Source organism: Yimella sp. RIT 621 (genome assembly GCF_004146205.1).
GTDB classification, from domain to species: Bacteria; Actinomycetota; Actinomycetes; order Actinomycetales; family Dermatophilaceae; genus Yimella; species Yimella lutea.
This window is the reverse complement of the sequence record NZ_SEIP01000017.1, coordinates 1-51,649: the sequence shown is the minus strand read 5'-3', so window position 1 is coordinate 51,649 and position 51,649 is coordinate 1. Positions and strand designations below refer to the sequence as shown.

The window sequence follows — 51,649 nt, the reverse complement described above, 5'->3', positions numbered from 1 at the left end:
GTTAGCGGAGTGCCGCGATCGAGACCGGATGAGGAACGTCCGAGACGAACAGCCCCGCCGGTGACCGGCGGGGCTGTTCGGTGAAGCGGATGGGTCAGTCGTGCTGCCCCGGGTGCTTGGGCAACTGGACGCCTTGACCGAAGCCGTCGGGAGTCTGCTGCGGCGGCAGCGTCGGGTGAGCCTGGGTCGAGCCACCGTCACCGCCGGTGATCGCCCGTGGATTCTGCGCGGCGGGCTGCTGGTTCTCCGCGGCCGCCTGGTCCTTGGCTGCCTGACGGTCGGCACGGCGCTCTGAGCGACGCTTGGCGTCCTCCTCCATGATGTCGCCGGCGACGGACTGACGGGCGACGGCTTCGGCCTCGGCGACGGCCTTGGCGACAGCCGGGTCGCGGCTGAGGTCAAACCATTCCTCGACCTCGTCCTCGTCCACCTTGGGGACGTCCTCGTAGGACGGCATCTCGTAGCGGAAGGTGCCGTCGTCGCTCTGCTGTCCGAAGGACTTCGCGAAGCCCTGCAACGCCGAACCGAAGTCGCTCGGCACGACCCACACCTTGCTCGCCTCGCCCTTGGCCATCTCCGGGATCTGTCGCAGGTACTCGTACGCCAGCAGTTCGGGCGTCGGCTTGGCCGCACGGATCGCGGCGAACGTCTTCTCGATGGACTTGGCCTCACCCTGGGCCCGCAGGTACAGCGCGGCACGGTCACCCTGGGCGCGCAGGATGCGCGACTGACGGTCACCCTCGGCGGCGAGGATGGAGGCCTGCTTGGCACCTTCTGCGGCGAGGATCTGGCTCTGCTTGTCACCCTCGGCCGACTTGATCGCCGACTCGCGGTGACCCTCGGCGGCCAGGATGGTTGCACGCTTCTCGCGATCCGCCTTCATCTGCTTCTCCATCGATTCCTGGATGGAGGGCGGCGGGAAGATGGACTTCAACTCGACACGGGCGACGCGCAGACCCCAGCGGGACGTGGCCTCGTCCAGGACGCCACGCAGCTGGGTGTTGATGACCTCACGGGAGGTGAGCGTCTCCTCCAGCGTCATGCCACCGACGACATTACGCAAAGTGGTGGTGGCCAACTGCTCCACGCCGACGATGTAGTTGTTGATCTCGTAGACCGCAGAGCGGGGGTCGGTCACCTGGAAGTAGACGACCGTGTCGATGTTGACCGTCAGGTTGTCCTCGGTGATCACCGGCTGCGGGGGGAAGCTCACCACCCGTTCGCGCAGGTCGACCTTAGCGCGGATCCGGTCGACGAACGGCATGAGGAACAGCAGCTGCCCCGACACCGTCTTGGTGTATCGGCCGAGTCGCTCAACGACGGCTGCTTCCGCCTGCGGCACCACGGCCACCGACTTGACCACGATGATGACCGCCAGGATGGCGATGATCGCCGCGATGATGAGTAATGGTTCCATTCAGTTCTCCCCGAAATTGTCGCTGTCAACGACGGCAACAGCACCGTCGATCCGATCCACGACGAGCTTCTCGCCGGGTTCGAAGGTCATGTCCGGTCGAGCCGGACGAGCTGTCCAGATGTCGCCGCCGATCCGCACCAGGCCGCCGTCCTCGGTGACCTGTTCGACCACTTCTGCGCGTGCGCCGAGCAGGGCGTCGGTGTTCATCGCGTGCATCGGTCCGGACAGGAAGTGTCGCTTGAGGGGCGGACGGACCAGCAGCAGCAGGGAGATCGAGACGACTGCGAACACCACGGCACTGACCCAGGTGTCGGCGCCGGCCGCGGAGGTGCCGGCTGCTGCGAGAGCGCCACCGCCGAGCATGAGCAGGACGAACTCGCCGCCGAGGACCTCGAGCCCGATCAGGGCGAGTCCGGCGACGATCCAGAAGAGTGTCGTCCAGTCCATGTGCCCTACTTCCTCGACTTCGTGCTCAGCGTCCCTCGAACACCGGTGGCTTCTTCGCGATGAACGCGTCCACGGCCGATCGGTGATCGGCCGTGCCCCCGGTGAGTTTCATCAACTCGGCTTCCTTGGCCAACGATTCGGACAGCTCATGAGTTGCCGCGAATCCGACCGCGCGCCGGACGGATCCGTACGCGATCGTTGGTCCGGATGCTAACCGCTGAGCCAATTCGGCGACGGCGGAATCGAATTCATCGTCGGGGACGACCGTGGTCGCCAACCCGAGTTCGAGAGCCTCGTCGGCCTTGACGGTGCGCGGGAAGAACAGCAGCTCCTTCGCTTTGGCGATACCGACCAGACGCTGCAGCGTCCACGAGGACCCGGAGTCGCAGGATAGAGCGATACCGGTGAACGCCAGATTGAAACCAGCGCTCGCGCGCAGCACGCGTAGGTCGGCGGCGAAGGCGAAGGCAGCGCCTGCGCCGGCAGCAACACCGTTGACCGCGGCGATCACCGGTTTGTTCATGGTTGACAGCAACTCGACGATCGGGTTGTAGTGCTCCTCCACGGTGGTGTCGAGTGCGTCCGAACCGAGCTTGAGCAGCCCCAGGTGTTCTTTGAGGTCCTGGCCGACACAGAAGGCGCGGCCGGTGCCGGTGAGCACGACGACTCGCACGCTCTGGTCCTCAGCAGCCGCCTGCAACGACGACAGCAGCAAATCCTTGGTCGGGATGTCCAGCGCGCACATCTCGTTCGGGCGGTTGATCCGAACGGTCGCGACACCGCCGTCCCGCTCCACGACGACAGGGGCCTCGGTCATGGACGTTCTCCTTGGTTGGTCAGGCCACGGACGGGCTTTCAGGCCCGGCCGAGTGCGGTGCGGATACAGGACTCAACGTACGCCGACGCTCCCGGCCGCAGCCGGGCGGCCACGTCGCGGAAGCGCTCGGACGCAACGGTGCCCGGCCATGCGTCGGGTAGAACCTCGGGTGGCAGACCGGGGTCACGGAACAGGAACTTGCGCCACTCGTGAACTGCGAGCGTCCTTGTCAGATAACGCTCTTCGTCGCTCGCATCGTCGGGGAAACCCTGCACCAGTTCGGTCAGCCAGCGGTCGTACTGTCGGTGCGCGTCGGCGATCTGCTCCAGGTCCCACATCGACGACGCGAACTGCCGCGGGTCACCGGACAACTCTGAGTGGAACTCGCGATAGCCGGGCCCGAGGGTGCCTGCGAGGTCGTCGCTCGCACGGGGAGCGATCCAGGTGTCGACGGCCAGCCTGGCGTAGCCCAGGTACTCCATCGAGGCCCGGACGCGGGCTCGAGCCGACCTGTCGCCGCTGTGTTCGACGACGACGATGTGCCACCGACCGTCCCACTCGGGCGTGTGGTCGGCGTAGATCCGTTGTCCGGCGGTGGCCAGGCGCTGCGCGGCCCGTGGGGTCATCGCGTAGCCGCGCGCGCCGTCCCGGGTCTGGGCGGTGAGCCAGCCTTCGCGGGCCATGCGCGAGATCGCGGTGCGGGTCGCCGCCGGGGCGATGTCGATGACGCCGGTGAGCTGCACGAGTGCCGCGACGGGGGCCCACTTCGTGCTCGACAGCAGGTGGTCGCCGTAGATGTCGAAGACGGCGGACCTGGCGAGCATGGCCACATGCTGCCACGGTCTGTCGAGGCGTGGGATGGGCGCCGTTGCGACAGACCGGGGCCGGTCGGGGGATCGTTGCAATTCGTTGACCACCGAATTTCCTCCCTGCGCCCGCACTGGGGGATAATGGTCGGCGTAAAGGGTGCGTCACCGAGTCATCGGCAAGACAAAAACGAACTGTGTGGATGCCGACGCGCCCGTCACGAAAGCCACACGGCGGAAGGGGAAGCACCCATGGCGGCGATGAAGCCGAGGACTGGCGACGGCCCGCTCGAAGTCACCAAGGAAGGCCGGAGCATCCTGCTGCGCATGCCGCTGGAAGGCGGTGGCCGACTCGTGGTCGAGATGAACGCCGAAGAGGCGCAGGCGCTGGGCGACGCCATCAAGGGTTGCATCGGCTGATCACCCGGTACAGATGACGGAAAGTCCCGTGGATCAACTGATCCACGGGACTTTCGTGCTGTTCCGGACGGTCAGCGCTTGATCGCGACCAGCAGTCCGTCGCCGACGGGCAGCATCGTGGTCGCGAGATCTGAGTCGTCGCGCAACTGCTTGCCGAGGTCGCGCAGCGTACGGGTGACCTCGTCGCGAGCGGTCGGGTCGGCGACCTGGTCGTGCCAGAGCATGTTGTCGATCGCGAGCACCCCGCCTGGATGCAACAGGCGCAGCGCTTGCTCGACGTACTGGGGGTACTCGGTCTTCTCGCCGTCGACGAGCACCAGGTCGTAGCCACCGTCGGTGAGCCGGGGCAGGACCGACAGCGCACTGCCGACGATCGTGCGGGTGCGTTGTGGTGGGTAGCCCGCCTCGGCGAACGCCTGCTTGGCGGCGTGCTGATGCTCGCTGGAGATGTCGATGGTGGTCAGGATGCCGTCGGACGGCATGCCGGTCAGCAGCCACAGGCCGCTCACGCCGGCACCGGTGCCGATCTCGACGACAGACCGGGCCTGGCAGGACGCGGCAAGCATGCGCAGGGCCGCTCCCGTGCCGGTGCCGACGGGGACGCATCCGAGCTCGTCGCCACGGGATCGCGCGCGCTCGATGTGCTCCGGTTCGACCGTGAACTCCTCGGCGTAGGTCCAGGTACCGGGTCGCATGGATGTCATGGCTGACAAATCTACTTGGCGCGCCCGACAGTGCGAAAATGGATGCGGAATCGACCAGGGGAAACAAACAGGCGAGACCGATCGTTGAACCGAATGACGCTCACGGGCGTCCAGTCGGTGGGATCGACAGCAGCTGTACCGCGGTCACACAGCTGACACACAGCCGGGTGGGTGAGGCTGGAGCCGCGCAACGACTGGATGAACTGGGGGACAACGACATGACCGCGACGCCCGATAGGACGACGTTGAAGCGAACCAAGACAGTGGTGCCCGACCAGGCCCCGGCAGGCTGGCAGCCGCCGACCTGGGAGGAGATCGTCGCCGAGCACTCCACGCGGGTCTACCGGTTGGCCTACCGCCTGACGGGCAATGTCCACGACGCCGAAGACCTCACGCACGATGTCTTCGTCCGGGTGTTCCGCTCCCTGGGCTCATACCGTCCCGGCACCTTCGAGGGCTGGCTGCACCGCATCACCACCAACGTCTTCCTGGACAAGATGCGCCGCAAGCAGCGCATCCGGTTCGACGCCTTGTCCGACGACGCCGCCGCCCGGCTGGTCAGCCGCACCGGCAGCCCGGAGCAGTTGTACGCCGACGCACACTTCGACGACGACATCCAGCGTGCGCTCGATGCACTGTCGCCCGACTTCCGCGCCGCGGTCGTGCTCTGCGACATCGAGGGTCTGTCCTACGAAGAAGTCGCCGCGACGCTGGACGTCAAGCTGGGCACCGTCCGATCCCGCATTCACCGCGGCCGCGCCCAACTGCGTGCCGCCCTGGCGCACCGCGACCCCGCGGTTCGCCCGGTCGAACCGGTCGTTCCGGCTCGTACCTGTCTCGGTCTGGGGCGGCCCGTGGAGGTCGGCGGATGATCTGTCCCGAGCACGACGTGCTCGTCGATTACGTCGACGCAGTCCTCGACGCCAAGACGGCAACCGTCCTTGAGCGGCACCTGGTCGCGTGCCAGTGCTGTCGGTCGAAGGTGGCTGCCGAGCGGGATCTCATCGGTCGGATGCGCGGGGTTCCGGCCAACGCGCCTCGCGGCGACTCCGACTTCATGGCCGGACTGCTCAGTCTGGGTGATCTGCCGACCCAGCCGATGCCGGCCCGACGATCCTCGTCGAAGTCGCCGGCGACGATTCCCTGCCACGCGCCCGCTCAGTACGTCTCCGCGCGCAAGCCGATCGGTATCGCGGCGCTGGCCGTCGTCGGTTGCATCAGCGCGGCCGTCGTCGCCATTCATGCTCCGGTGCAGAGCGGCACGCCCGCTCGCATGCCGGTGATGCGCAGTCAGCCAGCCACGGGGCAGGCGCCGATGGCGCGGGTGATCGGTTTCGAGCAGAACGCTCCCGGCTCGCCGCGTCCGTAGTCCCCGCGGCGAGCGGGTCCCGACCGGCCTCTCCCCCCGCGTCGGTGCACGACCGGGTCACGATCGAGAATGGACACCATGTCGCAGGACCCGCGATCCAGACCCCTTCCCGTCCCGCGCCCGGGCGATGCCCCGCACCCGCACGGGCCGGCCACGCCCACCTCCGGCGCAGGGAACCCGACAGGCAGCGCCCCCGGCCCTTTTCCGGCGCCGCCGGTGCTCGGTCCTGCTATTGGTCCAGGTGATGGTCCGCAGGCACCCGCGCCACGTCGTCCCAGGCGGGCCGGTCTGTTGATCGCGAGCGCCGCGCTGCTTGCTCTGTTGTGCGGCGGCGTCGGCGGGTATGTCGGCAGTGAACTTGCCGGTCGACAGGATTCATCATCCGCAGACGTAGCCGCCGGCAATGTCGAAGCCATCGCGAACAAGGCTCTGCCGAGCGTCGTCACAATCAGGATCAGCAGTTCGTCGGGGGTGCCGCGGGGCAGCGGATCCGGCTTCGTGCTGCGCTCGGACGGTTACATCGTCACCAACAACCACGTCGCGTCCGCGGGTGGTGACGGTGCCGGCCTCAAGGTCCTGTTCTCCGACCAGTCGGAAGCGGACGCGCGGATCGTCGGGGTCTCCCCGACGTACGACCTCGCGGTCCTGAAAGTGGAGCGCAAGGATCTTCCGGCGCTGGAACTCGGCGAGTCCGACGACCTGAAGGTCGGTCAGTCGGTGATCGCGGTGGGTGCTCCGCTCGGCCTCACCGGGTCGGTCACCACCGGCATCGTGAGTGCGCTGAATCGGCCCGTGGTCACCGGCGACGACGATTCGTCCGGAGGTGCCAGCAGTGAGTCCAACTCCCGTTCCTACATGAACGCGATCCAGACCGACGCGGCGATCAATCAGGGAAACTCCGGTGGCCCGCTGTTGGATCTGCGGGGAAAGGTCATCGGCGTGAACTCCGCGATCTACTCCTCGCGCAGCGGAGGAAGCATCGGTCTGGGTTTCGCGATCCCGGCGGACCAGGTGCGGCGCACGTCCGACCAACTCATTCGTACGGGCAAGGCCGAGTACCCGGTCATCGGTCTCGACTTCGACCCCGGCTATTCCGGCGACGGTGTGAAGGTCTCGAAGATCAACCCCGACGGGCCGGCTGCGAAGGCCGGTGTCAAGGAGGGCGATGTGATCACCTCGATCGACGGTGTGGCCACCAAGGACCCAAAGACCTTCCTGGTGACGTTGCGTTCCAAGGAGATCGGCGACACCATCACGGTGGGATTCAAGACCGGCGAGGAGCAGAAGTCGGTGACGATGCGCACGGGAGCCGGCAGCTGAATCGCCACCCGGCGCCTGCGGTGCGCCGGACGTCGTAGGCTGTGCTTCGGCCTGTGCACGAGGGAAGGAGAGAACACCAGTGTTCGGTATCGACACCTGGGAGTTCGTCCTTCTCGTCTGCCTGGCCGCTTTTCTGATCGGCCCCGAGCGACTACCCGAATACGTGGCGAAGTTGCGCGGCTGGGTTAAGCAGGCACGCGAGTATGCCGAAGGCGCGAAGTCGCAGCTCAAGGACGAGATCGGCCCCGAGTACGCCGACATCAACTGGCGGCAGTACGACCCGCGTCAGTACGACCCTCGCAAGATCGTCCGGCAGGCGCTGTTCGACGAGGACGACGATGCTGGCGAGGTTCCCGGTGAGCACGACCCGGTGATGGACGACATGGGGTCCACCTGGGAACCCACGCGCTATGACCCCGACCGACCCACGCCGTACGACGTCGACGCGACCTGAGTGCCGAGCGTCAGCGGACGCTCGGGGTGAGGCCCAACGAACGTCCGGCCAGCCCGCGCGCACGCGTCCCGAGGCCCTTGGCGATCGCGCGCAGCGCGACTGCGGCGGGGGAGCCAGGACGGGAGAGGACGACCGGGGCGCCGGTGTCGGCACCCTCACGCAACGCGGTGTCGAGCGGGATCTGACCGAGCAGTTCGACGGACGCGCCGACCGAGCGCGACAGTGAGTCTGCGACGGCCCGGCCACCGCCGGATCCGAAGATCTCCTGGCGGGTGCCGTCGGGCAGTTCGAGCCAGGACATGTTCTCGATGACACCGGCGATGCGCTGCTTGGTCTGCAGCGCGATGGAACCGGCGCGCTCGGCGACCTCGGCGGCTGCCTGCTGCGGGGTGGTCACAACCAGGATCTCCGCGGTCGGGATCAGCTGCGCGACGGAGATGGCGATGTCACCGGTGCCGGGCGGAAGGTCCAGCAGCAGCACGTCCAGGTCGCCCCAGAACACGTCGCCGAGGAACTGCTGCAACGCCCGGTGCAACATGGGGCCGCGCCAGACGACCGGCTGGTTGCCGGGGACGAACATCCCGATCGAGATGACCTTCACGTCGTTGGCGATCGGCGGCAGGATCATGTCGTCGACCTGCGTCGGCTTCTGGTCGACGCCCAGCATGCGCGGCACCGAGAAGCCGTAGATGTCGGCGTCGACCACGCCGACCCGAAGGCCGTTCTGGGCCATCGCAGCAGCGAGGTTGGTGGTGACCGACGACTTGCCGACACCACCCTTTCCGGACGCGACCGCATACACCCGGGTGAGTGAACCGGGCTTGGCGAACAGGATCTCCTTCTCCGCAACTCCGCCGCGCAGCGACGCCTTGAGGTTTGCGCGCTGCTCGTCGTTCATCACGCCGAGACGCACCTCGACGCCGGTGACGCCCTCGACCCGCTGCACGGCAGCGGTGGTGTCGGAGGTGAGCTTGCTCTTCAGCGGGCAGCCGGAGATCGTCAGCAGGATCGTGACGCTGACGTGGCCGGAGTCGGAGATGTCGACGCTCTCCACCATGCCGAGGTCGGTGATGGGCTTTCGGATCTCGGGGTCCTCGACGGTCGCGAGTGCAGCGCGGACGGCATCGAGTGTGGGGGCGACAGACATGCTCTCCATGGTAGGCGCCTGAGCGCGATCACCCCAATGCGGCCGTGCCTGACTCACTCCGCTGCGGTTTGTCCTTCTTCTTGCGCGGCTTCTGCTCGGACTCCGTGGGCTGGCCGAGAATCCCGCGCTCCTCCATCTCCTCCAGCAGGTTGCGCAGCTCGCTTCGGACGAAGTCGCGAGTTGCGGTGTCGCGCAACGCAAGTCGCAGCGATGCGACTTCGCGGGTGAGGAACTCCGTGTCGGCTAGGTTGCGCTCATCGCGTCCACGGTCCTGTTCCAGAGCGACGCGGTCACGGTCGTCCTGTCGGTTCTGCGCGAGCAGGATCAGCGGAGCGGCGTACGACGCCTGCAACGACAGGATCAGCGTCAGCAGGGTGTAGTTCAATGCACGCGGGTCGAACTGCGCCGCCTCCGGCATGAAGGTGTTCCAGGCCAGCCAGAGGGCGACGAACACCGTCATGTAGAGCAGGAACGCCGGCGTTCCCATGAACCGCGCAAACCGCTCGGACAGCACCCCGAACCGTTCGGCATCGACGCCGGGCCGTGGCAAGAACCGTCGCCGCAGTTCGCGCGGCTGGTCCAGGCGTGAACTCGACGTCTCGCGCCGCACGGTCTGCTTGCGGTCGATCTTCTTGTCCGGGCGCTCGGCACGTTCGCTCATCGCAGACCACCTCCCGAACGGTTGACGGAGGAAGCGCTGCGGACGTCGTGCCGACCTTCGCGCCAGTCGTCCGGGAGGATGTGGTCGAGCACGTCGTCGACGCTGACCGCGCCCAACAGGTACCCGTTCTCATCGACCACGGGCAACACGACAAGGTCGTAGGTGGCCAGCGTGCGCGTCACTTCCTCGAGGTTGGCATCCACCGGGATCGCCTCGACCGTCTGGTCGACCGCCATCCCGACGGACGTGTTCGGCGGTTCCCGCAACAGTCGCTGGGCGTGCACCAGGCCGATAAAGCGTCCGGTCGGTGTCTCAAGCGGTGGGCGGCAGACGAAGACTGCTGAGGCGAGCGTCGGCGCCAGTTCCTCGCGGCGGATCATCGCCAACGCCTCGGCGATCGTGGCGTCCGGGCCCAGGATCACCGGCTCGGACGTCATCATGCCGCCGGCGGTGTTCTCCTCGTAGGTCATCAACCGGCGCAGCGGGGCGGCGTCGTCCGGGGCCATCAACTGCAGCAGGTGTTCGGCCTGCTCCGGCGGTAGGTCGGCGAGCAGGTCGGCCGCGTCGTCCGGTTCCATGGCCTCCAGGACGTCGGCGGCCCGTCCTCGTTCGAGGCCGCCGATGATCTCGATCTGATCCTCCTCGGGCAGCTCTTCAAGGATGTCGGCCAGTCGGCTGTCGTCGAGCGCAGCAGCGACCTCGGCCCGGCGCTTGGGGTTGAGGTCGTGGATGACCTCGGCGAGATCGGCCACGCGCAGGTCCTCGTAGGTCTCCAGCAGGCGCTCGGCACTCTGCGCCCCGGACTGACGGCGCAGGCCCTGCACCTGATCGAGGTCGACCAGCGAGGTCGTGCCGGGACGCCGGCGGATCAACCGGGACACGGCCCGGCTGGTGGACGACTGCGCCTGGCCGCTCTGCCGGACGAACACCTTGGTCAGGATCCAGTCGCGGCGCGCATTGCGCGCGATCGCGATGTCCTCGACGACCGCCTCGAAGCTGCCGTCCGGGTCATTCACGGTGACCCGGCGCTCGAACATCTCCGCGAGCACGAGCGTCTCGGTGGCGCGCTGCTCGAACCGGCGCATGTTGACCAGACCCGTGCTGATCAGGGCTGCGGGGTCGATGCTGGTCACGCGGGTCATCGGCAGGAACACGCGCTTCTTGCCCGGCACCTCGATGACCAGGCCGATGGCGCGGGGATTGCGACCGGTGAAACTCACCACGACGTCGCGAACCAGGCCGACGCGGTCGCCCAGGGGGTCGAGCACGGTCAGCCCGGCGATTCTCGACACGAAGATCCGGGTGCTCACAACAGGTCAGCCTATGTCCCCGAAGGAGATTCAGTGTCTGCGGCGTAGCCGTCCGAAGTGTCGTGGCCGCCAACGGTCGGTCGTGGCGGGCGTCTGCTCCGGCGGACGGGCACCGGAAGGCTCGGTCGCGCCGGGTTGCGGGACCGGGGCGTCGACATCGACGTCGATCGCCCAGACCGCACAGGAGGCCTTCCACCGGTCCAGCACCTGTTGACCCGGAGCGCCTTGGCGCGCGCCCATCAGAGCGGTGATCGCGGGCTCCCAGGCCGGCACGCCCGGACGCAGCCGGAACGCGCTCGCAGGCACCGGGCCGACCCGGGCGCGGGTGTCCTTGGTACGCAGGATGACCTCGATCTGCGCAGGCAGCACGGGCAGTTGCTGCTCGTCGGGGCCGCTCACGACGTACAACCGACTGCCGTCGACGGCGTGCCACACCGGCCACGGTCGACCCTCTACGACCAGCCAGCTGATTGCCGACCGGGGGAGCACCGCACCAACCTCGCTCATGGGCGCAGACTACTGACTCGCAGCCGAACCCGTCTTCGCGTCGTCGCGTAATTGCCGGCGCAGGATCTTGCCCGTGGTGGTCTTGGGCAGTTCGTCCATCAGATCGACGTGTCGCGGGTACTTGTAGGCGGCCATGCGTTCCTTGCAGAACTGCACCAGTTCCTCGGGGGTGGTCGACGAGCCGTCATTGAGCGACACGTACGCCTTCACCGACTCACCGCGGTACTCGTCGGGCACGCCGACGACCGCGACCTCCCGGACGTCCGGGTGGGTGTAGAGGACGTCCTCGACCTCGCGCGGCCAGACCTTGTAGCCGGACGCGTTGATCATGTCCTTCTTGCGATCGACGATGTAGAACCAGCCGTCCGTGTCCATGAATCCGACGTCACCGGTGCGCAGTTCGCCGCCCGGCAGGGACTCCGCGGTCGCCTCCGGCTTGTTCCAGTAGCCCGGGATGACCTGTGGACCACTGCTGCAGATCTCGCCGACCTCACCCGGCGCAAGCTCCTCGCCGTTCTCGCCGACAATGCGAACAACGGTGTCGTACACCGGGACTCCCACTGACAGTGCACCTGAATCCTCATCGACCGGAGCCCTTGATCCAGCCGGCACGCAGTGCGTCGGCGAGTTCGTCTCGGTCAGACCGTAGGCGTTGTGGATGTAGTGACCGGACAGCTTCTCGAACCGGTCGGTCACCGCCGGCGCGATCGGTGCGCCACCGGAGTAGATCAGCCGGAATGAGGAGAAGTCGTCCTTGCTGACGCCGGGTGTCGAGGACAGCGCGATGAAGACCGTGATGGATCCGATGGTGAACGTCGGGCGGTGTTCACGCAAGGCGTCGAGCACGACGTTCGGCTCGAAGCGGTAGGCCAGCACCAGTGGACAACGAGCCGCGATCGCCGCCCCCACGTGCCCGACGAGCCCGGTGATGTGGAACAGCGGTGCGATGCCGAGCACGCGATCCTCGCTGGTGAGCTTCATCCACCGCAGATAGGTGGAGGAGTTGAACGCCATGTTGGCGTGGGTGTTCATCGCACCCTTCGGTACACCGGTGGTGCCGGAGGTGTACGTCAGCACCGCGATGTCGTCCGGGGAAGGAGTGCGCGTCCTCGGCTCGCGCCCGGCGTACTCCTCGATGATTCGCGACAGCGCGGTCGTGCCCTCGGGGGCGTCGCCCCGGCGGACGTCGGCGAACAGGCGCTCGTCGTCGCGGCTCTGTTCATCGAGCGGGTTGACGCTGACCACGGTGCGGACGGACGTCTGCCCACTTTCGACCACGCCCGCGACGACCTGGTCGTACAGCTCGTCGTGGCACAGCACCGCCACGGCACCGGAGTCACCCAGCAGGTAGGTGAGTTCGCGAGCCTTGCTCATCGGGTTGATCGCGACGCCGCAGCCACCGGCCTTCCACGCGGCGACCAACCCGATGAGGAAAGCGGGATGATTCTGCAGGTAGAGAGCAAGCCGGTCACCCTCGGCAAAACCGCTCTCCTGCAGGAAGACTGCGAGCGTGTCGGATCGCTCGTCGATCTCCTTCCAGGACAATGCGCGGTCGAACCACAGGACGGCGGTGTCGTCCGGTGCGGCTTCCACGGCTTCACGCCACAGCGACAACATGTCAGGTCGGTCGGCGGTGATGCTGTGCGGCTGACCGTCCTCGTACCGCGCCAGCCAGGGGTGCTCGGCGTTGCTCATTCTGCGTCAGGTCCTCTCGTGCTCGCTGTTACTTGATCGCGAGCGGGTTGACCGGCGAACCGGTGGCGCGGTGCACCTTCAGGGGAGCGGCGGCGTACAGGAAGGTGTACTGCTTGTCCTGCGCGCTGGACTCCGCGAGCGTCTCCAGGTCGCAGATCTCGGTGAGCGTGACGCCGAGGTTGCGCATGAGCGCGTTGTGCAGCACGAGGGCGACGCCGTTGTTCGGGTCGTAGGTGACCTCGTTGGCGATCGTGTCGGTGACCAGGTTGGGGATCTCCATGTCCTGGAACCACTCGACGAGTTCGGGGCTGTAGACCAGGCCGGGCTCGTTGAAGCCCTCGTAGAACTTCTCACCCTCGTCGAAGAAGCGCTGGATGAAGTTGGTGCGGATCACGATGATGTCGTGCTTCTCGATCGTCGTGCCCTGGGCCTCGGCGCACTTGACGAGGTCTTCGTGGGTGAAGGTCTCACCCTTGTCCATCGCGTCCTTGCCGACGAACCGCGCCATGTCGAGCAGGATGCCGCGTCCGACGACACCGCGCTGCGCGATCGGCTCGACGCTGGCCTTGTCCATGCCGCCGACAGTGGTGCGGGCGTCGTAGCCGTTCCACAGCTTGCCGCCGTACCAGACGTGGCCGAGGGCGTCGTACTGCGTGGAGCCCTGCAGGAAGGCGTTGATCTTGTCGTCGGCGTAGTGCAGGCCGCCGGGGAACTGGGGTGCGTCGTCGCTGTCCCAGGTGGCCTCGTCCAGCAGCATCGTGCGCTCCGCAGGGGCGCGGCCTGGCCACACCGGGTCGCCCTTCGGGTCGTTGATCAAGCGCTGGAGGGTGTGCACCTCGCCCTTGGTGACCGACTTGATGCCACGCAACACCTCTTGATCGGTGAGGTAGTTCAGCGAACCGACCTCGTCGTCCGGGCCCCATTTGCCCCAGTTCGAGGGGGAGTCCTTGAGCAGTTCGTCGAGGCTGATGGCGTCTGACATGTGGCACCTCCGCAGTGAGAAGCGGGCCGAACGCCCGCTCGGTCGTATTTGACGTGTGTGGTCAGCGTCACAAGCCGACGACCGGATGTCAACAGGGATCCAGCCAGATTCTCACCAGGTAGACGGTCGTCCAATAACTCTTTCGCGGATCATCATGTTCATCTAGCCTGAACACATGTCGACGATCACCACGGGCGTGCGCGTGGGGCGATCGGTGCGCGCGCACCGGCAGCGACAGGGAATCTCGTTGCGCGACCTCGCCGCTCGGCTCGAGGTCAGCCCGGCGACACTCAGCGGTATCGAGAACGGCAACACCGCGCTCTCGGTGGACCGACTGTTCCACATCGCCGACGAACTCGACGTGTCCGCGCCGCGGCTGCTCGAGCCCGGCGATGTGGGCGACCTCCCGCGTCCGCCGGCGACAGCCCAGGGTCTTGCTTCGTGGCCCGACCTGCCGGACAGCGGCGCCGGTGACTGGCGCGCATTCCACGATCTCCCGCTCGACCCGGCACTGACCGGTGCGCTGATCGCGTTCTGCGAGAAGGGTTTTCACGGAGCGTCGATCCGCGACATCGCCGACTGTGCGGGGCTCAGCGTGGCCGGCCTCTATCACTATCACCGGTCCAAGCAGTCCATGTTGCCTGCGTTGCTCGACCTCACGATGGCCGACCTCTTCTGGCGCCTGGAGGCCGCCCGCGACGGGGACCCGGATGCCGACGAGCGACTGCATCGTACGGTCGAATGCCTCGCGCTCTACCATGCACGGCGTCCCCGCTTGGCTTTCCTCGGTGCGAGCGAGATGCGCAGTCTCGCGCCGTCCGACCGCAGCCGGATCACCCGGTACCGCAAGGACGTGCAGAGGATGCTGGATGACGACATCCGCGCCGCTCTGCGCGAGGACCCTGATGCCGACCGCCTCGTGGTGACACTCGGCAACTCGATCTCCACCATGTGCACCTCGATCGCACAGTGGATCCACCACGACGGTTCGATCAGCCCCGAACTGATCGCCGTCGACTATGCCGACGCCGCAGTCGCCATGGTCACCCAGAGACGTCAACCCGCAACCCGATCCCGAAAGGCCACACGATGAGCACCCTTCCCACGCCACAGTCCCCGGAGAGCGTCTTCACCTACGGTGCGCCGCAGCTGAAGTTCGGTCCCGGCGCGGCCGACGAGATCGGCTACGACCTCAGCCTGACCGGAGCCAAGCGCGTCCTGGTCGTGACCGACCCGGGCGTCGCCGAAGCCGGGGTCGCGCAGCGCGTCGCCGACCAGATGGGTCAGTTCGGCATCGAGGCCATCGTCTGGGACGGCACACATGTCGAGCCCACCGACGACTCGCTGCGTGAGGCCGTCGACTACGGCCGGTCGAACGGCCCATGGGACGCGTTCGTCGCCGTCGGGGGCGGCAGCAGCATCGACACCGCCAAGGCGATCAACCTGATGACGTCCAACGAGGGCGAACTGATGGACTACATCAACGCGCCCGTCGGTGGTGGCAAGGCGCCCCAGAACCCGCTCAAGCCGCTGGTCGCCGTCCCCACCACGACCGGTACGGGTTCGGAGAGCACGACCATCTGTGTGCTCGACGTGCTCTCGCTCAAGGTGAAGACCGGGATCAGTCACGCCCGGCTGCGTCCGACGATGGCCGTCATCGATCCGATGGTCACGCTCACCCAGCCGGCCGGGGTGACCGCCGCCGCCGGGATGGACATCCTGTGCCACGCCCTCGAGTCGTACACCGCGCGTCCGTACACCTCCTACGAGCACAAGCAACCGCACGAGCGGGTGCCCTACTGCGGGTCGAACCCAATCGCCGACATGTGGTCGGAGAAGGCACTGGCGCTGCTGGCCGGGTCCTTCCGCACGGCGGTCCACGACGGAGACAACCTGGAGGCACGTGCGGACATGGCGCTCGCCGCCACCTTCGCCGGCATGGGCTTCGGGAATGCCGGAGTGCACATCCCGCACGCGAACGCCTATCCGATCGCCGGCCGGGTCAAGGACTTCCACCCGAAGGACTACCCCTCTCACGAGCCGATGGTGCCGCACGGAATGTCGGTGTCGCTCACGGCTCCTGAGGCCTTCCGGTTCACATTCGATGCCGACCCCGAGCGGCACCTGAAAGCTGCCCGGCTGCTCGCGGCCGGTGCTGACAAGAACTACGACTCCGTCCCTGACGCCGAACTGCTACCGACCGTCCTCATCGACCTCATGCGTGACATCGACATCCCGAACGGGTGTGGCGCGGTCGGCTACGACAGCAGCGACATCTCCGACCTGGTAGAGGGGACGATGAAGCAGCAGCGTCTGCTCACCACCTCGCCCAAGCCGGTGACCGAGGAAGACATCGCAGGCATTTTCGAGCGGAGTCTGAACCTCTGGTGAGCTGGTGACGACCCGACCGCAGCCGCCCGCCGAATTCTCGGCGGGCGGCTGTCGTCCGGGGAAGGAATGTGTCGAAGGTCTCGTTGTTTCAAATTGGAAGTTTTCGATATCGAAATGTACGATAGAGAACATCAAGGCCACCGACGAGACCCAGGAGAGGAGGCCGGTGATGCTCGGTCAGATGCCGTTCACGCGCCACCAGCTGGCGATCGTCAAGGCTGCAGACGCATACCGCACGGAGAAGTCGCGTTCCAGCGCCCTGCGCGGATTGTTCAGCCGCTGATTCTTCGGGAAGCCGCTGCCAGCACAGCAGCCTCCTCGCACATGACTAAGGTCCTCAACCGAATTCGGTTGAGGACCTTCGTCGCGGGGCCGATCAGCCGCGCTGCACCCGGGCGATCCACTCCTCGACGTCGGAGCTGCTGCGTGGCATGTGATCGGACAGGGTGCGGTGCCCGTCCTGCGTCACCAGGACGTCGTCCTCGATTCGGACGCCGATGCCACGGAACTCCTGCGGCACGAGTTGGTCGTCCGCCTTGAAGTACAACCCCGGCTCGACGGTCAGGATCATGCCCGGCTTGAGTTCGGCGTCCATGTAATCCTCCTTGCGGGCCAGCGCGCAGTCATGGACGTCGATACCTAGGTGGTGGCTCGTGCCATGCACCATCCACCGACGGTGGTACTGGCCCTCTTCGGTGTCGAGCGTCTTCTCGACATCGACTCCCTCAGGCAACAGGCCCCACTCGAACAGGTGCTCGGCGATGACCCGGATCGCGGCCGCGTGCACATCGCTGAACTTGTTGCCCGGCTTCACCGCGGCGATGCCGGCCTCCTGGGCGGCGTGCACCGCGTCGTAGATCTTGCGCTGCACCTCGGAGAACGTGCCGTTGATCGGCAACGTCCGTGTGATGTCGGCGGTGTAGAGCGAGTCGACCTCGACGCCGGCGTCGAGCAGCAGCAGGTCGCCGTCCTTCACCTCGCCGGTGTTCTTGATCCAGTGCAGCGTGTTCGCGTGGTCACCGGAGGCGCAGATGGAGTCGTATCCGACGCCGTTGCCCTCGTGGCGGGCGACCAGTCCGAAGACGCCCTCCACCCAGCGCTCGCCGTGTCCGCTCTCCAACGCCTTCGGCAGATCGGCGATGACCGCCTCGAAACCACGCTCGGTGGCGTCCACCGCGTCCTGCATCTGCTCGATCTCCCAGTCGTCCTTGATCAGACGCATGGTGGAAAGAACGCGGGCCAGCTCGTCGTCGAGCGTCGTCTCCTGCTGCTCGACACCCGCTTCGCTGCGCACTTTGTCGACCAACGCGGTGATGTCGCGGTCGGCGTCGCGCACCACGGCGAGTTGGACGGCGCCGGCATCCTTGGCCAGCGCGTCGGGCAGCTCGTCGATGTGCCGAGCGGTCACACCCAGCTCGGCCTCGATGTCTTCCAACGTCGGGCGGGCGCCGACCCAGAACTCGCCGTAGCGCGAGTCGCCGAAGAACTCCTCGGTGTCGCGCCCGGCCAGCGGACGGAAGTACAGCACGGCCTCGTGGCCGGATTCGGTCGGCTCCAGCACCAGCACCGCATCGGGTTCGCGATCACTGCCCAGGCCGGTCAGGTGGGCGAACGCCGAGTGCGGCCGGAACTGATAATCGCAGTCGTTGCTGCGGACCTTCAGGCCGCCGGCAGGCACGACCAGTCGTCGACCGGCGAAATCGGCGCTGGCCGACGCGCGCCGGTCGGCCGCGAAATCGGCCACCCGTGCGCGGGCGGGCGCGCTGGTGTCCCGTTCGGCCCAACCGGACGCAACGAACTGGCGGAATGCCTTGGTGTACGGACGGCTTCGGTGCTCGGGTTTCTTCTGCTCTTCACTCACCCGACCATCGTCGCACGGCCACGGATCAGCTCGTCCAGGTCCAGGAGCCGAGGATCGCGTTCATCGCGCTGTCACCCGCAGCCTTCTCGCTCGTGGCGTTGGTCATCGTCGAGATGTAGACCGTGTTGCCCTTCTGGGTGAAGTACTGCGTCTGCGACATGTCCTTGCCGCTCACCGTGCGCTTGACGACGTAGCCCTTGGCATCGCCGCCGGCGATCTTTCGGTCGGCCACCGGGGTCACGGTGGCGTTCTGCTGACGCATCTGCGTGGCGCCGGCGTTGACGTAGGCATCGAGGTTCTGCCCCGGGGCCCCCGGGGTGCTGACGACGTTGAAGTTGCTGAAGACGCCACCGGTCGGCTTGTCGGCCTTGATCGCGAGGACGATCTGGGCGTTCGGCACGGTCGCCTTGGCCCAACCGGCCGGCTTGGTGACGTGGAACTCGTTCTTGCTGTCGGCCTCGGCGCCCGCCGGCAGCCCGCCGCCTGCGCTGCTCGATGCCGAGCTGGTCGGGCTCTCGCTGGGCGAGGAGGACTGCGGGCTGGAGCTCGAGGAGGTGCTGCTGGACGTCGAGGAGGAGGGCGACTCGGTCGACGTCGAACTCGTCGCAGAGGACGTGGTCGAGGAACTCGTCGAAGAATTGGTCGAGGAGTTGACCGTGACCGGCGCATCGGACGCACACGAAGTCAGCAGGACGGCAGTGGCAGCAGTGGCGAGGCAGGCAGTTAGGCGCATGCGGTAAGGCTAGACCGTGGTGCGGTCCTGCCGGGCGTCCAGGCTAGTGCGGGATACCTCTGAGCGCGCGAAATGTTCAGCATTCTCCGGATGCCACAGCAGTGCCGCTGCCGCCACCCCCACGAGAGCCACCGCCAGTGCGAGCACGGTCGCCACCGGCGACGGATAGCCGCGTGTCAGCAGACTCCAGGTGTGCAGCAGCGCGAACAGCGCGAGCACGGTCGCCGCGATGCGCGACCACCGACGTCCCCGTCGGTTCAGCCAGGCCATGATCAGCCAGACGACTGCTGCGACGCAGGCGGACACAGCCAGCACGGTGACCATCGTGCTCGTCGCCTCGTCCACCTCGATCGCCGTGAGCCGCTCCCGGGGGTGGGTGCGGCCACGTTCCTCGAGTCCGGCTCGAATATCGTCGCGCAGCGTCGATGCCACCAGGGCGCTGAGCGCGGAGAGGGTGGCACCGACCCACATGAGCAGCACGGCGCGCCGCAGCGGCCGGGGTGCGTCGTTCATCAGTTCCTCTTCGAGTCGAGCGTCATCCACGTGGGCAGCGAGCGGTCATCGCGCCACGACGTCTGACTTCGCACCGACAGTAGTCGTTCCTCCGCCCGGTGGATCGGCCTCAATGATTCCCTGCCCAGCCTGTCCGATTGTGCCTGCGGCGTAGCCTGCTGGGGTGCGCATCGACCTCCATACCCACTCCATCGAGTCCGACGGAACCCAGACTCCCGCCGACGTCATCCGGTCGGCGCAGGAAGCCGGTCTCGACGTCGTGGCGTTGACTGATCACGACACGACCTCCGGCTGGGAGTCAGCCCGGAGCGTCGCGCAGGACGTGGGGATCGGCTTCGTCCCCGGCATCGAGATCTCCTGCGAGATCGATCACCTGAGTCTGCATCTGCTCGGTTACCTCGTCGACCCGCAGCACAGCGGGCTGTTGGGCGAAATGGAGAAGGCGCGGATCTCCCGCGAGGGGCGCGCCATGGCGATGGTCGACCTGCTCGAACCCGACACCGGCCTCACCTGGCAACACGTGCAGGCGCAGGTCGCGCAGGGCGCCACGATCGGACGTCCGCACATCGCGGACGCGCTTGTGCAGATCGGTGCCGTGGCCGACCGGGCGGACGCCTTCGACCGGTTTCTGTTCTCCGGCAGCAAGTACCACGTCGGCCATTACGCGGTCGATCCGGTACGCGGGGTCGAACTGGTGCTGGCGGCGGGCGGGGTGCCGGTGCTCGCCCACCCGTTCGCCCACGTCACCGGACGGGTGGTCGCCGACGCCACGGTGGAGGCGATGATCGAAGCCGGGCTCGCAGGGATAGAGGTGGATCACCGTGACCAAGGGCCGGCGCAGCGGGCCCACGCGCTGGAGTACGCGACCCGTCATGGGCTGATCCGTACCGGCAGCAGTGACTATCACGGGGCCGGCAAGCCCAACCGTCTGGGTGAGAACACCACGGACCGCGCCGAGTTCGAGCGGTTGCTGGCTCTGGCGAGCGGACCGGCCGAGGCGTTCGTGCCATGAGTCGGTGGGTCCGTTCGGCGCCATCGGTTCAGTACCCGGAGTAGGTCTAGGACCTTCCGGGGCGACCCCCGCAGCGTTGCAGCCGCCCGGGTCGACCGCCTGAGCGGCTCGGGAAACACCGATAGCCAGCATCCCCCCTGCATGCTGGCTACCGCGTGGTGGTCCTTCGAGGCCGATGGAACATCGGACCCTTCCTCGAATCTCCGCCATGAACATCGTGCCGGGTTTCGTCAAGCGTCGCCATGAGACTTCGGCGTAGGTTCGCCGGCAAGGGTCCTAGGACCGTTTGCGCGGTTCGGGAGGGGACGTCGCGAGCAGGTCGGCCATTGCGAAAACGATCGCCGAGCGCTGGCCGACACCCAGCTTGCCGAGCACGCTGCCGACATGTGTCTTGACTGTCTTGAGGGAAATGCCGAGTTCCTGTGCGATCTGCGCGTTCGTCAGCCGCTCGGTGGCGATCATCGTCGCGATCTGGTGCTCGCGCGGAGTCAGATCGACCCGCACCGGTTGCTGATCGTCGTCCGCGCCGGCGGTCAACGGTTGGGTGAGCATCCATTCGGCCATGTCGACCTGGGTCTGCTCGAGCGTCATGCGTACGGCCGCGATGTCACGGAGCAACTTGTCGTCGCCGATTTCCTCGACGGCCCGAGCGATCTCGCCGGTCCGACGGTAGGCCGCCTCGAGTTGGTCGGTGATCTGGACGAAGCGTTCTCGTGGATCGCCCGACATCGCGCTGTTGAGTTCGGGATGCAAGGAGTACAGCGCCTCGGGTGCGGCTCCGACGTGGCGGTCGCGAGCCTGCGCAAGCATCAGTGCCTCCCCGAGCCAGAGCGCCGCGTGAACGACCTCGTCGTCGTACACGTCCGGCGTCAGGCTCTGGATCGACATCAGTCCGGCGATGTCACCGGTGTCAGGGTCCTTCAGCGGCACGATCACCGCGTCGGCGGAGATCTCGTCCGGGTCGCCGAACGGGATCGTCCGACTCAGCAGCGCACCGTCATCGGAGCGGAAGACGTACGGCCGCCCGCTGCTGCGGATCCAGTGGGACAGACCGCCCTTGCCGAACTTGGTCACGTCCGGCTGCAGGTGCCGGTCGTGGTCGTAGATGTACGGGATCACGACCGTGTCTTCACCGTGGAAGAAGCCCAGGTAGAAACTGTCGATCGGCGCGATGTTGTGCAGCGTCATTCTGCAGATCGAGTAACGGCGCCGGTTCGAGCCCGGTTCGGAGGTGCGCAGCCGGTGATCGGCGAGCCGCAGATGGCTCACGACCCGATCGGAGAACGGCCGCTGCATGCTCACGACGAAGTGCTGCCCGACGCGTCACCGTTTCCGCCGGCGTTCCCGCTGCGGGTCCGGCGACGGCGACGCGGCCGTGTAGCACCTTCGCCACTCGCAGACCCGCTGTCGTCCTTCGACCGCTTCGGTGCGGTCTCGGACGCACCGTCGCGTCCACCGTCGCGTCCACTGCCGCGTCCACCGGAGCGTCGCTCTCCGTCGCGGCCGCCACGTCCGTTGCCGCCGCTGCGGCCACGGCCGGCACCGGAGGCACGGCCGGACCCGCGAGCACGGTTGCCGGCCGATGCACCGACCTCGCCGAGGTCCTCGAGTTCCTCCGCATCGAGGCCGGCACGGGTACGCGCCGAGCGCGGCAGCTTCCCGGTGACCGAGGGGTCGATGTCGAGGTCGGTGAACAGGTTGTCGGAGGAGGAGTAGGTCTCCACCGGCTCCGGGATGCCGAGGTCGAGGGCCTTGTTGATCATCGTCCAGCGGTGCAGGTCGTCCCAGTCGACGAACGTGACTGCGGTGCCGGTCTGGCCCGCGCGTCCGGTGCGTCCGATGCGGTGGACGTAGGTCTTCTCGTCCTCGGGGCACTGGTAGTTGACGACATGGGTGACGTTGTCGACGTCGATTCCTCGCGCTGCGACATCGGTCGCGACCAGCGTGTCGATCTTGCCGGAGCGGAACGCACGCAGCGCCTGCTCACGAGCACCCTGGCCGAGGTCACCGTGGATCGCGGCCGCGGCGAACCCGCGCTCGGCGAGATCGTCCGACACCTTGGCGGCGGTGCGCTTGGTGCGGGTGAAGATGATGGTGAGGCCGCGGCCCTTGGCCTGCAGGATACGGGCCAGCATCTCGACCTTGTCCATCGCGTGGGCGCGATAGACGAACTGGGTCGTCGCCTTGACCGTGTGGGCGTTGCCGCCGTCCTCGGTCATCGCGCGGATGTGGGTCGGCTGGGTCATGTATCGGCGCGCGAGTGCGACGACGGCGCCGGGCATGGTGGCCGAGAACAGCATCGTCTGGCGTGAGGCCGGAGTCATAGCCAGGATCTTCTCGACGTCCGGCAGGAAGCCCAGGTCGAGCATCTCGTCGGCCTCGTCGAGGACGGTCACCTTCACATTGCGCAGGTCGAGGTCACCGCGCTGACTGAGGTCGATCAGACGGCCGGGCGTGCCGACGACGACCTCGGTGCCGCGCTTCAGAGCGGCGATCTGCGGTTCGTACGCGCGTCCGCCGTAGACCGCCTCGACGCGCACCGAACGGCGCGTGGACGCGGTCTTGAGGTCGTTCGTGACCTGGACGGCCAACTCGCGGGTCGGCACGACGACCAGGGCCTGCGGTGCACCCGGCACGGTGAGGGTGTCGAATCCGTCCTCGTCCGGGCCGGTGACCCGATGCAGCAGCGGCACGCCGAAGCCGAGGGTCTTGCCGGTGCCGGTCTTGGCCTGGCCGATGATGTCGTGGCCGCCCAGTGCGACCGGCAGGGTCATCGACTGGATCGGGAACGGAGCCAGGATGCCGGCGTCGGCCAGCGAGGCGACGATGCCGGGACGGACGTCGAAGTCGGCGAACGTCTGCTCGACGACAGGTGCCGGCGCAGCGTCGGAGGCATCGAGGGTGACGATGTCGGCCTCGGCGATCGTGGGCTCGGCGTCGGGCTCAGTGGTGGTTTCAGTGGTGGGTTCGGTGTTGATGTCGGTCATGGGTGTGGTCGATTCCTTCGATCGGGCGTCTACGCCGTGCGGACGCGGGTGCGGCACAGGCGTGACTTGAGGGGAGCCGATCGGGAGTCTTCGCGGGCGGCCTCGGGGCCGCCGATGGTTCGATGCGTGTCATGTGTGCCGACCGGGCACCGTTGTTGACAAGGCAATCGTAGCCGCAGGTGGATAGCATCACGGCCATGGCCGATGACCTGACCCCTTCCGAAACCGTCGAACGCCCCGCGAGGAGCGCGCAGGACCTCGACGACCCGACCTTCCGCGCCGGCGTCGTTTCGCTGCTGGGCATGCTCGCGTACGGCGAACTCGTCAGCTTCTTCACCGTGGTCGCCGACGCCGATCGCGCACCCTCGACCGTGAAGAAGGTGCGGCTGACCGAGGTCGCCATCCGCGAGTTCGAGCACCACAAGCTGCTCGCCGCCCGCCTGGAGGAGTTGGGTGCCAAGCCGCATGAGGCGATGGCGCGGTTCCGCCCGGCGCTGGACGAATGGCACCGCCGCTGCCAGCCCACCGACTGGTATGAGGGCCTGATGAAGGTTTACGCCGGTTCGTCGATCGCGTCGGACTTCTACGCCGAGTGCGGGCGTTTCGTCGATCCGCAGACCCGCGCCCTCGTCGAGCAGGTGCTGGACGACGCCGATCACTACGCTTACGCCAAGCAGGAACTCGAAGCAGCGATCGTCCGCGACCCGAAGCTGGCCGCACGGATGGCCTTGTGGGGCAGGCGAATCGTGGGGGAGGCACTGTCGCAGGCGCAGCGCGCGGCCGCCGACAATGACGAACTCACCGCACTGCTCGTCGACGACGGTTCAGGGCGCGGTCTCGACCTCGCCGAGGTGATGCACCTGTTCACCCGCATCACCGAGGCCCACACCGAGCGGATGGCAGCTCTGGGGCTGTCTGCCTGAACCGAACGGAAACGAACGAGCCCGCCACCCCGAACGGATGGCGGGCTCGCTCGTTTTACGCGAGGTGTTGCTCAGACGCGGCTGTTGCGCGAGGTGATCGCGGTGTAGCCGAAGACCAAAGCCGCACCGATGATGACGCTGATGAAGAACTGGATCCAATCGAAGCCCTTGGTGTCACCGACGCCGAGCTGACGGGCCAGGAAGCCACCGATGAGGGCGCCGAGAATACCGAGAACGATGGTGATGGCGATGCTGATGTTCTGCTTACCGGGCACCACCAGACGGGCGAGTGCGCCGATGACGATACCGGCGATGATCCAGGAAATGATGCTCGAGAGCATTGATACTCCTTGGGGTGAATCTGGCCTTCAGGGGCCGTTTCCCGAACACCGGGGTTGTGGTTCGGGTCCTGCTGTGTTGCAAGCAGATTCGGCACCCATTTGGCGCTTCCTCCACCTACCTGTCCACGAAGCTACTCCGCAGACGCCGGCAGTGGTGGGATGAGGTCAACCCCAAGTTGGTAACGAAACGGACACGACCCCCGCCCTTCGGGTGGGATCGTGTCCGTTCGCACGTAGTGGTCGAGCAGTGCTGCCCGTGGCTCAGCTGCCGAAGCCGACGCGGCGCTCCTGCTCCGAGCCGATGTCGACATAACCGAGCGCCTCGGCCGGCACCACGACGGTGTGGCCCTTCTCGTCGGTGAGCGTGATCGCGGTGCCCGCGCTCAGCGCGTTGGTGATCAGCTCGCGTACCTGGTCGGCGGAGTCGGTGGACTCGATGACGATCTCGCGCGCGATGTTGCGCACTCCGATGCGGATTTCCATGGCTCTCCTGAAGTCTGTTCGGACCGGTTCTGCTCCGAGCCTATGTCGGCTCTCGGCGAGAGGTCAGTCCTGGTCGGCGGTCTTGGGGAACCCGGCGATGCCGCGCCAGCCGAGAACCGTGACGAGACGCTCGGCCTCCTGTCGCGGCATGCGGGGTTCCTGCGACACCCAGAACCGCGCGACGACCTGCGCCATTCCTACCAGGGCCACGCCCAGCACCATCGCCTGCTCGGGCGGCAGGCCGGTGTCCTCGGCGATGACCTCGGACACTGCGGTCGCACTGAGCGTGCCCATCCGCTCGACCCGGGCGGCGACGACCGGCTCGTTGATCAGGTCGGACTCGAACACCATCCGGAAGGCGGCGTCCTTGCGCTCGACGAACTGGAAGAACGCGCTGATCGCCGCAGCCACCCGGTCGCTGTTGTCCTCGGTGGAGGTGAGGGCGGCATTCACCAGCTCGGGCACCTCACGCGTGTGGTGCTCCAGGAGGGCGAGGTAGAGGTCGAGCTTGCCCGGAAAGTGCTGGTAGAGCACCGGTTTGCTGACATTGGCGCGCTCGGCGATCTCGTCCATCGCCGCGCCGTGGTAGCCCGCCTCGACGAAGACCGACTGGGCGGCCTCCATGAGCTGGGCCCGCCGAGCCGAACGAGGCAGCCGACCACCGCGCGCAGTCGTGTCAGACGAGTCGCCCACGATCATTACCTCCAAGTTCTACTCGCCGGTCAGTTCGTCATCTTATGCACAGATCTAGGCTGGACGGCATGGATGGTGAAGCATCGGAACAGGGCAGATCACAGGTGGTGAATCCGGTCGGCGTTCTCGATGACGACCAGGTGCGCCGATACGCGCGCCATCTGTCCCTGCCGTCCGTCGGCCCGGCCGGTCAGCGCCGTCTGCTGGACGCCCGAGTGCTCGTCATCGGAGCAGGTGGTCTGGGCGCGCCGGTGCTGCAGTACCTCGCGGCTGCCGGCGTCGGAACGATCACCGTGGTCGACGACGACGAGGTCGATCTCAGCAACCTGCAGCGTCAGGTGATCCATCGCACCGGCGATGTGGGGGCGGCGAAGGTCGACTCGGCCGCACGAGCCGTCGGCGAGTTGAACCCGGACGTCCGGATCGTCGCCGTCCGTGAGCGACTCGACGCCGCCAATGTCGTCGATCTGTGCAGCGATCACGACGTGGTCGTCGACGCGACCGACAACTTCGGCACCCGCTTCCTTCTCAACGATGCCTGTGTGCTGCTCGGTCTGCCGCTGGTGTGGGCGGCGATCAACCAGTTCGACGGCCAGCTCACGGTGTGGTCTGCGGGGGAGGGGCCGTGTCTACGGTGCCTGTTCCCGGTGATGCCCGACCCGGCGGCTGCCCCTTCGTGTGCTGCGGCCGGTGTGCTCGGAGTTCTGCCGGGTCTGCTCGGAGCAGCCCAGGCGTCCGAGGCACTCAAGCTCGTGCTCGGTCTGGGCGCCCCGCTGGTGGGTCGGATCGCGGTGTTCGACGCGCTCGCGTTCGAGTGGTCGCAGATCCCTGTCGCCGCCGACCCGTCATGCCTGGTCTGCGGCCCGGACGCGGTGCCGATCGACATCCGTGACGAGGATCCCGCGTCGTCGACCGACCGGGTCGAGGTCGTGCCCATGGTCGATGCGGTCGAAGCCGGGCGGCTGCTCGCCTCGGGCGCGGTGCGGCTGGTCGACGTGCGTTCGGCGCAGGAGTGGGCGCAGGCGTCCGTTGCCGGTTCGCAGTGGTTGCCACTGGACGACATCCGGCAGGGCGCCGCCCCCGAGGCCGATGGGCTGCCACTGGTCGTGATGTGCCGCTCCGGCGTCCGGTCCGCCGAAGCAACACGTCTGCTGCTGGAGCGCGGCATCGACGCGCGCTCCCTCGACGGCGGGATCCTGGCCTGGGCCGCCGCCGTCGATCCGGCCCTCGACCCCGCCTGAGCGCGTCCTGGGGCGGGCCCCGTCCGGCCCACGCCCGAGGTTGTCGGTGGCGGCTGGTGTGATGGCTGGCATGGTCGAACTGGTCCGTTGCGCACCCGACGCAGTGCAGGCTCCCGTTCTCGACGCCGCCCAGGGTGCTGCGGTGTCGAGTCCCGCGGCGACCCGTCTGGTGCTGGGCGCGCCGGGCACCGGCAAGAGCCTGCTCGCGGTCGAAGCAGTCGTCGACGCCGTCGATGCAGGAGTGCCTTCTGACTCCTGCGTGATCCTGTCGCCGACCCGCGTTCGTGCCGGCGCGCTGCGGGAGCGAGCATCAGCACGTCTGGCGAGCACCTCCAGCGCACCGATGGCGCGCACTCCCCAGGCGCTGGGTTTCGGCATCCTGCGCCGGATTGCTGCAGTGGAGGGGCGGGAGGCGCCCCGTCTGTTGACCGGCCCCGAACAGGACGTGATTCTGCGTGACCTGCTCGCCGGGCACGCGTCCGGTGAGGTGCCCGGCCCGCGTTGGCCCGACTTCGTGCACGAGGCGCTGGCGACCCGAGGGTTCCGGCACGAGCTACGAGACCTGCTCATGCGTGCGGTCGAGTGGGGTGTCGATGCCGACCACCTGCGTCTGCTCGGTGAGGAGCACGAACGGCAGGAGTGGATCGCTGCCGCACACGTGCTCGACGAGTACGACCAGGTCACGGCTCTGTCCCGGCCGGGAGCCTACGACCCTGCCTGGATCATGGGCGGTGCGGCCGACCTGCTGGAGGCCATGCCCGACCAACTCGAGCAACTGCACCGGGAGTTCGCGTTGATCGTCGTCGACGACGCACAGGAACTCACTCGAGCCGCAGCACGACTGGTGTCGCTGCTCGCCGGACCGACGACCCGGTTGATGCTGATCGGCGATCCCGATGTCGCGGTGCAGACCTTCCGCGGCGCCGACCCGCGGCTGTTCCTCGATCTCGCCGAGCGCGCCGGCTCACCGGCCCGGTTCGAACTCGGCACCGCTCATCGTTCGCCGCGCACCATCCGCGAAGCAGCCGCGCGGGTGACCGCACGCATCGGCTCGGTGGCCGGCGGCGAGCACCGGAGCCCGTCCGCCGCCGCACGTGAAGGGTCGGTCGAGGTGGCGATGCTGCGTGCGGTGAGTCAGGAATCGGCTCATATCGCAGCCGAACTGCGCCGTGCGCACCTCGAGGGCTCCGTGCCGTGGTCGCAGATGGCCGTGATCACGCGGGGGCAGGCCCGCATCTCCGCGCTGCGTCGGGTGCTGCAGAGTGCAGGTGTGCCGGTGGCGATGCCGCCGACGGTCATCGCGCTGCGCGACGAACCGGCAGTCCGACCGCTGCTCACCTTGTTCGAAGTCGTGGCCGACCTCGCCGCGGGTCGGGTGCCCGCCTGGACCCCCGACGACATCATCGATGTGCTGAGTTCTCCTCTGGCACATATGGATTCGTTGTCCATCCGGCGTCTTCGTCGTGCCCTCCGCTCGGCAGAGTTGGCCGACGGAGGCAGTCGCTCCAGCGACGAATTGTTGGTCGAGACGGTGCACCGACCCGAGTTTCTCGGCGATGTCGGCCCGGACGCGGTCGGCCTCTTGCGCATCTCCGCCGTCCTTGCGGCGGGCACGGCCGCGTGGCAGGCGGCGGACGCGTCCGCGGAGACCGTCCTGTGGGAGATGTGGATCGCCGCCGGCGTCGCCGGTCCGTGGTCACGCGCGGCGCTCGCCGGTGGCACCTCGGGCGCCCGTGCCGACCACGACCTCGACGCCATCGTCGGCCTCTTCGGGGCGGCGGCGTCCTACGTCGACCGGCTGCCCGGTGCGTCACCGGCCGGTTTCCTCGACCACATCCGTGACCAGGAGGTCGCCGGTGACCGGCTGACCTCCTCGGCCCCGGCGCAGGACGCGGTGGATCTGCTGACCACTCAGGCGGCCGCCGGCCAGGAGTGGCAGTTCGTGGTGCTCGCCGGAGTGCAGGAAGGGGTGTGGCCCGACTTGCGGCTGCGCGGTTCGCTGCTCGGATCCGAAGCGTTGGTCGATGCGCTCACCGGACGCCCTGCCGATCTGCGCTCGCAGGCCGCGGCGGTGCGTTACGACGAGACCCGGCAGTTCCTCGTCGCGTTGACGCGCGCCTCAGAGCGGGTCCTGATCACCGCGGTTCGATCGGATGAGGAGCAGCCGAGCGTCTATCTCGACATCGTCGACCCGATCGACGATCCGGACGGCAGGAAGCACACCGATGTCGGACGCGGGTTGAACCTGCGGTCGATGGTCGCCGAGCTTCGCCGTGAACTCGTCGTTCCCGAGTCCGGTCCGCAGGGGGAACTCACCCCGGTCGAGGCGGCTCGGCTGCTCGCCGAACTCGCGCACCGCGACGTCGCCGGCGCCGACCTCGATCAGTGGTGGGCCTTTCACGAACTCACGTCGACCGATCCGGTGCGGCGGGTGGATCAGCCGGTGCGGGTCTCACCCTCGAAGGTGGCCGACTTCGGCACCTGTGGGCTGCGCTGGTTTCTCACCTCCCGTGGTGGCGACGGTCCTGACCAGGGTGCGGCGAACATCGGGATCCTGGTGCACGAGATCGCGGCCGAGTACGCCGACACCGATCCCGATCGCATGCAGCAGGCGTTACGGGACCGCTGGGGCCGTTTGGGTCTCGGCGAGTCGTGGATCAGTCGGCAGCAGTTCCGGCTGGCCTCGCTGATGCTCGCGCGGATGCACCGTTACGTCGACGAGGCGGCCGCCGGCGGGTGGACCCCGATCGGCGTCGAACAGGACTTCCAGGTCAGCGCCGGACGCGTCCGCCTGGCCGGACAGGTCGACCGAATCGAGCGGCACGAGACCGAGGGCATCCGGGTCATCGACCTCAAGACCGGAGGGTCCGCACCGTCCGGTAAGGAAGTCGCCGAACACCCGCAACTCGGCGCCTACCAGTGGGCCGTCGAGCACGGTGCCTTCGGAGCCGACGAGACCTCCGCCGGGGCGGCATTGCTGCAGGTGGGCAAGGGCTCGGGCAAGGGCGTCAAGGAGGACTACAACCTGCAGCAGCAGGTGCCGCTGTCGTCCACCGAAGATCCGGAATGGGCCGACCGGCTGCTGCACGCCACCGCCGAGGGAATGGGTGCCGCCGAGTTCACCGCGACTCCTGGCAAGCAATGCAGCACCTGCTCGGTGCGGGCGGCCTGCCCGGTACTTCAGGAAGGGGAGTCGAGCTGATGAGCAGCACGGCTGTCATGCACAGCAGCCTCGAGATTGCGCGCCGGCTCGGCATGTTCCCGCCGACCGACGAGCAGCGAGCCATCATCGAGGCCGACCCGGACGCCCCGATGCTGGTGGTCGCAGGTGCGGGTTCGGGCAAGACCGAGACGATGTCGAACCGGGTGGTGTGGCTGGTCGCCAACGGCTTCGTCCAGCCCGATCAGGTGCTCGGGCTCACCTTCACCCGCAAGGCAGCAGGCCAATTGGCCGAACGCGTCGCTCATCAATTGCGCGCGCTGCGTGCCGCAGGCCTCTGGGTGCCGCAGCAGGACGCCGACGGAACGCTCGGGCTGTCCGACAGCCCGACCGTGCTCACCTACCACTCCTACGCCGGCCGACTCGTGCGTGAGCAAGGCCTGCGCCTCGGCGTCGAGCCCGACTCCCGAATGCTCACCGAGGCAGCGGCCTGGCAGTACGCCGCCGAGGTCGTGCATGGCTACGACGGGCCGATGGACGATGTCGACAAGGTCGAATCCACTGTCACCGCAGCCGTGGTCGCGTTGTCGGGTGAGATGTCCGAGCACCTGCTGACGCCGCAGGACCTGCGGCTGGAGATCGAGGCAATCCTGTACGGGTTGGAGGATCTGCAGGAGGCCGGGCGGCTGAAGAAGGCGTCCAACCCCGACTACCGCGACCTCGTGGCTGCGATGCGAGCGCGACTGGCGGTTCTGCCGCTCGTGGAGCGGTACCAGCAACTCAAGCAGGCGAGGTCAGCACTCGACTTCGCCGACCAGATGGGTCTCGCGGCCAACCTGGCGTCGCGATTCGGCGGGGTCGGTCAGTTGGAGCGGCGCCGGTTCAAGGCGGTGTTGCTGGATGAGTTCCAGGACACCAGCGAGGCACAGTTGCAGCTGTTGAAGAATCTCTTCGTGGCCGAGGGCGAGCCGGTGCGGGTCACCGCCGTCGGCGACCCGCACCAGTCGATCTACGGCTGGCGCGGGGCCAGTGCCACGACGCTCGGCTCATTCCCCGCACACTTCGCCGACGCCTGCGGTGACGCCGCCGTCCGACCGCTGTCGCGCAGCTGGCGCAACGACCGGGCGATCCTGGCCGCGGCCAACGTGGTGGCCGCCCCGCTGCGGCAGGGAAGCCCGGTGGCCGTGCCCGCCCTGCAGGCAGCCGAGACCGCGGGAGAAGGGGCAGTGTTCGCTGCCCGTCTGGAGACGATCGAGCAGGAAGCCGATCACGTCGCTGCGTGGCTCGCGCAGCGGTGGCAACCCGACCAGAACGGCGATCACCCGACGGCCGCTGTCCTGTGCCGCAAACGCTCGCTGTTCCCGTTGATGATCGACGCGCTCGATCGCGCTGACCTGCCGGTCGAAGTCGTCGGCGTCGGCGGTCTGCTGATGACGCCCGAGGTCGCCGATCTGGTGAGCCTGCTCTGGGTGGTCCAGGACCCGACCCGGGGCGACCGGTTGATCCGGTTGCTCACCGGCCCGCTGGTGCGGCTCGGTGCGGCCGACCTCGATGTCCTCGCCGCTTGGTCGCGGCGCATCGAACAGGACGGCAGACCACAGGTTCCGCGCACCGAACAGGACCGTGAGCCCGACACCCGCGATCGGCCGTCCCTGGTCGAAGCCTTGGATCATCTGCCGCCGGTCGACTGGGCCGGGCCGGCCGGAAATCCGATGAGTTCTGTTGCTCGAGAGCGACTTTCCGGTTTGTCGCTGGCGATCCGCAGCCTGCGCCGTCTGACCGGTCTCCCGCTTGCCGAACTCACCGGCGAGGCCGAACGCGCACTCGGTCTCGACATCGAGGTCATGTCGCGGCCCGGAGTGACCCCGCAGACGGCGCGGGTGCACCTCGACGCGTTCGCCGACGTCGCGATGAACTTCACCGCCAGTGCCGACCGCCCGACGCTCGGCGGCTTCCTGTCCTGGCTGGATGCAGCCGAGGACGAAGAACGCGGCCTCGACAAGGCCGAGATCGAGTCCAACAGTGCGGCGATTCAGGTGCTCACCATCCACGCGGCCAAGGGTTTGGAGTGGGATCACGTCGCGATTCCGGGGATGACCGAGACCGTCTTCCCCAACCACCGCCGCTCGGCCACCTACAACACCGACCTGCAGGGATGGAGTGTCGGCGCCAAGACCGACCCGAACGACCGCAGCACCTGGGTGCTGGAGGAGAAGGGCTGGACAGTCGGCCTCGATGGTGTGCCCTATGACCTGCGGGGCGACAGCGACGGGCTGCCGTCGCTTCCCATCGGTGAACTCGCCGACCTCGTCGAACTGCGCGATGAGTACAAGAAGTTTCGCGAGGCGAACGGCGAGCACGGCCTCGCGGAGGAGCGGCGGCTGGCGTACGTCGCGCTCACCAGGGCGAAGCACTCGATGCTGATGACCTCGTCCGTGTGGTTCTCGGGGAGCAAATGCCGCCTGCCCTCCCGCTTCCTGTGCGATGTCATCGACGCCGGACACGTTGTTTTCGAACCGAATTCACCCGATCCAGACCCGGACGCGACGAATCCCCGGCTGGTCGACGGGCTGTCCATGGTGTGGCCCGACGACCCGCTGGCCCGGCGTCGCAGCGCGCTGCTCGAAGGCCGCGAACACGTGCTGAACGCATTGCAGGAGATCACACCGGCGGCCGGCCCCGATCCCCTCGGCGCTCTGGAGGTCGACGGTCCGTTCTCCGATGCCGAACGTCGTCGGCGACGCGAACTACGCACCCTGCTGCACGAACGCGCGGTCGGCACCGGGGTGCGGGTGCCGACCGTCCAGTTGCCCGGTCATTTGTCCGCCTCGTCGGTGGTGGCGTTGGCGAGCGACCCGGAGAAGTTCGCGCTCGACCTGCGCCGGCCGATGCCTTCCCCGCCCGCGTACGCAGCGCGCCGAGGTACCCGCTTCCACGCCTGGGTGGAGGAGCACTACTCGAAGGCGGCCCTCGTCGACATCGACGAACTGCCCGGGTTCGCCGATCTGGACGCCGACGTCGACGCCGACCTGGAGACGATGAAGGCCAACTTCCTCGCCTCCGAATGGGCCGGACGTGCCCCGATCGCCATCGAGGTGCCGATCGAGACCTGGGTCGCCGGGGTGTCGGTGCGCGGTCGGATCGACGCGGTCTTCGAGGACGCCGATGGCTATCTGATCATCGACTGGAAGACCGGTCGTCCGCCGTCGGGCCTCAGCGGTTCGGCACGTGTCCTGCAGTTGGCGGCCTACCGGCTGGCGTATGCACGACTACGCGGCATCGAGCCGGAGCGGGTGAAGGCCGCGTTCTACTACGCCGCGACGGGTGAGACGGTACGCCCGGAACTGCCCGGCGACGACGCGATCGACCGGCTGATCACCGCTATCCCGCTGCAGGAGTAGCGGATTCAGTTCTTCGGGTCGCGCTTGATCTGCATTTCGACGGTGTCGTCGTCGCGCAGGTGCTGTTCGTCCTCGGCCGAAGTGTCCGTTGTACGGGCGTCCGTGGTGACGGCGTCGGTGGCCGCGAAGTCGTCGTCACGAACATCCGGCTCGGGCGACGCACTGTCGACGTCGACGCTGTCCTCGCCGGCGAGTTCGTCCAACTGGTCGGCGGTGACCGCTCTGGACCTGCGCGGGGGTGCCGGCATCAGGCTTTCGTCACCGGAGGTCTGTTCGTTGAGCCGGCGAAGAGCGGCAGCCCGGCGGTCGATGAGCGCGTCGTCGTCGGCGGCGACGGCGTCCAGCAGCACCGTGATGCGTTGCAGTTCGGCGCTGAGCCGGATGCGTCGCTCCAGGTGCTTGTCCGGTGCCTCCGTGCGCACCGCGGAGTAGGACTCGAGCACGGTGTCGAAGGCCTCCGACGGCGCCAGCACCCATAGGGCCGCGAAATCGTCGGCCGGGTCGCAGACCGCGGCGTTCTCCCAGGACGCGATCGCGCAGACCTTGTCCGACCCCCAGAAGACGTCATGACCTTCGAGCGGTCCGTGCGTGACACAGGTCGGGAAGCGCCAGAGCGAGACTTCCTCCAGGGCCCGTTCCCAGCGGGCCAGCAGGGCCGAGGGCACGAGTCCGGTACCGGCGGCGCGGTCGAGGATCGCCAACCTGCGCGAGCGGTAGCCGTCGCAGTCGTAGCTGGGCACCCCGACTTCATCGGCAACTCGAGGGTCGACGTCGTGCAGGGCGGCCAGGGCGCGTCCGACCTCGATCGCCTCCCGGCTGCCGCCGGTCAGGCCGCGCCACACCATCGGGTCGCCAGGAAGCTGCGGGGCCACCGTGACCAGATTGCGATCGGCCAGCGTCATCCGTCCCTCGGCCACGGGCACCGCGAAGGGCACCCGCTTGGCGAGCAGGCGGGTGAAACTGCCGGCCTGCTCGGCGGCAGCCGCAGCCGCCGCGTTGCGCGAGACGCGAACGGTCCAGGGCTGCCCGTCGGACGACTCGACCCGGGCCTGCTGGTACTTGTCGGTCACGCGGGTCGGCAGCGCGACCACGGAGCGGGGCTGCACGCGGGGGAGGGCTGCATCGGCGAGGGCGGCCAGAACGTAGGGACTGCGAAGCACGGCCTCACGGTACGCGGACACGGTCGCCTAGCCTGGGAGCCGTGGCCGATTCGTCCCCAACTCATCGCGATTCAGATCTCGTTCCGACCCCCGGCGGGGATGACCGGCACGCGCATCTGATGCTGTCGCGCAGCATCCTCGACCGTGACTCCTTGCGCCGGGAGGATCCATCGCTGCTGCAGAGCCTGTTGTCGTCGCCCCGGACCCGGGTACTGCACCTGCGTGGTGAGCGAATGCCGGTCACCACCCAGGGCGATGTGGTGCGGTTGCTGCTGCGGGCTCCGCAGCCGGCCGACAGCGACCTTCCGGCTGCGTACCTCGGCCGACAGGAGGGAGCCGACTTCGTCGCCGTGTTCGACGTCCCGGAGCGAAAGGTGCCCGGCGATGCCGGTACCACTGATCCGGACGACCTCGCCCGTCAGAGCGAGCGCACGCACCGCAGCCTGCGATCGCTGGCACCGGGGTTGCCCGTCGCCGATCTCGGCTTGGCAACAACGTCGGTCGCCATGGCGAACTGGGTTGCCACCCAACGGTTCTGCGCCCGTTGTGGACGCCCCGTCGCACTGACCAAAGCGGGCTGGGTCATGACCTGCGATGAGGGGCATCATCATTTCCCGCGCACGGATGCCGCGGTCATCATGTCGGTGGTCGATCCGGACGACCGGCTGTTGCTGGCCCAGGGCACCCGGTTCGTGCTTCCCACGGGCATGTCGGTGCTCGCTGGTTTCCTGGAGCCAGGTGAGTCGATGGAGGCCGCCGTGGCTCGGGAGGTGATGGAGGAAGTGGGTTTGCCGATCGTGGAGGCCGAGTACGTCGGCAACCAGCCGTGGCCCATGCCGGCCTCGTTGATGATCGGTTACGCCGCACGCACGGACGAGACGCGGTTGCGCCTTGATCCGGTGGAGATCCGCACTGCCCGCTGGTTCACACGGGCCCAGTTGGAGGACGCGTTGGCCGGCGGCGAACTCACGGTCCCGCCGCGCCTGTCGATCGCTCGCCACCTCATCGAGCGCTGGTACGGCGCGGCCTTGCCGGCGCAGCCCGGAGACGTCTCGTGACGCCCGACGAGGTACTGCACGGCCTCGACCCCGAGCAACGGATCGTCGCCTCGAACCCGCTCGGTCCGATGTGCGTTCTCGCCGGCGCCGGCACCGGTAAAACCCGCGCCATCACCCACCGGATCGCCTACGGCGTCCACTGCGGTGCCTACCAACCGCAACGCGTTCTGGCCGTGACCTTCACCGCCAGAGCGGCGGGAGAGATGCGCACGCGTTTGCGCGGACTGGGGCTCGACAAGGTGCAGGCGCGCACCTTCCATGCAGCATCCCTGCGTCAGCTGGGTTACTTCTGGCCGAAGGTCATCGGCGGGGCTCCGCCGCAGATCCTGGGGCAGAAGGCGCCGGTGATCGGCGAAGCCGGGGCTCGGCTACGGCTGCAGCTGGATCGGGTGGCGATCCGCGACATCGCCTCCGAGATCGAGTGGGCCAAGGTCGGCATGCTCACCCCCGAGACGTACGCGCGGCACGCGGCCAAGGCGGGGCGCAATGTCGCCGACCTCGACCACATCGCGATGGCGCGTCTGTGGGAGATGTACGAGGACGTGAAGTCGGGGCGCCACGTGATCGACTTCGAGGACGTCCTGCTGCTCATGGCCGGCTTCCTGGTCGAGCGGGATGACGTGGCGCGCGCCGTCCGCGAGCAATACCGTCACTTCGTGGTCGACGAGTACCAGGACGTCAACCGCGTCCAGCAGACCTTGCTCGATCTGTGGGTCGGCGACCGAAGCGACGTGTGTGTGGTCGGCGACCCGGCGCAGACGATCTACTCCTTCACCGGTGCCTCGCCACGACACCTGCGCGAGTTCGCCACCAAGCACGCCGGCGCACAGACCGTTCGCCTGGTGCGCAACTACCGCTCGACCCCGCAGGTGCTGCAGTTGGCCAACGCCGTGCTCGGCGCCGCCAAGGGCGGGGGATACGCCCAACTGCAGGCGCAGTCCGACGACGGTCCGGCCGTCGAGTTGCACCAGTTCGCCGACGACGTCGCCGAAGCGTCCGGCATCGCCCAGCGCATCAAAACGCTTCTCGCGCAGGGCGTTCCGGCCAGCGAGATCGCCGTCCTCTACCGCATCAACGCACAGTCGGAGCCGCTCGAACAGGCGCTCGCCGAAGCCGACATCAACTACCTCGTGCGCGGCGGGGAACGCTTCTTCCGTCGTGACGAGGTCAAGCGGGCCGTGGTCCTACTGCGAGGTGCGGCTCGTTCGGACGACGGTTCGGCGCCCTTGGGTGCGCTGGTGCGTGACGTCATCACCGCGGCCGGATGGTCGCCGCAGCGACCCACCGGCGGGGCCCTGCTCGAACGCTGGCAATCGCTCGAAGCCCTCGCGACCGTCGCCGACGATCTGGTGACCGCGAACCCGCAGGCACGCCTGCCAGACCTCATCGTCGAACTCGACCGACGGATGGCCGAGCAGCACGCGCCGTCCGTCGAGGGGGTCACGCTCGCTTCCCTGCACGCGGCCAAGGGCCTGGAATGGGACGCCGTCGTATTGGCGGGATGCTCCGACGGCCTGCTGCCGCTGTCGCATGCCGAAGGCCCCGAAGCGATCGAGGAAGAGCGCCGACTGACCTACGTCGGCCTGACCCGTGCCCGCAAGCACCTGGTGCTGACCTGGGCGCAGGCACGTCAACCGGGCGGCAAGCCGACCCGTTCGGTCTCGCGCTTCCTGCACGCCGCCGACGGAATCCTCGACGGTGTGGCGCCGCGGCAGCGCAGCGAGAAGCGCTCGACGGGTCGGGGTAAGAAGGTCGAGCGCGCCAAGCTGGTGCGCTGCCGCACCTGCGCGAAGGATCTCTATACGGCGGCCGAGCGAAAGATCGGCCGTTGCAGTGACTGTCCGCCCACCTACGACGAACAGACCTTCGAGGCTCTGCGCACCTGGCGCAAGGGCGTCGCCGACCGCCAGCGGGTGCCGGCGTTCGTCGTCTTCACCGACGCGACCCTCATCGCGATCGCCGAGCGCGGTCCGGTCGACGAGAGTGGATTGGTCGGGGTCTCCGGGGTGGGCGCCCGCAAGCTCAAGGTCTACGGACCGTCGGTGCTGGGCGTCCTGCGCGGCGAGCCTGCCGATGACATGATCGAAAAGTCTTGTGCTGCAATGGAATCCGACTGATCTTTACTGCATCGAGAAATTGGTCGTTAAATAAGTTGCCCCGTGTGAGAAGGCGCACGTAGCCTGAGACACGTTCAGCCCGGCCCCTTCGTGGGTGTGCTGGGGTCGTTGATGAGTCGAGAGGAGGGTTGGCCTGATGGAGACCAAGACCATGTGCACTAAGACGGGCCTGTTGTCCGATCTGCGTTTTGCGCACTCGTCCTCGCCGACCCTCGCAGGCATCTCTGCCTCGACCCAGGGGAGCAGTGTGTCCGTCGTCTCGATGGTCGCCGCCGAGTACTCGCGTGAGCGCAGTGGCAATGCCCCCTTCTTCGGCACCGATGTCGAAAACCCTCCGCGGCAGGAGGTCACCGTCTCGATCTGATCGCAGATTGACGGTCCTCTTTCAAAGGCCGCGGAACCCTGACAGGGTCCGCGGCCTTCGTGTATTCCGCGGACGAAGCACACGACTACGAAAGATCAACAGACATGTTCGAAGCGATAGACACGGGGCTCCGTGACTTCATCGACCAGGCCATCGACTCTCAGGAGGACGGGATCGAACTGCCGTGCCAGGTCAACGACCCGGAGATGTGGTTCGCCGAGCGGCCGGACGACATCGAGTTCGCCAAGGCGCTGTGTGGCACGTGCCCGCTGCAGCGTGAATGCCTCGCCGGAGCCGTCGAGCGGCGTGAGCCGTGGGGCGTCTGGGGCGGCGAGCTGTTCCAGGCCGGCGTCGTGATCGCGCGCAAGCGTCCTCGTGGACGTCCGCGCAAGAACGCGATCGCGGCATGACCACCGTCTCGTCCGGCGGAAGTCGGGTGAACGGTCGACAGCAGGTCGGCAAGGGCGCAGGGGTGATGAGTGTGGTGCGATTTCGGGGGACGCACCACGCCCACCACCCCTGCGCTCTCGTCGCGGGCTGACTCAGAAGTCGGCGCCGGGAACGTTCTCGGCGAAGATCTGGCGGGCCGGCACGGTGCCGTCGATCTGGCAGAGCACCGCCACCCCGCCCAACCAGGTGCGGTAGATCAGCACGAACTCCGGCGGAAGATTGAGGCGAAGGCCCACACTGAACTGGGAGCTGCGCGGGTCGTTGATGTAGTTGAACACGCTGCGCAGCCAGGTGCGGGTGAACTCGAACTCGTCGTGCCGTAGTGGCTCGATGAGGACAGCGAAATACTCCAGCAGCTGGTCGGCGTCGATGTCGATCGACGACTTCACGAACCCGGCTTCCCGTAGCAGGTCCAGCAGGCCCTCGGCATCCTCCTCCAGCGCGAGCGTGACCAGTTCGCCGAGCACCGGCGGCAATCCGTCCGGAAGACGGTTGACCGCGCCGAAGTCAAGCACGCCCAGGCGCCCGTCCGGCAGCAGTCGGAAGTTGCCGGGGTGCGGGTCGGCGTGCAGCAACCCCGCTTGTCCCGGCCCGCCGAGCAGGAACTCCAGGTAGCGGCGCGAGACCAGGTCGCGCTCTTCCTGGCGGCCCTCGGCGATGATCCGTGACAGCGGGGTGCCCTCGACCCATTCGCTGACCAGGACGAGGTCGGTGGCGTGGACGACGTGGGGAAGGGCGAAGTGTTCGGAGCCCTCATAAGCCTCGACGAACTGTTCCTGCATCACCGACTCCAGGCGGTAGTCGGTCTCCTCGCTCATCCGGGCGCGTAGTTCGTCCAGGATCGGCACGACATCCAGCCCGGGAACCCACGAGGTCGAGACGCGCATGACGCGTGCCAACTGGTTGAGATCGGAGAGCATCGCTTCGGCTGCTCCCGGGTACTGCACCTTGACCGCCACCTCACGGCCGTCCTTCCAGACCGCTCGGTGCACCTGACCGATCGAGGCCGAGGCCACCGGCGTGTTCTCGAACGACTCGAACTTGCCGCGCCAGCGGGTGCCCAGTTGTTCACGCAGCACCTTGTTGACCGACTCCTGTGACATGGCCGGCGCGGAGTCCTGCAGTTTGGTCAGCATCGAGCGGTACGGCGCGGCGAGTTCCTCGGGCAGCGCGGCCTCGAAGACCGACAACGCCTGCCCGAACTTCATCGCTCCGCCCTTGAGCTCCCCGAGCACCTTGAACAGCTGTGCGGCTGTCTGCTCCTGCATCTTGGCGGTGACGGCTTCGGCGGGCGCACCTCCCACCCGGCGGCCGAACCCGACCGCGGCCCGCGCCCCTATCCCCAGAGGTAGCGATGCCAGCCGTGCGGTTCGCACGACGGCCTTGCGAGGAAGATCCGTCATGGGGACATTGTGACTGACGGTGGGCTGAGTCCGGCTGACCGGCGTCCCGCTCACGTCCGGACATCTGGAACACCTCCGGTCGTCCGGGTCGGATCTGGCAGCGCCGACGGCACCAGATGCGACGTGGACGACAAGATGCGACCGGGAAGGCAGGATCACCCCGCCTGCTGCGCCTGGCACACGCACAGCGGGTGGATCGGCCAGACGTGATGCATGACTCGGCCGAGCGAACTGGAGACCGACATCGCCGAGCCGATGGGAAGCGGGTTGTCGCTCATCAGGCCGCGTGCGACCAGCCCGGCGAATCCGACTGCTACATGGGCGAGTTCGGGAGATGTGGTGGGTTCGTCGTCGTACAGATCGTTGCCGAGCACCTGGGGACGAAGGCGTTCCCAGCGCCGGTCGAGATCGTGCCGTCGGGCGTTCAGGCACCCTTCGCACGGACCGGCATCCGCCTGCAGCAGGGGTCCGACGACGATCTGATCCGGGCCGATTTCGACGACCAATCGTGAGACTCCCGGGCCCAGGCGTGCGCCGGGTGCGCCGACCGTGATGCCCAGCATCGGCAGGTGCGGATTCGCGGTGGCGCCGAGCTGGTCGAGCAGGTGCGCGATCGCGACAGCCACCGGGCCACACCCGTGCACCGCGAAGTCGAGTCCGCGCAGATCCGGCGGCAGCGTGCAAGTGACCGCGTCGCGCAGTGCGTCGGCGGCGCGTGCGTCGAGTCCGCGGAAGGCGGTCGCCCACTGCGAACGGGTGAGGGCGCCGGCAGCGACGATGCGGTTGATCACCGCGGGTCGGAACGGCCCGACGACCTGGGGTGAGCGTGCTCCCAAGCCGATCAACAGATGTGACTCGTCGTAGCGCAGCGCGCGAGAACGGTTGGGCGACAGGGTGATCGGTTCGATCATGGTGGTTTCTCCGTGACGTGGAGGATGGCTGTGACCGGGGCGTCGGGTCAGAGTGCCACTGATCGACCGAGCCGGTTCCGGTTCTCCACAGCGCCCGGCTCATGGTGCCGGTTCTGAGCGAGGCGGTGGACGATTCGTGCCGTGTCGGTGCTCGGACGTAGGTTCACCGGCATGGAACCAACGCCTGAGGTGGAGATCGTCCGCTCCTCCCGCCGCCGCTCGACGCTCTCGGCGACGCTGGTCGACGGACGCGTCGTGGTGCGGGTGCCGGGCACCATCTCCTCGGCCGAGCTCGACCGTCTCGTCCCTGGGCTGGTGCGTCGGGTGATGGCAACGCAACGCCGCCCGGCCGCGTCCGACCAGGCGTTGATGCAGCGGGCGCGGGTGTTGTCCGAGCGTTACCTCGACGGCAAAGCAGTGCCGGCATCGGTGCGTTGGGTGGGCAACCAGCAACGCCGGTGGGGTTCGTGCTCGGTGAGTTCGAAGCAGATCAGGCTGTCGGACCGGTTACAGAACATGCCGCAGTACGTCATCGACCATGTGCTCGTGCACGAACTAGCGCATCTGTTGCACGCCGACCACGGGCCGGGCTTCAAGGCGCTCGTGGCGCGCTATCCGCAGCTCGAACGCGCAGAGGCGTTTCTCGCGGGAGTCAGCTTCGGCTCGGGGCTGCCGCCGGTGCCGATGAACGACCTGCCCGACGAGCCAGCAGATCCCTGATCCGCAGTACGGTCGCGGGTAGATCGGGATCGGTCGGCTGCGGGATCGCGTCCACCGGCCACCACGCGGCAGCGTCCGACTCCTCGGAGACGACGCACTCGGCCGGTTCGTCCAGCACGATCGCGACCCGCACGTCGCGGTGAGAGGTGCAGCGGCCGAACGCAGCCGAGAGCTGATGATGGTGCAGGTCGACGATCATCGCGTTCGCGACATCGACCGGTAGCCCGGTCTCCTCGCGCACCTCGCGCACCGCGGCATCGATGACGCCGGCGTCATCACTTTCGAAGTGACCGCCCGGCTGCAGCCACAGCCGGGCCTTGCGATGCATGATCAACGCGACATGCTCCAGCCTCGGGTCGAAGACGAAGCCACCGCAGGTCAGGTGGTCGGACACTCCGTCGCGGCTCACCGCGTCCGGATGAACCGCCAGGTGTGCGAGGTACTCCTCGCGCACGTCGTTCAGTTCGGCAGTGGGCGCGTCCCAATGCTCCAGCAGGCGGACGACGTCCGCCTGCAGGTGTTCGAAGCTCATGCCTTGGGATCGTCGCCGGACTCGTCGCCGTCACCGTTGCCGGGCTCGTCGGCCGGGGAGTCCGACTTCTCCGACTCCATCTCCTCGCGGCCCTGTGCCAGCAATGCGGCGAGCGCGTCGTCCATCTCGTCCGGCTGTGCAGGCTTCTCTCGGGCTTGCTCCTTTTCGCCGTTGACGTAACCCATCGGGTCGTCGAGGTCGTCGGCGCCGGGAGCGAGATCGGGGTGCTTCCAGGCCCCATCGCGGCCCGCCGTTCCCTTGGAATCCTCAAGTGCGGCAAAGAGATTGGCGGCATCACGCATGCGACGTGGGCGCAGTTCGAGTCCGACCAGGCTGGCGAAAACTTTCTCCGCCGGACCACCGGTCGCGCGGCGACGGCGAACCGCCTCGGACAGGGCGTCGGCGTGCGGCAGGTGCGGGCGCACCGCACGGTCGCTCACGGTGTCGACCCAGCCTTCGACCAGGGCGAGCAATGTCTCCAGGTGAGCGAGGGTGCGCTTCTGGGCCTCGCTCGGCTCCGGGCGGAAGATCGATCCGGAGATCGACTCCTGCAGTGCAGCCGGGTCCTGCATGTCGGCGTTGCGCATGGCCTCGTCGATCGCCTCGGTGTCGATCGAGATGTCGGCGGCGTAGGACTGCACGGCCGCGATGAGGGCCGGGCCGAGCCAGGGCACGTTCTGGAACAGGCGCGTGCGAGCCGCTTCGCGTACCGCGAGGTACAGGTGGATCTCGCCGGCGTCCATACCGAGTCCGTCGGCGAACGCGGCGACGTTCGTCGGCATGATCACCACCGGGTTGCCCTCGACGAGGGGAAGCCCGACCTCGGTGCCCGTGACCAGTTCACCGGCGAGCGTGCCGACGGCCTGGCCGAGTTGCATCGAGAACACGGCACTGCTCATCCGACCGAGCATCGGCTCGAGCTGACCCATCATCTGCGGCGGCATGCCGAACTGCTCGGCGCCGAGATTGCCGATCTGGTCGCGCATCGCGCGCATGACGGCGGCGTTGACGGCGTCCGAGATGGGTTCGACCAGGCGGCGCCAGGTGGGCATCGTCGCCTCGACCCACTCCGAACGACTCCACGCCTTGCCGGCTCCGGTCGAGGCGAAGTCGGTGACCTGGTCGAGCCACAGGTTGGCGACCATCACCACCTGGTCGACGTCCTTGGCCGTTGCGGCCGACACGCTCGGGTCGCCGTCGGTCGAGACGGTGCGGCGGGCGACGTCACGGGCGGCATCGATGTTGAAGCTGCCGTCGGACGGCGCCGCCATCATCGCGGCCATCTCCTGCTGCATCTGGGCGAACATGGCCGGATCGATGTGGCCGAGGCCGAGCTCGGACATGGCCTCGCGCATGTCGTCGCCACCGCCCATCAGGTGCTTGAGCAACTCGTTGAGGTCGGGTACGTCGTCGGGGCGCTCTTCGGGGTTCATCTCGTTCCTTCGCGCAACGGATCGTGGGTCTGATCCTCGGTCCGGTCTGTTGGTCGTAGGTCACTTGCTCGGGTCAACCACACGGCGATGCGAATCGTTCCCGGTGCCAGGTTCGAGAAGTCGAGCCCACAGTGCCTACGCTACGTCGGTACGCCGCCCGAGAAGCACCTGGAGTCCTGATGAACCAAGCGCGGGTCACGCTGACCGACGTCCGCGACACCCCTTTGTCCGTGGACGAGGTGCTGACGGCCGTCCAGGACCCCGCTGCGGGAGGCATCGGACTCTTCGTCGGAGTCGTGCGTGACCACGACAACGCCAAGGATGTCGACGGGCTGGAGTACTCGGCGCATCCCAGTGCCGTTGACGGATTGCGGCGGGTGTGCGAGCAGGTGCTGAGCGACGAGGTGAGCAAGGTGGCAGCGGTCCATCGCGTCGGTTCGTTGCAGGTGGGTGACCTCGCTGTGGTCGTGGCGGTGAGCGCGCCGCACCGTGGCGCCGCGCTGGACGCGTGCCACCGCCTGATCGACGACCTCAAGCTGACGGTGCCGATCTGGAAGCACCAGAGTTTCGCGGACGGTTCGGACGAGTGGGTCGGCCTGTGAGCGCACCGACGCCCGACCGATCGCACGACCCATCGCCCGAACACGCCGAAGGGCAGCCGTCCGCGCAATCGACGGCCGGCCGGCGCGGCCTGTCGTTCCGCAACGTTCTGCTGATCGCCGTCACCGTGCTGGTCGTCATCGCGATCGCCTTGATGTCGATCATCAAGGTGCCGGTCGTGATCCTGCGGCCCGGCCCGGCGACCGACACTCTCGGGAAGGTCGACGGCAAGGACGTCATCGCGATCCAGGGCGCCAAGACCTACCCGACGTCCGGGTCGCTCGACTTCACCACCGTCTCGCTCGCCGGCGGACCCAACTATCCGGTCTCGGTGATCGAGTACCTCCAGGCGAAGTTCCTGGACAAGAACGCGCAGATCGAGCCCGAGGAGGCGTGGTTCCCCAAGGACGTCAGCGGCGACCAGATCAAGCAGAAGAACGCCGCCGACATGACCGACTCGCAGGAGACTGCCGAGGTCGTCGCCATGCGTTCGGCCGGCTTCACGGTGCCGCAGAAGGTGCTCGTCGGCATGATCGCCGAGGGCGCGCCCGTGGGGAAGGCGCTGGTGGTGAAGGACCAACTGCTGAGCATCGCCGGCAAGAAGGTCACCGACCTCGCGTCCGTGCACGCCGCGATGGACGGCGTGAAACCCGGTTCGTCGGTGCCCGTCCAGGTGCTGCGCGGTGGAAAGAGAGTGTCGGTGTCGGCGAAGACGGCTGCCGCCCAGAACGGACGGGCGGTCTTCGGTATCGGACTCGACCCGGAGTACACGATGCCGTTCGAGGTGAAGGTCAACGCCGGCAATGTCGGCGGGCCGTCGGCCGGAATGATGTTCACCCTGGCGATCTACGACAAGATCACGCCCGGCGCCATGACCGGCGGCAAGAAGATCGCCGGCACCGGCACGATCAACGAGATGGGCGAAGTCGGGCCGATCGGGGGAGTGCGCCACAAGATGGTCGGTGCGAAGGACGCCGGGGTCGGTTACTTCCTCGCGCCCGCGTCCGACTGCGACGAGGTCGTCGGCCACGAGCCGGACGGTGTGACGGTGATCAAGGTCGCGAGCCTCAAGGAGGCACTCGCCGTCATGCCGAAGATCGCCAAGGGCGAGACCACCGGATTCCCCGCCTGCACGAAATAAGGTGTCAGTCCTCGTCGTCGAGACTGGCCCGCAGTGCGGCCACCAAGCCGGGTGCGATGTCCGTGCCCACGGCGACCTTGTCGTCCTCGTCGTGTTCGCGTTGCCGCAGCAGGCAGATCGCCTCACCGTCGCGCAGCACACCGACCAGCAGCCGGACGTCGCGACGGTCGGGGTGCGCGGCCAGCACCTCGGCGGCCTGCTCGGCGTTGTCGGGCAGGTCGTTCTCGGCCTCCGGCGGCACCACGATGCGTTCGATCGCCAGCAGCACACCCTCCACCTCGGGCGGCCACGCCAGGCGTCCGAGCATCGACTCGATGGACGAGGTACGCGGCATGCCCTCCTGCTCGATGGCGCTGAAGGAGTCCGGGTCGGCACCCTTCAACTGATCGGCGAGTGCCGGTTCGTTGGCCAGCAGCGCAGAGTTGGTCGCGAGAGCGAACAGGCGCGGCGCCTGGTCCCAGCCGGCCGCGGCGACGTGACGTTCGGTGTCGACGGCGCACTCACCCAACGGGCTGAGAAGCGGCTTGGCCGTGGGCTGTGACTCGGGCTGTGACTCGGGCTGGTCCAGGGACTGCTCGGAGATCGGCTGATCGGGCGCTTGCTCGTCGGTCATGTGCGTCATCGTCTCGCACAGGTCTCGATCCCGGCGAACCGGCGGTCCTTCGGCGGGGTCGCCGGGTTAAGGTCTCCAGGACGCCAGTTGGCGCGAAGCCCGACGGAGGTACACGTGAGTTCGGCCGACGACAACGCACGCGGCGGTTCGGGAGACGGCCCGGGCGGACGCGACGACGCGTGGACCGCGCTGGACGAAGCGCGGCGACGCGGGGCCGGACGCCGGCGCTGGCTGATGCTGGGTGTCGCGCTGTTCCTCGGTTACCTCGCGATCCGATTCGGGGCTCGCCTGTGGACCGAGAAGTTGTGGTTCGACGCCATCGGCTACTCGCAGGTGTTCCGTAACGAGATGTTGGCCAGGACCGGGTTGTTCATCGCCGGCTTCCTGCTGACGGCGGGCCTGGTGTGGCTGAGCATGCGACTGGCCTACCGACACCGTCCTTTCCTTCCGCCGGGGTCGATCGAACCCGACGCGATGGAGCGTTACCGCGCGCTGGTCGAGCCGGTGCGGTCGACCGCGTTCAACGGCATCCCGATCCTGATCGGTCTGTTCGGCGCCGGAGTCGCCGGTAGTCAGTGGAAGACCTTTCTGCTGTGGTGGAACCGCACCGACTTCGGGGTGAAAGATCCCAAGTTCGGTAGGGACATCGGTTTCTTCGTGTTCAGCCTGCCCTGGTGGCAGTTGGTCACCGCGCTGCTGACGATGGTGCTGATCTTTGCTCTGGTCGCAGCGGTGGTGGTGCATTACATCTACGGCGGCATCTCGCTCACCCGCGAACCCGGCTCCCGATTCACCTCGGCGGCCAGGCTGCATCTGTCGCTGGCGGCGGCCGGCCTCGTCCTCGTCCGGGCGGCGGCCTACTGGCTCGACCGGTATGCCCTCACCACGAAGGATGCGCGGCTGATCACCGGTATCGACTACACCGCCGACCACGCGCAGATCCCCACCAAGACCGTGCTCGCGGTCGCCGCCGTGCTGTGCGCCGGCATGTTCATCGCGACGATCTGGACGCGTACCTGGCGCCTACCGGTCATCGGGCTGTCCTCGATGGTCGTACTCACGTTGGTGCTGTCGGCGATCTACCCCACGATCATCGCCAACTTCAAGGTCAACCCGAACGCGCGTGCGCTGGAGTCGCCGTACATCGCGCACAACATCAAAGCCACGAAACAGGCGTACGGGATCACCAACCTGGTGGCGACCAATCAGCAGCCGGAGACGGCAGCCAAGCCGGCCGAACGTCGCAAGGACGCCGCAGCGATTCCCGGCATCCGGTTGGTCGACCCGTACATCATCTCGCCGACCTTCCGGCAGTACGAGGGCCAGAAGCAGTACTACCAGTTCGCCGACGTGCTCGATGTCGACCGGTACAAGGTCGACGGCAAGGAGACCGACGTCGTGGTCGGCGTCCGCGAATTGGATCAGTCGGGTATCCCTGCGGGACAGCGCAACTGGGTGAACGAGAAGACCGTCTACACGCACGGGTACGGCGTGGTCGCGGCGTACGGCAACCAGCGCGGTGACGAGGGCCAGCCCAACTGGCTCGCCTCGACGATGCCGCAGCAGAGCAAGGTCGGAAAGTTCGAGCCGCGGGTGTACTTCGGTGAGATGTCGCCGAACTACTCGATCGTCGGCGGACCGGAGGGTGCGGCTCCGGCCGAACTCGACTACCCCGACAGCAGCACCGGCGGCGAGCGTCGCACCACCTACGCCGGAAACGGCGGCGTCGCGCTCGGCGGGGTGTTCCGCAAGCTCGCGTACGCGGCGAAGTACCAGGAGTACAACTTCCTGTTCTCCGACAGCATCAACGAACAGTCGCGCATCCTCGACGTCCGAAACCCTTCGGACCGGGTGAAAAAGGTCGCTCCCTGGCTCACTGTCGACGGCGACCCGTACCCGATCATGGCCGGTGGACGCATCCAGTGGGTTATCGACGGTTACACCACGAGCGCGCGCTACCCGTACTCCCAGATGTCGTCGCTCGATTCCTCGACCGAGGACTCGATCACCAACAACGCCGACAACGTCCGCTCGATCCGCGAGGGGTCGATCAACTACATCCGCAACTCGGTGAAGGCGACGGTCGATGCGTACGACGGTTCGGTGAAGTTGTATGCCTGGGACGAGCAAGACCCGGTGCTGAAGGTCTGGCGCAAGTCGTTCGGTGGCACGGTGCTGCCGCTGTCGCAGATGCCGACGGCGGTGCGTGAGCACGTCCGGTACCCCGAGGACCTGTTCAAGGTGCAGCGCGAGATTCTCGGCAAGTACCACGTGAGCGACCCGGCGACCTTCTTCAGCGGCACGGACTTCTGGCAGGTGCCGGCCGACCCGACGCGGGCGGGCAGCGGTCAGCAGCCGCCGTACTACCTGTCGATCTCGATGCCGGGGGTGCAGCAACCCACCTATTCGCTCACCTCGTCCTACATCCCGGTCAGCAGCGGCGGTCAAAGCCGGCAGAACCTCGCTGCGTACCTCGCCGTCGACTCAGATGCGACGCCGAGACCCGGTCAGCCGAACGGCAGCTACGGCACGATGCGGCTGTGGACGATGCCTCGTAATGTCACGATCAAGGGGCCCGCGCAGTTCCAGAACGACGTCAACACCTCCAACGAGGCATCGACGACCTTCCCCCAGACGCTGTCGGTGTTCATGCAGGCCAACGGTGACCGAGTGCAGCGCGGCAACCTGCTCACCCTTCCCCTCGCGGGCGGGCTGCTGTACGTCCAGCCGATCTACGTAAAGGCCACCGGCACAACGGGATTCCCGCTACAACGGGCGGTTGTCGTGCAGTTCGGCAACAAGCTTGCCTGGGGCGTGACTCTTGGGAACGCGCTCGACGATCTGTTCGGTGCCAGCGCCGCCGGCAGCGACGACGACGACAAGCAGCCCGATCAATCAGACACCGTCGACAAGGCTCTCTCGGACGCCAACAGCGCGTGGACGCGTGGGCAGGACGCCCTCAAGAAGGGTGACCTGGCCGGCTACCAGAAGGCGATGAACGAGATGAAGGGCGCGCTCGACCGAGCCGTGCGGTTGAACGGAGCTGCGGGCACGCCGACCCAACCGTCTCCGAGCCCGTCGCCCTCTCCCAGCCCGTCGCCGTCTGCGCCTGCCACGGCCCGTCCGTCCGCAGCACCGGCTTCCGCCACGCGTTAGTCAGAGTTCGCCGGTCAGGTAGCGCTGCAGGTTGGGCGCGACGGCGTCGACCAGTTCGTCGATCTCGGCGTCCCGGACCGCAGGGAGCCCCAGGATCTGGCGGGTCACCAGCAACCCGGCGATCTGACTGGCGAAGAGGGTGAGTCGCAGTTCGACGTCCCGATGGTCGTCGAGGCGCTCGCGGATGGGGGCCAGGATGACGCCGGTCAGCAGGCCGCGGACGAGTTCGTCCTCACCGTTGATGAGAGCCTGACGGAACCGGGCGACGATGCTCGGCCCGGCCGGTGAGGCCCACACGGTGAGGATCTGGCGCAACGCCGTCGCAGCGAGTTCGTCGATCGGGCAGGTGCGGACCGGCTCGAGCACCACGGCCGGGTCCGACGGGAACTCGACCGCCGCCACGAACAGTCCGCGCTTGTTGCCGAAGTAGTGGCTGATCAGTGCCACATCGACCTCTGCTTCGTCGGCCACCCGGCGCAGCGTCGTGCGGTCGAAACCGTTGGTGCTGAACAGTTCTCGTGCCGCGTCCAGGATGTCGTCCTTCGCGCTCGAGCCTGCGGAGCGGCGTCCGGTGCGGCGGCTCACTTGGTCTGCCTCGGCATCGACCATGCGGCCAGAGCCAACGCGCCGAGCGCGAAGAGGGCGAGAACACCGACGTTCGTCAGGACGTCCGCCGACGGGTCGGCCTGCGAACCGATCGCCTGCAGTCCCTTGACCGCGTAGGTCATCGGCAGGAGGTCCGAGAGCCACTCCAGGACGGTCGGCATTCCCTCGCGCGGTGCGAACAACCCGCACAGGAAGATCTGCGGGCCGATGACGAGCGGCATGAACTGCACGGCCTGGAACTCGGTGTGGGCGAACGCGCTGGCGAGCAGGCCGGTGGCGACACCGACGATCGAGGCGATGACCGCGACCAGGAGCACCCAGGCGATCGGCCCGGCCGGGTCGACGCCGAGCAGCCAGTGCGTCACAGCCACCAGGACCAGCCCTTGGACGAGCGCGGTCACCGCGAAGGCGACCGCGTAGCCGATCAGCAGATCGGCTCGGTGCAGGGGAGTGGTGAGCAGGCGTTCGAGTGTGCCGCTGGTGCGTTCGCGCAGCATGGCCACGCTGGTGACCAGGAACATCACGAGCATCGGCAGGATGCCGAGCATGGTGAGCGCGACCCGGTCGAAGGTGCGCTCGTCGTTGAACACGAAGTACAAGAGCGTCAGCAACAGGGTCGGCACCATCACGATCAACCCCATGGTGCGGTGATCGGCCTTCAACTGCTGCAGGATGCGTTTGATCGTGGCAGTTGCGATTCGCGGGTTCATCGGTTGCCTCCAGTGCGGATGAGGGCGAGGAACGCGTCCTCCATGGAGTGCTTGCCGGTGCGTTCGAGCAGGTCGTCCGGCGGTAGATGGGCCAGTAGGCGACCGTCGCGCATGAGCATGACGCTGTCGCAACGGGCGGCTTCGTCCATCACATGGCTGGACACCAGCAGCGTCGTGCCGGCTTCGGACAGCCCGCGCAGGTGGGCCCAGATGTCCTCACGGGTCAGCGGATCGAGTCCGACAGTGGGCTCGTCGAGCACGAGCAGCTCCGGTTCGCCGACGAGCGCGCAGGCCAGGGATGCGCGGCTCGCCTGGCCGCCGCTGAGGTTCTCCACGGGGCGGTCGGCGAACTCGCCCAGCCCGACGGTCTCGATCGCTCGATCGGCGTCGTGCTTCGAAAAGCCTTGCAGTGCAGCGAAATAGACAGCGTTGTCGCGCACGGTGAGGTCGCGGTAGACGCTGACCGCCTGGGTGACGTAGCCGACCTTGCGACGCAGCCCGGCGTCGGTCGGGGAGTGGTCGAGCACGGTCAGTTCTCCGCGTTCGATCTTCTGGACCCCGACGATCGTGCGCATCAGTGTCGTCTTGCCACAGCCGGAGGGTCCCATCAGCCCGACGACCGTCCCGCGCGGTACCTCGAAGGTGAGGCCGTGCAGAACCTCGTTGCCGGAGCGGCTGACGACGAGGTCACGCGCGGAGACTGCCGCCCGCGAGGAGAACTCATCAGGCGTTGAATTCATCATGTGTTGAAATGTCCTCGAATGTCGGCTCGAAGTCAAGGGCTGCGTGGTCGACGGTGTTCGCGCTGGTCGAACAGCGTTGAGGCGCACGGACTTTCAGCACTGGCCGCGCTCGCCTCCGGATGACGGTGAGTTGTCGA

At 67.6% G+C, this 51,649-nt stretch carries 48 protein-coding genes; 20 read left to right on the top strand and 28 right to left on the bottom strand.

The features are described from left to right. Window positions 1-94: 94 nt before the first annotated feature. Genes EU513_RS14260 through EU513_RS14245 form a run of 4 tightly spaced genes read right to left on the bottom strand, consistent with a single transcriptional unit; the run spans window position 95 to window position 3,505 of the window. Window positions 95-1,417 carry an SPFH domain-containing protein gene (locus tag EU513_RS14260; RefSeq protein ID WP_129627108.1) on the bottom strand — a complete coding sequence of 441 codons (1,323 nt, stop codon included), beginning with the start codon at window positions 1,415-1,417 and terminating at the stop codon, window positions 95-97. Continuing rightward, window positions 1,418-1,864, bottom strand: a complete 447-nt coding sequence (locus tag EU513_RS14255; protein WP_129627105.1) for an NfeD family protein — start codon at window positions 1,862-1,864, stop codon at window positions 1,418-1,420. Window positions 1,865-1,889: 25 nt separating this feature from the next. After that, window positions 1,890-2,681 (bottom strand): enoyl-CoA hydratase-related protein, encoded by a 792-nt coding sequence (locus EU513_RS14250; protein ID WP_129627102.1) that lies wholly within the window; start codon window positions 2,679-2,681, stop codon window positions 1,890-1,892. Window positions 2,682-2,719: 38 nt separating this feature from the next. After that, a complete protein-coding gene (locus EU513_RS14245) occupies window positions 2,720-3,505 on the bottom strand; it encodes a PaaX family transcriptional regulator C-terminal domain-containing protein (protein ID WP_129627099.1) in 786 nt (261 codons plus the stop codon). Between the two features lie 234 nt (window positions 3,506-3,739). Here EU513_RS14245 and EU513_RS14240 point away from each other — a divergent pair, with 234 nt between their 5' ends. Further along, the gene (locus EU513_RS14240) at window positions 3,740-3,907 is read left to right on the top strand and encodes a DUF3117 domain-containing protein (protein ID WP_115923734.1); all 168 of its coding nucleotides are present in this window, start codon (window positions 3,740-3,742) and stop codon (window positions 3,905-3,907) included. A 71-nt stretch (window positions 3,908-3,978) separates the two neighbouring features. Here EU513_RS14240 and EU513_RS14235 read toward each other — a convergent pair whose 3' ends face one another. Further along, the gene (locus EU513_RS14235; RefSeq protein ID WP_129627096.1) at window positions 3,979-4,611 is read right to left on the bottom strand and encodes an O-methyltransferase; all 633 of its coding nucleotides are present in this window, start codon (window positions 4,609-4,611) and stop codon (window positions 3,979-3,981) included. A gap of 218 nt (window positions 4,612-4,829) precedes the next feature. On the opposite strand from EU513_RS14235, the gene sigE reads away from it, so the two are divergent. The 4 genes from sigE (at window position 4,830) to EU513_RS14215 (ending at window position 7,754) form a co-directional block, all read left to right on the top strand. Beyond that, window positions 4,830-5,483, top strand: coding sequence for an RNA polymerase sigma factor SigE (gene sigE, locus EU513_RS14230; protein ID WP_129627120.1), 654 nt, complete (start codon window positions 4,830-4,832; stop codon window positions 5,481-5,483). Beyond that, window positions 5,480-5,980 (top strand): anti-sigma factor, encoded by a 501-nt coding sequence (locus tag EU513_RS14225; protein ID WP_129627093.1) that lies wholly within the window; start codon window positions 5,480-5,482, stop codon window positions 5,978-5,980. The genes sigE and EU513_RS14225 overlap by 4 nt, the downstream gene beginning before the upstream one ends. A 291-nt stretch (window positions 5,981-6,271) precedes the next feature. Continuing rightward, window positions 6,272-7,300: a S1C family serine protease gene (locus tag EU513_RS14220; protein WP_168990295.1), complete on the top strand. Its 1,029-nt coding sequence runs from the start codon at window positions 6,272-6,274 to the stop codon at window positions 7,298-7,300. A gap of 79 nt (window positions 7,301-7,379) precedes the next feature. Then, window positions 7,380-7,754: a preprotein translocase subunit TatA gene (locus EU513_RS14215; RefSeq protein ID WP_129627087.1), complete on the top strand. Its 375-nt coding sequence runs from the start codon at window positions 7,380-7,382 to the stop codon at window positions 7,752-7,754. A 10-nt stretch (window positions 7,755-7,764) separates the two neighbouring features. On the opposite strand, the gene EU513_RS14210 is transcribed toward EU513_RS14215, so the two are convergent. The 6 genes from EU513_RS14210 to EU513_RS14185 are packed head-to-tail and all read right to left on the bottom strand — an operon-like array spanning window position 7,765 to window position 14,056. Beyond that, complete coding sequence (locus EU513_RS14210; protein WP_129627083.1) at window positions 7,765-8,901, bottom strand: Mrp/NBP35 family ATP-binding protein; 1,137 nt, start codon at window positions 8,899-8,901, stop codon at window positions 7,765-7,767. Window positions 8,902-8,929: 28 nt separating this feature from the next. Beyond that, the gene (locus EU513_RS14205; protein ID WP_129627080.1) at window positions 8,930-9,562 is read right to left on the bottom strand and encodes a DUF1003 domain-containing protein; all 633 of its coding nucleotides are present in this window, start codon (window positions 9,560-9,562) and stop codon (window positions 8,930-8,932) included. After that, window positions 9,559-10,872 (bottom strand): magnesium transporter MgtE N-terminal domain-containing protein, encoded by a 1,314-nt coding sequence (locus tag EU513_RS14200; RefSeq protein WP_129627077.1) that lies wholly within the window; start codon window positions 10,870-10,872, stop codon window positions 9,559-9,561. The genes EU513_RS14205 and EU513_RS14200 overlap by 4 nt, the downstream gene beginning before the upstream one ends. A gap of 30 nt (window positions 10,873-10,902) precedes the next feature. Further along, the gene (locus tag EU513_RS14195; protein ID WP_129627074.1) at window positions 10,903-11,379 is read right to left on the bottom strand and encodes a hypothetical protein; all 477 of its coding nucleotides are present in this window, start codon (window positions 11,377-11,379) and stop codon (window positions 10,903-10,905) included. Window positions 11,380-11,388: 9 nt separating this feature from the next. Next, a complete protein-coding gene (locus tag EU513_RS14190; protein WP_129627071.1) occupies window positions 11,389-13,074 on the bottom strand; it encodes a long-chain fatty acid--CoA ligase in 1,686 nt (561 codons plus the stop codon). Window positions 13,075-13,102: 28 nt separating this feature from the next. Continuing rightward, a complete protein-coding gene (locus EU513_RS14185) occupies window positions 13,103-14,056 on the bottom strand; it encodes a cyclase family protein (protein WP_129627068.1) in 954 nt (317 codons plus the stop codon). A 175-nt stretch (window positions 14,057-14,231) separates the two neighbouring features. Between EU513_RS14185 and EU513_RS14180 the strand changes: the two genes are divergently transcribed. Both EU513_RS14180 and EU513_RS14175 read left to right on the top strand, forming a co-directional pair. Then, the gene (locus EU513_RS14180; protein WP_129627065.1) at window positions 14,232-15,149 is read left to right on the top strand and encodes a TetR family transcriptional regulator; all 918 of its coding nucleotides are present in this window, start codon (window positions 14,232-14,234) and stop codon (window positions 15,147-15,149) included. Further along, window positions 15,146-16,447 carry a hydroxyacid-oxoacid transhydrogenase gene (locus tag EU513_RS14175; RefSeq protein ID WP_129627062.1) on the top strand — a complete coding sequence of 434 codons (1,302 nt, stop codon included), beginning with the start codon at window positions 15,146-15,148 and terminating at the stop codon, window positions 16,445-16,447. Before EU513_RS14180 ends, EU513_RS14175 begins: the two co-directional genes overlap by 4 nt. A 376-nt stretch (window positions 16,448-16,823) precedes the next feature. Here the strand turns inward: EU513_RS14175 and EU513_RS14170 are convergent, their stop codons facing one another. The 3 genes from EU513_RS14170 to EU513_RS14160 are packed head-to-tail and all read right to left on the bottom strand — an operon-like array spanning window position 16,824 to window position 19,554. Further along, on the bottom strand, window positions 16,824-18,308 hold the full coding sequence (locus tag EU513_RS14170; RefSeq protein ID WP_129627059.1) for an aminopeptidase P family protein: 1,485 nt from the start codon (window positions 18,306-18,308) through the stop codon (window positions 16,824-16,826). A gap of 25 nt (window positions 18,309-18,333) precedes the next feature. Further along, window positions 18,334-19,041, bottom strand: coding sequence for a hypothetical protein (locus EU513_RS14165; protein ID WP_129627055.1), 708 nt, complete (start codon window positions 19,039-19,041; stop codon window positions 18,334-18,336). Between the two features lie 9 nt (window positions 19,042-19,050). Beyond that, entirely contained in the window at window positions 19,051-19,554 is a 504-nt protein-coding gene (locus tag EU513_RS14160; protein ID WP_129627052.1) for a hypothetical protein, read from the bottom strand. A 163-nt stretch (window positions 19,555-19,717) separates the two neighbouring features. On the opposite strand from EU513_RS14160, the gene EU513_RS14155 reads away from it, so the two are divergent. Next, entirely contained in the window at window positions 19,718-20,566 is an 849-nt protein-coding gene (locus EU513_RS14155) for a PHP domain-containing protein (protein WP_129627049.1), read from the top strand. Window positions 20,567-20,842: 276 nt separating this feature from the next. On the opposite strand, the gene EU513_RS14150 is transcribed toward EU513_RS14155, so the two are convergent. Both EU513_RS14150 and EU513_RS14145 read right to left on the bottom strand, forming a co-directional pair. Beyond that, on the bottom strand, window positions 20,843-21,862 hold the full coding sequence (locus EU513_RS14150) for a LuxR C-terminal-related transcriptional regulator (protein ID WP_240796072.1): 1,020 nt from the start codon (window positions 21,860-21,862) through the stop codon (window positions 20,843-20,845). A gap of 2 nt (window positions 21,863-21,864) precedes the next feature. After that, complete coding sequence (locus EU513_RS14145; RefSeq protein ID WP_129627043.1) at window positions 21,865-23,553, bottom strand: DEAD/DEAH box helicase; 1,689 nt, start codon at window positions 23,551-23,553, stop codon at window positions 21,865-21,867. Between the two features lie 197 nt (window positions 23,554-23,750). Between EU513_RS14145 and EU513_RS14140 the strand changes: the two genes are divergently transcribed. Beyond that, window positions 23,751-24,476 (top strand): ferritin-like fold-containing protein, encoded by a 726-nt coding sequence (locus tag EU513_RS14140; RefSeq protein ID WP_129627040.1) that lies wholly within the window; start codon window positions 23,751-23,753, stop codon window positions 24,474-24,476. 71 nt (window positions 24,477-24,547) lie between these two features. On the opposite strand, the gene EU513_RS14135 is transcribed toward EU513_RS14140, so the two are convergent. From EU513_RS14135 to EU513_RS14125, 3 genes are all read right to left on the bottom strand, one after another. Next, the gene (locus EU513_RS14135; RefSeq protein WP_129627036.1) at window positions 24,548-24,817 is read right to left on the bottom strand and encodes a GlsB/YeaQ/YmgE family stress response membrane protein; all 270 of its coding nucleotides are present in this window, start codon (window positions 24,815-24,817) and stop codon (window positions 24,548-24,550) included. Window positions 24,818-25,078: 261 nt separating this feature from the next. Beyond that, a complete protein-coding gene (locus EU513_RS14130; protein WP_129627033.1) occupies window positions 25,079-25,300 on the bottom strand; it encodes a DUF3107 domain-containing protein in 222 nt (73 codons plus the stop codon). Window positions 25,301-25,363: 63 nt separating this feature from the next. Beyond that, window positions 25,364-25,999 (bottom strand): TetR/AcrR family transcriptional regulator, encoded by a 636-nt coding sequence (locus EU513_RS14125; protein ID WP_370447364.1) that lies wholly within the window; start codon window positions 25,997-25,999, stop codon window positions 25,364-25,366. A gap of 62 nt (window positions 26,000-26,061) precedes the next feature. Here EU513_RS14125 and moeB point away from each other — a divergent pair, with 62 nt between their 5' ends. From moeB to EU513_RS14110, 3 genes are all read left to right on the top strand, one after another. Continuing rightward, window positions 26,062-27,234 (top strand): molybdopterin-synthase adenylyltransferase MoeB, encoded by a 1,173-nt coding sequence (gene moeB, locus EU513_RS14120; protein WP_129627030.1) that lies wholly within the window; start codon window positions 26,062-26,064, stop codon window positions 27,232-27,234. Between the two features lie 70 nt (window positions 27,235-27,304). Further along, window positions 27,305-30,436 (top strand): ATP-dependent DNA helicase, encoded by a 3,132-nt coding sequence (locus tag EU513_RS14115; RefSeq protein WP_129627028.1) that lies wholly within the window; start codon window positions 27,305-27,307, stop codon window positions 30,434-30,436. Beyond that, the gene (locus EU513_RS14110) at window positions 30,436-33,795 is read left to right on the top strand and encodes an ATP-dependent DNA helicase (protein ID WP_129627025.1); all 3,360 of its coding nucleotides are present in this window, start codon (window positions 30,436-30,438) and stop codon (window positions 33,793-33,795) included. Before EU513_RS14115 ends, EU513_RS14110 begins: the two co-directional genes overlap by 1 nt. Window positions 33,796-33,800: 5 nt before the next feature. On the opposite strand, the gene EU513_RS14105 is transcribed toward EU513_RS14110, so the two are convergent. Then, window positions 33,801-34,955: a phosphotransferase gene (locus EU513_RS14105; protein ID WP_129627022.1), complete on the bottom strand. Its 1,155-nt coding sequence runs from the start codon at window positions 34,953-34,955 to the stop codon at window positions 33,801-33,803. A 41-nt stretch (window positions 34,956-34,996) separates the two neighbouring features. Between EU513_RS14105 and nudC the strand changes: the two genes are divergently transcribed. The 4 genes from nudC to EU513_RS14085 all read left to right on the top strand — a co-directional run bounded on the left by nudC (window position 34,997) and on the right by EU513_RS14085 (window position 38,904). Continuing rightward, entirely contained in the window at window positions 34,997-36,013 is a 1,017-nt protein-coding gene (gene nudC, locus EU513_RS14100; RefSeq protein ID WP_240796071.1) for an NAD(+) diphosphatase, read from the top strand. Further along, window positions 36,010-38,130, top strand: a complete 2,121-nt coding sequence (locus EU513_RS14095) for an ATP-dependent DNA helicase UvrD2 (RefSeq protein ID WP_129627019.1) — start codon at window positions 36,010-36,012, stop codon at window positions 38,128-38,130. The genes nudC and EU513_RS14095 overlap by 4 nt, the downstream gene beginning before the upstream one ends. 136 nt (window positions 38,131-38,266) lie before the next feature. Continuing rightward, window positions 38,267-38,494 (top strand): hypothetical protein, encoded by a 228-nt coding sequence (locus EU513_RS14090; protein ID WP_129627016.1) that lies wholly within the window; start codon window positions 38,267-38,269, stop codon window positions 38,492-38,494. 104 nt (window positions 38,495-38,598) lie between these two features. Further along, window positions 38,599-38,904, top strand: a complete 306-nt coding sequence (locus EU513_RS14085) for a WhiB family transcriptional regulator (protein ID WP_129627013.1) — start codon at window positions 38,599-38,601, stop codon at window positions 38,902-38,904. Window positions 38,905-39,036: 132 nt separating this feature from the next. Here the strand turns inward: EU513_RS14085 and EU513_RS14080 are convergent, their stop codons facing one another. Further along, window positions 39,037-40,347: an AarF/ABC1/UbiB kinase family protein gene (locus tag EU513_RS14080; RefSeq protein ID WP_129627010.1), complete on the bottom strand. Its 1,311-nt coding sequence runs from the start codon at window positions 40,345-40,347 to the stop codon at window positions 39,037-39,039. Between the two features lie 155 nt (window positions 40,348-40,502). After that, window positions 40,503-41,258: a hypothetical protein gene (locus tag EU513_RS14075; protein ID WP_129627008.1), complete on the bottom strand. Its 756-nt coding sequence runs from the start codon at window positions 41,256-41,258 to the stop codon at window positions 40,503-40,505. A gap of 171 nt (window positions 41,259-41,429) precedes the next feature. Here EU513_RS14075 and EU513_RS14070 point away from each other — a divergent pair, with 171 nt between their 5' ends. Then, window positions 41,430-41,978 (top strand): M48 family metallopeptidase, encoded by a 549-nt coding sequence (locus tag EU513_RS14070; RefSeq protein ID WP_129627005.1) that lies wholly within the window; start codon window positions 41,430-41,432, stop codon window positions 41,976-41,978. Here EU513_RS14070 and EU513_RS14065 read toward each other — a convergent pair. Together EU513_RS14065 and EU513_RS14060 are read right to left on the bottom strand one after the other, a co-directional pair. Beyond that, window positions 41,911-42,510 carry an NUDIX hydrolase gene (locus EU513_RS14065; RefSeq protein WP_129627002.1) on the bottom strand — a complete coding sequence of 200 codons (600 nt, stop codon included), beginning with the start codon at window positions 42,508-42,510 and terminating at the stop codon, window positions 41,911-41,913. The genes EU513_RS14070 and EU513_RS14065 overlap by 68 nt on opposite strands. Further along, window positions 42,507-43,943, bottom strand: coding sequence for a zinc-dependent metalloprotease (locus EU513_RS14060; protein WP_129626999.1), 1,437 nt, complete (start codon window positions 43,941-43,943; stop codon window positions 42,507-42,509). Before EU513_RS14060 ends, EU513_RS14065 begins: the two co-directional genes overlap by 4 nt. A 179-nt stretch (window positions 43,944-44,122) precedes the next feature. Between EU513_RS14060 and EU513_RS14055 the strand changes: the two genes are divergently transcribed. Both EU513_RS14055 and EU513_RS14050 read left to right on the top strand, forming a co-directional pair. Further along, window positions 44,123-44,545, top strand: coding sequence for a molybdenum cofactor biosynthesis protein MoaE (locus tag EU513_RS14055; RefSeq protein ID WP_129626996.1), 423 nt, complete (start codon window positions 44,123-44,125; stop codon window positions 44,543-44,545). Beyond that, the gene (locus tag EU513_RS14050) at window positions 44,542-45,684 is read left to right on the top strand and encodes a PDZ domain-containing protein (RefSeq protein ID WP_129626994.1); all 1,143 of its coding nucleotides are present in this window, start codon (window positions 44,542-44,544) and stop codon (window positions 45,682-45,684) included. Before EU513_RS14055 ends, EU513_RS14050 begins: the two co-directional genes overlap by 4 nt. A 4-nt stretch (window positions 45,685-45,688) precedes the next feature. Here the strand turns inward: EU513_RS14050 and EU513_RS14045 are convergent, their stop codons facing one another. Beyond that, entirely contained in the window at window positions 45,689-46,297 is a 609-nt protein-coding gene (locus EU513_RS14045; RefSeq protein WP_239702237.1) for a PPA1309 family protein, read from the bottom strand. 114 nt (window positions 46,298-46,411) lie between these two features. On the opposite strand from EU513_RS14045, the gene EU513_RS14040 reads away from it, so the two are divergent. After that, window positions 46,412-49,453, top strand: a complete 3,042-nt coding sequence (locus tag EU513_RS14040) for a UPF0182 family protein (RefSeq protein ID WP_129626992.1) — start codon at window positions 46,412-46,414, stop codon at window positions 49,451-49,453. Here the strand turns inward: EU513_RS14040 and EU513_RS14035 are convergent, their stop codons facing one another. The 3 genes from EU513_RS14035 to EU513_RS14025 are packed head-to-tail and all read right to left on the bottom strand — an operon-like array spanning window position 49,454 to window position 51,512. Beyond that, the gene (locus EU513_RS14035) at window positions 49,454-50,038 is read right to left on the bottom strand and encodes a TetR family transcriptional regulator (RefSeq protein WP_168990294.1); all 585 of its coding nucleotides are present in this window, start codon (window positions 50,036-50,038) and stop codon (window positions 49,454-49,456) included. After that, window positions 50,035-50,769 carry an ABC transporter permease gene (locus EU513_RS14030; RefSeq protein WP_129626988.1) on the bottom strand — a complete coding sequence of 245 codons (735 nt, stop codon included), beginning with the start codon at window positions 50,767-50,769 and terminating at the stop codon, window positions 50,035-50,037. The genes EU513_RS14035 and EU513_RS14030 overlap by 4 nt, the downstream gene beginning before the upstream one ends. Then, window positions 50,766-51,512 carry an ABC transporter ATP-binding protein gene (locus EU513_RS14025; RefSeq protein WP_129626986.1) on the bottom strand — a complete coding sequence of 249 codons (747 nt, stop codon included), beginning with the start codon at window positions 51,510-51,512 and terminating at the stop codon, window positions 50,766-50,768. The genes EU513_RS14030 and EU513_RS14025 overlap by 4 nt, the downstream gene beginning before the upstream one ends. Window positions 51,513-51,649: the final 137 nt, after the last annotated feature.

Excerpts from the sequence above, each read along its gene's own strand:
- EU513_RS14260 (WP_129627108.1), bottom strand. The coding sequence starts at position 1,417 with ATGGAACCATTACTCATCATCGCGGCGATCATCGCCATCCTGGCGGTC.
- EU513_RS14255 (WP_129627105.1), bottom strand. The coding sequence starts at position 1,864 with ATGGACTGGACGACACTCTTCTGGATCGTCGCCGGACTCGCCCTGATC.
- EU513_RS14250 (WP_129627102.1), bottom strand. The coding sequence starts at position 2,681 with ATGACCGAGGCCCCTGTCGTCGTGGAGCGGGACGGCGGTGTCGCGACC.
- EU513_RS14245 (WP_129627099.1), bottom strand. The coding sequence starts at position 3,505 with ATGCTCGCCAGGTCCGCCGTCTTCGACATCTACGGCGACCACCTGCTG.
- EU513_RS14240 (WP_115923734.1), top strand. The coding sequence starts at position 3,740 with ATGGCGGCGATGAAGCCGAGGACTGGCGACGGCCCGCTCGAAGTCACC.
- EU513_RS14235 (WP_129627096.1), bottom strand. The coding sequence starts at position 4,611 with ATGACATCCATGCGACCCGGTACCTGGACCTACGCCGAGGAGTTCACG.
- sigE (WP_129627120.1), top strand. The coding sequence starts at position 4,830 with ATGACCGCGACGCCCGATAGGACGACGTTGAAGCGAACCAAGACAGTG.
- EU513_RS14225 (WP_129627093.1), top strand. The coding sequence starts at position 5,480 with ATGATCTGTCCCGAGCACGACGTGCTCGTCGATTACGTCGACGCAGTC.
- EU513_RS14210 (WP_129627083.1), bottom strand. The coding sequence starts at position 8,901 with ATGTCTGTCGCCCCCACACTCGATGCCGTCCGCGCTGCACTCGCGACC.
- EU513_RS14205 (WP_129627080.1), bottom strand. The coding sequence starts at position 9,562 with ATGAGCGAACGTGCCGAGCGCCCGGACAAGAAGATCGACCGCAAGCAG.
- EU513_RS14195 (WP_129627074.1), bottom strand. The coding sequence starts at position 11,379 with ATGAGCGAGGTTGGTGCGGTGCTCCCCCGGTCGGCAATCAGCTGGCTG.
- EU513_RS14190 (WP_129627071.1), bottom strand. The coding sequence starts at position 13,074 with ATGAGCAACGCCGAGCACCCCTGGCTGGCGCGGTACGAGGACGGTCAG.
- EU513_RS14185 (WP_129627068.1), bottom strand. The coding sequence starts at position 14,056 with ATGTCAGACGCCATCAGCCTCGACGAACTGCTCAAGGACTCCCCCTCG.
- EU513_RS14180 (WP_129627065.1), top strand. The coding sequence starts at position 14,232 with ATGTCGACGATCACCACGGGCGTGCGCGTGGGGCGATCGGTGCGCGCG.
- EU513_RS14175 (WP_129627062.1), top strand. The coding sequence starts at position 15,146 with ATGAGCACCCTTCCCACGCCACAGTCCCCGGAGAGCGTCTTCACCTAC.
- EU513_RS14165 (WP_129627055.1), bottom strand. The coding sequence starts at position 19,041 with ATGCGCCTAACTGCCTGCCTCGCCACTGCTGCCACTGCCGTCCTGCTG.
- EU513_RS14160 (WP_129627052.1), bottom strand. The coding sequence starts at position 19,554 with ATGAACGACGCACCCCGGCCGCTGCGGCGCGCCGTGCTGCTCATGTGG.
- EU513_RS14150 (WP_240796072.1), bottom strand. The coding sequence starts at position 21,862 with ATGCAGCGGCCGTTCTCCGATCGGGTCGTGAGCCATCTGCGGCTCGCC.
- EU513_RS14145 (WP_129627043.1), bottom strand. The coding sequence starts at position 23,553 with ATGACCGACATCAACACCGAACCCACCACTGAAACCACCACTGAGCCC.
- EU513_RS14140 (WP_129627040.1), top strand. The coding sequence starts at position 23,751 with ATGGCCGATGACCTGACCCCTTCCGAAACCGTCGAACGCCCCGCGAGG.
- EU513_RS14135 (WP_129627036.1), bottom strand. The coding sequence starts at position 24,817 with ATGCTCTCGAGCATCATTTCCTGGATCATCGCCGGTATCGTCATCGGC.
- EU513_RS14130 (WP_129627033.1), bottom strand. The coding sequence starts at position 25,300 with ATGGAAATCCGCATCGGAGTGCGCAACATCGCGCGCGAGATCGTCATC.
- EU513_RS14125 (WP_370447364.1), bottom strand. The coding sequence starts at position 25,999 with ATGATCGTGGGCGACTCGTCTGACACGACTGCGCGCGGTGGTCGGCTG.
- moeB (WP_129627030.1), top strand. The coding sequence starts at position 26,062 with ATGGATGGTGAAGCATCGGAACAGGGCAGATCACAGGTGGTGAATCCG.
- EU513_RS14115 (WP_129627028.1), top strand. The coding sequence starts at position 27,305 with ATGGTCGAACTGGTCCGTTGCGCACCCGACGCAGTGCAGGCTCCCGTT.
- EU513_RS14110 (WP_129627025.1), top strand. The coding sequence starts at position 30,436 with ATGAGCAGCACGGCTGTCATGCACAGCAGCCTCGAGATTGCGCGCCGG.
- EU513_RS14090 (WP_129627016.1), top strand. The coding sequence starts at position 38,267 with ATGGAGACCAAGACCATGTGCACTAAGACGGGCCTGTTGTCCGATCTG.
- EU513_RS14085 (WP_129627013.1), top strand. The coding sequence starts at position 38,599 with ATGTTCGAAGCGATAGACACGGGGCTCCGTGACTTCATCGACCAGGCC.
- EU513_RS14080 (WP_129627010.1), bottom strand. The coding sequence starts at position 40,347 with ATGACGGATCTTCCTCGCAAGGCCGTCGTGCGAACCGCACGGCTGGCA.
- EU513_RS14075 (WP_129627008.1), bottom strand. The coding sequence starts at position 41,258 with ATGATCGAACCGATCACCCTGTCGCCCAACCGTTCTCGCGCGCTGCGC.
- EU513_RS14070 (WP_129627005.1), top strand. The coding sequence starts at position 41,430 with ATGGAACCAACGCCTGAGGTGGAGATCGTCCGCTCCTCCCGCCGCCGC.
- EU513_RS14065 (WP_129627002.1), bottom strand. The coding sequence starts at position 42,510 with ATGAGCTTCGAACACCTGCAGGCGGACGTCGTCCGCCTGCTGGAGCAT.
- EU513_RS14060 (WP_129626999.1), bottom strand. The coding sequence starts at position 43,943 with ATGAACCCCGAAGAGCGCCCCGACGACGTACCCGACCTCAACGAGTTG.
- EU513_RS14055 (WP_129626996.1), top strand. The coding sequence starts at position 44,123 with ATGAACCAAGCGCGGGTCACGCTGACCGACGTCCGCGACACCCCTTTG.
- EU513_RS14045 (WP_239702237.1), bottom strand. The coding sequence starts at position 46,297 with ATGACCGACGAGCAAGCGCCCGATCAGCCGATCTCCGAGCAGTCCCTG.
- EU513_RS14030 (WP_129626988.1), bottom strand. The coding sequence starts at position 50,769 with ATGAACCCGCGAATCGCAACTGCCACGATCAAACGCATCCTGCAGCAG.
- EU513_RS14025 (WP_129626986.1), bottom strand. The coding sequence starts at position 51,512 with ATGATGAATTCAACGCCTGATGAGTTCTCCTCGCGGGCGGCAGTCTCC.